The 55610-nt window shown below is 66.1% G+C and carries 59 protein-coding genes, 2 tRNA genes, 1 other RNA gene and 1 pseudogene (2 of these 63 only partly in view); 40 read left to right on the plus strand and 23 right to left on the minus strand.

What is annotated here, in order from left to right; genetic code table 11:
• The 4 genes in view from CHEID_RS09675 to CHEID_RS09690 are tightly spaced (at most 11 nt apart) and all read left to right on the plus strand, a layout consistent with a single transcriptional unit that may run on beyond the window.
• Window positions 1-961 carry the 3' portion of a monovalent cation/H+ antiporter subunit D family protein gene (locus CHEID_RS09675; RefSeq protein ID WP_112769678.1) on the plus strand. Its footprint begins 725 nt before the window's first position, so only the last 961 of its 1686 coding nucleotides appear in the window; its start codon lies beyond the left edge, outside the window; it ends in the stop codon at window positions 959-961.
• An 11-nt stretch (window positions 962-972) separates the two neighbouring features.
• The gene (locus CHEID_RS09680; RefSeq protein WP_202973257.1) at window positions 973-1914 is read left to right on the plus strand and encodes a Na+/H+ antiporter subunit E; all 942 of its coding nucleotides are present in this window, start codon (window positions 973-975) and stop codon (window positions 1912-1914) included.
• Window positions 1911-2189 (plus strand): monovalent cation/H+ antiporter complex subunit F, encoded by a 279-nt coding sequence (locus CHEID_RS09685; RefSeq protein WP_112769679.1) that lies wholly within the window; start codon window positions 1911-1913, stop codon window positions 2187-2189. Before CHEID_RS09680 ends, CHEID_RS09685 begins: the two co-directional genes overlap by 4 nt.
• Window positions 2190-2194: 5 nt before the next feature.
• Window positions 2195-2593: a Na+/H+ antiporter subunit G gene (locus CHEID_RS09690; protein ID WP_112769680.1), complete on the plus strand. Its 399-nt coding sequence runs from the start codon at window positions 2195-2197 to the stop codon at window positions 2591-2593.
• Window positions 2594-2603: 10 nt separating this feature from the next.
• On the opposite strand, the gene CHEID_RS09695 is transcribed toward CHEID_RS09690, so the two are convergent.
• Both CHEID_RS09695 and CHEID_RS09700 read right to left on the minus strand, forming a co-directional pair.
• Window positions 2604-3029: an organic hydroperoxide resistance protein gene (locus CHEID_RS09695; RefSeq protein ID WP_112769681.1), complete on the minus strand. Its 426-nt coding sequence runs from the start codon at window positions 3027-3029 to the stop codon at window positions 2604-2606.
• A gap of 159 nt (window positions 3030-3188) precedes the next feature.
• Complete coding sequence (locus CHEID_RS09700; RefSeq protein ID WP_112769682.1) at window positions 3189-4814, minus strand: catalase; 1626 nt, start codon at window positions 4812-4814, stop codon at window positions 3189-3191.
• 304 nt (window positions 4815-5118) lie between these two features.
• On the opposite strand from CHEID_RS09700, the gene CHEID_RS09705 reads away from it, so the two are divergent.
• From CHEID_RS09705 to CHEID_RS09715, 3 genes are read left to right on the plus strand one after another with little or no spacing between them, the layout of a single operon-like run.
• Window positions 5119-5694: an RNA polymerase sigma factor gene (locus CHEID_RS09705; RefSeq protein WP_112769683.1), complete on the plus strand. Its 576-nt coding sequence runs from the start codon at window positions 5119-5121 to the stop codon at window positions 5692-5694.
• Between the two features lie 30 nt (window positions 5695-5724).
• The gene (locus CHEID_RS09710) at window positions 5725-7074 is read left to right on the plus strand and encodes a TIGR01777 family oxidoreductase (RefSeq protein ID WP_112769684.1); all 1350 of its coding nucleotides are present in this window, start codon (window positions 5725-5727) and stop codon (window positions 7072-7074) included.
• Window positions 7075-7106: 32 nt separating this feature from the next.
• Window positions 7107-8381 carry a ferrochelatase gene (locus CHEID_RS09715; RefSeq protein ID WP_112769685.1) on the plus strand — a complete coding sequence of 425 codons (1275 nt, stop codon included), beginning with the start codon at window positions 7107-7109 and terminating at the stop codon, window positions 8379-8381.
• On the opposite strand, the gene CHEID_RS09720 is transcribed toward CHEID_RS09715, so the two are convergent.
• A complete protein-coding gene (locus CHEID_RS09720) occupies window positions 8378-9409 on the minus strand; it encodes an aspartate-semialdehyde dehydrogenase (protein WP_112769686.1) in 1032 nt (343 codons plus the stop codon). The genes CHEID_RS09715 and CHEID_RS09720 overlap by 4 nt on opposite strands.
• 57 nt (window positions 9410-9466) lie before the next feature.
• The gene (locus CHEID_RS09725; RefSeq protein WP_112769690.1) at window positions 9467-10732 is read right to left on the minus strand and encodes an aspartate kinase; all 1266 of its coding nucleotides are present in this window, start codon (window positions 10730-10732) and stop codon (window positions 9467-9469) included.
• Between the two features lie 163 nt (window positions 10733-10895).
• Between CHEID_RS09725 and CHEID_RS09730 the strand changes: the two genes are divergently transcribed.
• From CHEID_RS09730 to CHEID_RS09745, 4 genes are all read left to right on the plus strand, one after another.
• Window positions 10896-11786: a DMT family transporter gene (locus CHEID_RS09730; protein WP_112769687.1), complete on the plus strand. Its 891-nt coding sequence runs from the start codon at window positions 10896-10898 to the stop codon at window positions 11784-11786.
• Window positions 11787-11855: 69 nt separating this feature from the next.
• Complete coding sequence (locus CHEID_RS09735) at window positions 11856-13442, plus strand: alkaline phosphatase D family protein (RefSeq protein WP_112769688.1); 1587 nt, start codon at window positions 11856-11858, stop codon at window positions 13440-13442.
• 66 nt (window positions 13443-13508) lie between these two features.
• Window positions 13509-13982: a DUF2231 domain-containing protein gene (locus tag CHEID_RS09740; protein WP_112769689.1), complete on the plus strand. Its 474-nt coding sequence runs from the start codon at window positions 13509-13511 to the stop codon at window positions 13980-13982.
• Window positions 13983-14166: 184 nt separating this feature from the next.
• A complete protein-coding gene (locus CHEID_RS09745; protein ID WP_273661536.1) occupies window positions 14167-14823 on the plus strand; it encodes a VIT1/CCC1 transporter family protein in 657 nt (218 codons plus the stop codon).
• On the opposite strand, the gene CHEID_RS09750 is transcribed toward CHEID_RS09745, so the two are convergent.
• The gene (locus CHEID_RS09750; RefSeq protein WP_112769859.1) at window positions 14820-15818 is read right to left on the minus strand and encodes a hypothetical protein; all 999 of its coding nucleotides are present in this window, start codon (window positions 15816-15818) and stop codon (window positions 14820-14822) included. The two genes, CHEID_RS09745 and CHEID_RS09750, sit on opposite strands and share 4 nt — an antisense overlap.
• Before the next feature lie 361 nt (window positions 15819-16179).
• Between CHEID_RS09750 and CHEID_RS09755 the strand changes: the two genes are divergently transcribed.
• From CHEID_RS09755 to CHEID_RS09765, 3 genes are all read left to right on the plus strand, one after another.
• Window positions 16180-17013: a hypothetical protein gene (locus CHEID_RS09755; protein ID WP_112769858.1), complete on the plus strand. Its 834-nt coding sequence runs from the start codon at window positions 16180-16182 to the stop codon at window positions 17011-17013.
• Window positions 17006-17731, plus strand: a complete 726-nt coding sequence (locus CHEID_RS09760; protein WP_273661129.1) for an LppP/LprE family lipoprotein — start codon at window positions 17006-17008, stop codon at window positions 17729-17731. The genes CHEID_RS09755 and CHEID_RS09760 overlap by 8 nt, the downstream gene beginning before the upstream one ends.
• Window positions 17732-17819: 88 nt before the next feature.
• Complete coding sequence (locus tag CHEID_RS09765; protein ID WP_112769861.1) at window positions 17820-18356, plus strand: type 1 glutamine amidotransferase domain-containing protein; 537 nt, start codon at window positions 17820-17822, stop codon at window positions 18354-18356.
• Window positions 18357-18362: 6 nt separating this feature from the next.
• Here CHEID_RS09765 and thiC read toward each other — a convergent pair whose 3' ends face one another.
• Entirely contained in the window at window positions 18363-20102 is a 1740-nt protein-coding gene (gene thiC, locus CHEID_RS09770) for a phosphomethylpyrimidine synthase ThiC (RefSeq protein ID WP_112769857.1), read from the minus strand.
• Between the two features lie 365 nt (window positions 20103-20467).
• On the opposite strand from thiC, the gene leuA reads away from it, so the two are divergent.
• The 11 genes from leuA (at window position 20468) to CHEID_RS09825 (ending at window position 32949) form a co-directional block, all read left to right on the plus strand.
• Complete coding sequence (gene leuA, locus CHEID_RS09775; protein WP_112769856.1) at window positions 20468-22291, plus strand: 2-isopropylmalate synthase; 1824 nt, start codon at window positions 20468-20470, stop codon at window positions 22289-22291.
• A gap of 50 nt (window positions 22292-22341) precedes the next feature.
• Window positions 22342-23742 carry a DNA polymerase III subunit epsilon gene (locus CHEID_RS09780; RefSeq protein ID WP_146743874.1) on the plus strand — a complete coding sequence of 467 codons (1401 nt, stop codon included), beginning with the start codon at window positions 22342-22344 and terminating at the stop codon, window positions 23740-23742.
• A 6-nt stretch (window positions 23743-23748) separates the two neighbouring features.
• The gene (locus CHEID_RS09785; protein ID WP_112769854.1) at window positions 23749-24666 is read left to right on the plus strand and encodes an aldose 1-epimerase family protein; all 918 of its coding nucleotides are present in this window, start codon (window positions 23749-23751) and stop codon (window positions 24664-24666) included.
• 116 nt (window positions 24667-24782) lie between these two features.
• Entirely contained in the window at window positions 24783-26438 is a 1656-nt protein-coding gene (locus CHEID_RS09790; RefSeq protein ID WP_112769853.1) for a sodium:solute symporter family protein, read from the plus strand.
• Between the two features lie 30 nt (window positions 26439-26468).
• Window positions 26469-26780, plus strand: coding sequence for a hypothetical protein (locus CHEID_RS09795; protein ID WP_112769852.1), 312 nt, complete (start codon window positions 26469-26471; stop codon window positions 26778-26780).
• Window positions 26777-27943 (plus strand): galactose-1-phosphate uridylyltransferase, encoded by a 1167-nt coding sequence (gene galT / locus CHEID_RS09800; RefSeq protein WP_112769851.1) that lies wholly within the window; start codon window positions 26777-26779, stop codon window positions 27941-27943. Before CHEID_RS09795 ends, galT begins: the two co-directional genes overlap by 4 nt.
• Before the next feature lie 43 nt (window positions 27944-27986).
• Window positions 27987-29249, plus strand: coding sequence for a galactokinase (galK, locus tag CHEID_RS09805; RefSeq protein WP_112769850.1), 1263 nt, complete (start codon window positions 27987-27989; stop codon window positions 29247-29249).
• A 362-nt stretch (window positions 29250-29611) separates the two neighbouring features.
• Window positions 29612-30160 carry a hypothetical protein gene (locus tag CHEID_RS09810; protein WP_273661130.1) on the plus strand — a complete coding sequence of 183 codons (549 nt, stop codon included), beginning with the start codon at window positions 29612-29614 and terminating at the stop codon, window positions 30158-30160.
• Window positions 30048-30797, plus strand: coding sequence for an HNH endonuclease signature motif containing protein (locus CHEID_RS09815; RefSeq protein WP_273661131.1), 750 nt, complete (start codon window positions 30048-30050; stop codon window positions 30795-30797). Before CHEID_RS09810 ends, CHEID_RS09815 begins: the two co-directional genes overlap by 113 nt.
• Before the next feature lie 47 nt (window positions 30798-30844).
• Complete coding sequence (locus CHEID_RS09820) at window positions 30845-32134, plus strand: MurT ligase domain-containing protein (protein WP_112770322.1); 1290 nt, start codon at window positions 30845-30847, stop codon at window positions 32132-32134.
• Window positions 32131-32949, plus strand: a complete 819-nt coding sequence (locus tag CHEID_RS09825) for a type 1 glutamine amidotransferase (RefSeq protein WP_112770321.1) — start codon at window positions 32131-32133, stop codon at window positions 32947-32949. Before CHEID_RS09820 ends, CHEID_RS09825 begins: the two co-directional genes overlap by 4 nt.
• A gap of 10 nt (window positions 32950-32959) precedes the next feature.
• On the opposite strand, the gene CHEID_RS09830 is transcribed toward CHEID_RS09825, so the two are convergent.
• The 6 genes from CHEID_RS09830 to CHEID_RS09855 form a co-directional block, all read right to left on the minus strand.
• Window positions 32960-33343, minus strand: a complete 384-nt coding sequence (locus CHEID_RS09830; protein WP_112770320.1) for a DoxX family protein — start codon at window positions 33341-33343, stop codon at window positions 32960-32962.
• Window positions 33344-33381: 38 nt separating this feature from the next.
• Entirely contained in the window at window positions 33382-34050 is a 669-nt protein-coding gene (locus tag CHEID_RS09835) for a recombination mediator RecR (protein WP_112770319.1), read from the minus strand.
• 67 nt (window positions 34051-34117) lie between these two features.
• Window positions 34118-34432, minus strand: coding sequence for a YbaB/EbfC family nucleoid-associated protein (locus tag CHEID_RS09840; protein ID WP_112770323.1), 315 nt, complete (start codon window positions 34430-34432; stop codon window positions 34118-34120).
• A gap of 148 nt (window positions 34433-34580) precedes the next feature.
• Complete coding sequence (locus tag CHEID_RS09845; RefSeq protein ID WP_273661132.1) at window positions 34581-36647, minus strand: DNA polymerase III subunit gamma and tau; 2067 nt, start codon at window positions 36645-36647, stop codon at window positions 34581-34583.
• A gap of 28 nt (window positions 36648-36675) precedes the next feature.
• Window positions 36676-37341, minus strand: coding sequence for a hypothetical protein (locus tag CHEID_RS09850; protein WP_112769071.1), 666 nt, complete (start codon window positions 37339-37341; stop codon window positions 36676-36678).
• Entirely contained in the window at window positions 37338-38609 is a 1272-nt protein-coding gene (locus tag CHEID_RS09855; RefSeq protein WP_112769072.1) for an aspartate aminotransferase type Ic, read from the minus strand. The genes CHEID_RS09850 and CHEID_RS09855 overlap by 4 nt, the downstream gene beginning before the upstream one ends.
• A gap of 177 nt (window positions 38610-38786) precedes the next feature.
• Between CHEID_RS09855 and CHEID_RS09860 the strand changes: the two genes are divergently transcribed.
• From CHEID_RS09860 to CHEID_RS09875, 4 genes and pseudogenes are all read left to right on the plus strand, one after another.
• Complete coding sequence (locus CHEID_RS09860; RefSeq protein WP_238599262.1) at window positions 38787-39116, plus strand: ATP-binding cassette domain-containing protein; 330 nt, start codon at window positions 38787-38789, stop codon at window positions 39114-39116.
• A gap of 113 nt (window positions 39117-39229) precedes the next feature.
• Window positions 39230-39388, plus strand: a complete 159-nt coding sequence (locus CHEID_RS09865; RefSeq protein WP_181645881.1) for a hypothetical protein — start codon at window positions 39230-39232, stop codon at window positions 39386-39388.
• 110 nt (window positions 39389-39498) lie between these two features.
• Window positions 39499-40296, plus strand: a complete 798-nt coding sequence (locus CHEID_RS09870; RefSeq protein WP_146743830.1) for an ABC transporter permease — start codon at window positions 39499-39501, stop codon at window positions 40294-40296.
• Between the two features lie 57 nt (window positions 40297-40353).
• Window positions 40354-41304 (plus strand): annotated as a pseudogene (locus CHEID_RS09875) (DNA cytosine methyltransferase); the annotation flags it as partial.
• Between the two features lie 88 nt (window positions 41305-41392).
• Here CHEID_RS09875 and CHEID_RS09880 read toward each other — a convergent pair.
• Window positions 41393-41481: transfer RNA gene (locus CHEID_RS09880), tRNA-Ser, on the minus strand.
• Between the two features lie 104 nt (window positions 41482-41585).
• Between CHEID_RS09880 and ffs the strand changes: the two genes are divergently transcribed.
• An RNA gene (gene ffs, locus CHEID_RS09885) (signal recognition particle sRNA small type) lies at window positions 41586-41680 on the plus strand.
• 40 nt (window positions 41681-41720) lie between these two features.
• Window positions 41721-42524, plus strand: coding sequence for a crotonase/enoyl-CoA hydratase family protein (locus tag CHEID_RS09890; RefSeq protein WP_112769076.1), 804 nt, complete (start codon window positions 41721-41723; stop codon window positions 42522-42524).
• Between the two features lie 2 nt (window positions 42525-42526).
• Here the strand turns inward: CHEID_RS09890 and gluQRS are convergent, their stop codons facing one another.
• Both gluQRS and CHEID_RS09900 read right to left on the minus strand, forming a co-directional pair.
• Window positions 42527-43459, minus strand: coding sequence for a tRNA glutamyl-Q(34) synthetase GluQRS (gene gluQRS, locus CHEID_RS09895; protein ID WP_112769077.1), 933 nt, complete (start codon window positions 43457-43459; stop codon window positions 42527-42529).
• A 51-nt stretch (window positions 43460-43510) separates the two neighbouring features.
• The gene (locus CHEID_RS09900; RefSeq protein WP_420536376.1) at window positions 43511-43948 is read right to left on the minus strand and encodes a DoxX family protein; all 438 of its coding nucleotides are present in this window, start codon (window positions 43946-43948) and stop codon (window positions 43511-43513) included.
• Between the two features lie 95 nt (window positions 43949-44043).
• On the opposite strand from CHEID_RS09900, the gene tgt reads away from it, so the two are divergent.
• The 8 genes from tgt (at window position 44044) to CHEID_RS09940 (ending at window position 50636) form a co-directional block, all read left to right on the plus strand.
• Window positions 44044-45369, plus strand: coding sequence for a tRNA guanosine(34) transglycosylase Tgt (gene tgt, locus CHEID_RS09905; RefSeq protein ID WP_112769078.1), 1326 nt, complete (start codon window positions 44044-44046; stop codon window positions 45367-45369).
• Window positions 45362-46567 carry an aminotransferase class I/II-fold pyridoxal phosphate-dependent enzyme gene (locus CHEID_RS09910; protein WP_238599264.1) on the plus strand — a complete coding sequence of 402 codons (1206 nt, stop codon included), beginning with the start codon at window positions 45362-45364 and terminating at the stop codon, window positions 46565-46567. The genes tgt and CHEID_RS09910 overlap by 8 nt, the downstream gene beginning before the upstream one ends.
• Before the next feature lie 234 nt (window positions 46568-46801).
• The gene (locus CHEID_RS09915) at window positions 46802-47299 is read left to right on the plus strand and encodes an Asp23/Gls24 family envelope stress response protein (protein ID WP_112769079.1); all 498 of its coding nucleotides are present in this window, start codon (window positions 46802-46804) and stop codon (window positions 47297-47299) included.
• A 93-nt stretch (window positions 47300-47392) separates the two neighbouring features.
• Entirely contained in the window at window positions 47393-47581 is a 189-nt protein-coding gene (locus tag CHEID_RS09920; RefSeq protein WP_112769080.1) for a hypothetical protein, read from the plus strand.
• The gene (locus CHEID_RS09925) at window positions 47581-48807 is read left to right on the plus strand and encodes an Asp23/Gls24 family envelope stress response protein (RefSeq protein ID WP_112769081.1); all 1227 of its coding nucleotides are present in this window, start codon (window positions 47581-47583) and stop codon (window positions 48805-48807) included. The genes CHEID_RS09920 and CHEID_RS09925 overlap by 1 nt, the downstream gene beginning before the upstream one ends.
• Window positions 48804-49466, plus strand: coding sequence for a DUF6286 domain-containing protein (locus tag CHEID_RS09930; RefSeq protein ID WP_112769082.1), 663 nt, complete (start codon window positions 48804-48806; stop codon window positions 49464-49466). The genes CHEID_RS09925 and CHEID_RS09930 overlap by 4 nt, the downstream gene beginning before the upstream one ends.
• Window positions 49463-50017 (plus strand): Asp23/Gls24 family envelope stress response protein, encoded by a 555-nt coding sequence (locus tag CHEID_RS09935; RefSeq protein ID WP_112769083.1) that lies wholly within the window; start codon window positions 49463-49465, stop codon window positions 50015-50017. Before CHEID_RS09930 ends, CHEID_RS09935 begins: the two co-directional genes overlap by 4 nt.
• 76 nt (window positions 50018-50093) lie before the next feature.
• Complete coding sequence (locus tag CHEID_RS09940; protein ID WP_112769084.1) at window positions 50094-50636, plus strand: DUF2020 domain-containing protein; 543 nt, start codon at window positions 50094-50096, stop codon at window positions 50634-50636.
• Between the two features lie 14 nt (window positions 50637-50650).
• On the opposite strand, the gene CHEID_RS09945 is transcribed toward CHEID_RS09940, so the two are convergent.
• From CHEID_RS09945 to CHEID_RS09980, 8 genes are all read right to left on the minus strand, one after another.
• Window positions 50651-50803 carry a hypothetical protein gene (locus CHEID_RS09945; protein ID WP_181645882.1) on the minus strand — a complete coding sequence of 51 codons (153 nt, stop codon included), beginning with the start codon at window positions 50801-50803 and terminating at the stop codon, window positions 50651-50653.
• Between the two features lies 1 nt (window position 50804).
• Window positions 50805-51599: a class E sortase gene (locus CHEID_RS09950; RefSeq protein ID WP_112769085.1), complete on the minus strand. Its 795-nt coding sequence runs from the start codon at window positions 51597-51599 to the stop codon at window positions 50805-50807.
• A gap of 19 nt (window positions 51600-51618) precedes the next feature.
• Entirely contained in the window at window positions 51619-52293 is a 675-nt protein-coding gene (bioD, locus tag CHEID_RS09955) for a dethiobiotin synthase (RefSeq protein WP_112769086.1), read from the minus strand.
• On the minus strand, window positions 52290-53636 hold the full coding sequence (locus CHEID_RS09960) for an adenosylmethionine--8-amino-7-oxononanoate transaminase (protein ID WP_238599265.1): 1347 nt from the start codon (window positions 53634-53636) through the stop codon (window positions 52290-52292). Before CHEID_RS09960 ends, bioD begins: the two co-directional genes overlap by 4 nt.
• 95 nt (window positions 53637-53731) lie before the next feature.
• Window positions 53732-53822: transfer RNA gene (locus tag CHEID_RS09965), tRNA-Ser, on the minus strand.
• Window positions 53823-53941: 119 nt separating this feature from the next.
• Window positions 53942-54103 (minus strand): hypothetical protein, encoded by a 162-nt coding sequence (locus tag CHEID_RS09970; RefSeq protein ID WP_165841653.1) that lies wholly within the window; start codon window positions 54101-54103, stop codon window positions 53942-53944.
• A gap of 25 nt (window positions 54104-54128) precedes the next feature.
• Window positions 54129-54707: a nucleoside deaminase gene (locus CHEID_RS09975; RefSeq protein ID WP_112769088.1), complete on the minus strand. Its 579-nt coding sequence runs from the start codon at window positions 54705-54707 to the stop codon at window positions 54129-54131.
• Window positions 54704-55216, minus strand: a complete 513-nt coding sequence (locus CHEID_RS09980; protein WP_112769089.1) for a tRNA adenosine deaminase-associated protein — start codon at window positions 55214-55216, stop codon at window positions 54704-54706. Before CHEID_RS09980 ends, CHEID_RS09975 begins: the two co-directional genes overlap by 4 nt.
• A 48-nt stretch (window positions 55217-55264) precedes the next feature.
• On the opposite strand from CHEID_RS09980, the gene CHEID_RS09985 reads away from it, so the two are divergent.
• Window positions 55265-55610, plus strand: partial view of a prephenate dehydrogenase gene (locus CHEID_RS09985; RefSeq protein WP_273661539.1) — the beginning only. The gene runs 692 nt beyond the window's last position; 346 of the gene's 1038 nt are visible here — the first part of the coding sequence; it begins with the start codon at window positions 55265-55267; its stop codon lies off the right edge, out of view.

Raw genomic sequence — 55610 nt, forward strand, 5'->3', positions numbered from 1 at the left:
CTACCCGGCGACCTCCCCCGCGGTGATGGCCCTTTTCTCCGGCCTGCACACCAAGGTTGCGGTCTACGCGATCTTCCGTGTCTTCATGGTCGTGTTCGAGGGGGATCCCGCCTGGGCGTGGGGCATTCTTGGCTTCACCGTCGCGGGCATGCTCATCGGCGCCTTCGCGGGACTGGCGGAATCCTCGATGCGCGCGGTCCTGGGTTACCAGATGGTCAACGGCGTGCCCTTCATGCTCATCGCCCTGGCCTTCGTCTCCAACAACGGCACCCTCGTCCTTAGCGCCGCGCTGTACTACATGGTTCACCACATGGTGGTGGCCTGCTCCCTCATCACCGCGGCGGGATCCATCGAGGAGACCTACGGCTTCGGCAAGATCCGCCCACTGTCCGGCCTATTGCACCGGGACCCCTTCCCCTCCGTTGTCTTCGCCGCGGGGGCGCTGGCCATTGTCGGCTTCCCCCCGTTCTCCGGTCTCTGGGGCAAGCTCGCGCTGATCTGGGGCATCGCCCACCAGGGCTCCTGGCTGGCGTGGACGGCGATCATCGCCATCATCGTGGCGGGCATGGGGGCCTTACTGTCCATGCTCTACGTGTGGCGGGAGGTCTTCTGGGGCAGGCCGATGAACCCCAACGAGGCTGCAAAGTCCCTAGCCGTGAACCGGCGGTTCGTGTACCCCTCCGCGGTGCTCATGGCGTTGAGTCTAGTGATGTTCGCCGCTGCCGGGCCGCTGTTCAATATCACGGGCCGCGCGGCCAAGGATCTCACGGACACGACGGCCTATGTTCGTGCGGTATCCGGGGGTGAACGTCTGCAAGGCCAGGTCTTGACGCCCGGGCCCTCCGGACTCGACCACATCCCCGCAGATCAACGAGGCCCCAGCGGACTGGGCGGGGCACAGCGCTCGCTGGAGAATGCCGTGACCCCCGGCCCCGAGGACAAGCCCAGCGGGCAGAGGTGAGGGTGGAGTTCATGAGGTCAATTGGAACGATAGCCAAGGCCACGGGACACAGTCTGTGGTACGCGGTGTGGCTGACCGGCCAGGTCATCAAGGAATCCATCACGATGACGGTGGACACTCTGGGCAGCGGGCGCAAGATCGCCCCCGTAGTGATCTATTACCCCCTGCGCGTCAATAAGGAGCGGGATATTGCCGCGCTCATTGCCTCCATCACCATGACGCCAGGGACCCTAGCGCTGGGAGTCACCGGCCCCAAGGAGGTGGACTACGACGCGGTGGCTGGAGAGCGCTCGTTGCACGATGCGCACGGGGTGGCCAGCAAGGAGTACGACGCCTACGGACGGGAGACGGCGCAGCGCTTCCTCGCGGTCCACGCCATGTACGGCCAGGACCCCTGCGAGCTGCTGCACAGCCTGGCGGACATGGAGGAGCACCTGGCCCCCTCGGTGCGCGGGGTGGAGCGCAACTTCCGCGCGGAGGACCTGGTAGAGCGGGGCCGACCCGGTCCCCGCGGTTTCCGCGGCACCCGCGGCGGGCGCGCCTCCGATGAGACGGTTTTTGACGTGGAGAAGCTGGATTCCACGCCGCATACCGAGGAGTATGTGGCCCAGGAGATGCACGATAGTTCCCGGCACCAGCCCGCCAACCAGCAAGAGCCCCCAGGGGCGGCGACGGATACCGATAAGCAGGACCCGGATACCGTGGAGATCGCCGACCCGGACGTCGGCGAGGAACGGGCCAATGACATGCCACCGGAGATCGCCCCGGCCCCGGAGGCCAAACCGATGGCGGAGCCGGGGGAGCTGGATTACCCCACTGCCGACGAGGGCCCGGACGACACCGAGGCCCGCCGGGCCGAGGAGGAGGACGCCGCGCGGGAGGATCGCGATCCCGGCCCGGACAACCCCGATGACGACCGGGATGATGAGGACAGAGAGGAGCGGCACCGATGAACCCCGAGGGTTTACTATCTGCAGCCGCGTCGATCGCCGCGGTGGTCATCGTGGTGGCCCTACTGATGTTGATGTGGCGGACGGTGTCCACCCACAACGACGCCCGCCGCGCGGTGTGTTCCGACATGATCTTTATGACGGTGGCGGCGTTGTTCCTGCTGCACAGTTTGTTTTTCCGCAGCGCCATTACCTTTGAGGTGGCGCTGATCGCCGGGTTGCTGGGCCCCTTGAGCACTATCGCCTACGCCCGGATCATCACCCGAGGAAGGCGGTAGATGCCATGCTGACCACTGTGTTGGCCGCTGAGGACATGGTGCATTACAGCGAGATGAGCTGGCTGGGAGCGGGCCTGTGTGCGGTGTTGGTCATCGCGGGCTCCATCTTCGTTTTTGCGTCGGCCCGGGCCATGTATTTGGCCCCAGATGCGATCAGTCAGATCAACATGCTGGGGCCTGGGGTGGGCGTGGGGCTACCGCTGCTTATCGCGGCGAACCTGGTGCACACGTGGGATACCCAAGGCTTCGAACTGGGCATCCTGCTGAAGTCGGTATTGGCGATCACCGGCCTTCTTGTGGTCCAGGCGGCCGGCTCCTCGGTAATGGGTCGCGCCTTGCACGCCACCCACTGGGATCACACCGTGCCGCTGTCTGGCGGCAAGAAGGTGAAGGAGCCGAAGTAGGCTAACGGTCCTACTTCGCCTCGGCGGACACGTCCACGGCAATGTTGCCGCGCATCGCCCGGGAGTAGGGGCAGAACTCGTGGGCCTTGTTCACCAGGTCCGTGGCCTTCTCGGTATCCACGTCGAAGATGATCGCGTGGATAGCGGCGGAGAGCTCGAAGCCGGACTCGACCTTGTTGAGGCTGACCTCCACGCGAACCTCGGGGGAGGTGGTGACGTCCACCCCAGTGTCCTTCATGATCTTCTGCAGGGCGCCATTGAAGCAGGCGGCCCACCCCGCGGCAACGAGCTGCTCCGGGTTCGTGCCCTCCCCGGAACCGCCGAGGGCCTTGGGGGGCCGGACGTTGAGGTCGAGGATCCGGTCGTCGGTAGCGACGTGGCCATCGCGGCCGCCGCCGGTGGACAGTGCCTTTGCTGTGTAGAGTGCATCGCTCATGTTCGGGTTAACTCCTCGGGAGTAGCTCTGTTGTGCGTTGTCCGTGTTCCAGGATAGGGAAAACGGCCCCGGCCCGTCCCCCGTGAAGGGGGTCCAGGATGCTCGGGGCCGTTCACTTCTGGCCGGTCGACGGGGAGTGAGCGCCGACCAGGGTGGTTTTTAGGAGCCGGTCAGCTGCGGATTCTTGGTCTCTTCGTAGAGCTCCTGCACGCGCTTGCAGAGGTTCTCGTCAACGCGGCCCCAGTAGGTCCAGCACTGCTGCTCGACCTGGTCGGACACGCCGTCCATGGCCCGGGCGATGTTGCCGGCGAGGCGCTCGCGGGCGGCATCGTCCAAGACTTCGCGGACGAGGATGCCGGCCTGGATGAAGTCGTCATCCTCCGGGTGGCGCACGTAGGCACCGCGGGTCAGGTCGCCGCCGTAGTTGTCGTCGAACAGGCCGAGGTCCGCTGCCAGGCCGGTTGCGGACTCCTGGCCGCGGCCGAAGCCGTACTTGGACTGGCCTGCGTCCACGCCCTTCTCCACGACGCCGGAGCCGTCGCTGACATCGTTGATGCCGTCAGCGCGACCGTGGCGGTTCGGGGAGTACACCGGGGTGCCTGCGGGCGGGAACTCGTAGGTGGCCGCACCGTCCTTAGCGTAGGAGTTCTTCTGCTCCACGATCGGGCGATTGGAGGGCAGCTGGTGGTGGTTCACACCGAGGCGGTAGCGCTGCGTGTCGGCGTAGGCGAACACGCGGGCCAGCAGCATCTTGTCCGGGGAGAAGCCCACGCCCGGCACCAGGTTGGAGGGCGCGAACGCGGCCTGCTCAATCTGGGCGAAGAAGTTCTGCGGGTTCTCGTTGAGGGTGAAGTGGCCCACCGGGATGAGGGGGTAGTCCTTCTGGGACCAGGTCTTGGTCAGGTCGAAGGGGTTCCAGCGGTAGTTGGCCGCCTCAGCGATCGGCATAATCTGCACCTTGACGTCCCACACGGGGTAGTCCCCGCGCTCGATGGCCTCGTAGAGGTCAGTGCGTGCCTCGTCGAAGTTGCCACCGGCAAGGATCTGGCCGGCTTCTTCGTCGGTGTAGAACTCCCAGCCTTGGCGGGACTTGAAGTGGTACTTCACCCAGAAGCGCTCACCAGCGGCGTTGATCCACTGGTAGGTGTGGGAGGAGAAGCCGTCCATGTGGCGGAAATTCTTCGGGATGCCCCGGTCGCCCATGAGGTAGGTGACCTGGTGGGCGGTCTCCGGGCTGCGGGTCCAGAAGTCCCACTGCATGTCGGCGCTGCGGGTGCCCTGGTCGGCCAGGCGCTTCTGGGAGCGGATGAAGTCCGGGAACTTCATCCCGTCACGGAGGAAGAACACCGGGGTGTTGTTGCCCACGATGTCGTAGTTGCCCTCTTGGGTGTAGAACTTCAGCGAGAAGCCGCGCACGTCACGGACGGTATCGGGGAAGCCCTGCTCACCGGCGACGGTGGAGAAGCGGGCGAGCATCGGGGTTACGCGACCCTGCTGGAAGAGGTCAGCCTTGGTGTACTGGGAGACGTCCTCGGTGATGATCAGCTCGCCAAAAGCACCGGAGCCCTTGGCGTGGACGTTGCGCTCCGGGATGCGCTCGCGGTTAAAGTGGGCGTGCTTTTCCACAAGGTGGATGTCGTGCAGGGCAATGGGGCCCTGGTCGCCGACGGTCGCGGAGTGCTCCTCCGTGTAGACGGGGGAACCGTTCTGGTTGGTGGAGTGGCCGGTTACCGGGCATACGCCGCGGCTTGCCACGTCCTTAGCGGTCAGATTCTGGTCAGACATCAATTCCTCCTGGTTATCGCTGTCTGCGGTTCGTCGATGGTGGGAAAGTTGTGGGCTGCGTCTGCGCCTCTACCGGTGGGCAGTCCCGTTGCGGGCGGTTCCGAAAAACCCCGTTTCTCTCTTTAGGGACGCCATTCCGCGGTACGTCGCTTTGGCGGTCATATCCCAGAGTGCCAGAACTTTCGGAGACATTCAATTGATATCCGGACATTATCGACAAATTCTGGATCTATAACCAGAAGTTATCTTAGCCTATGCAACCTGCGCGTTAAGTGCAGCCTTTTTCACCTGCTAAGCTGCCCTTATGAGTGCCTCGCCAACCGACGCAGCGGTCACTGAACTGGCCCTGCGCGCCGCCAAGGGAGACCGGGCCGCCCTGTCCCAGTTCATCGCGGCCACCCACGACGACGTCTGGCGACTCCTTGCCCACTTGGCGGACACGGACCGGGCAGATGACCTCACCCAAGAGACCTATCTGCGCGTGCTCACTGCCCTGCCCCGCTTTGCCGCGCGCTCTACCGCCCGAACCTGGATCCTCTCCCTGGCCCGACGCGTGTGGGTGGACAGCATCCGCCACGATATGGCCCGCCCCCGCAAGTCCACCGCCGATATCGACGACGCAACCTCCCAGCGCCCCGCCCCCGAGACGGCGGGCAGCCAGTCCTGGGCCGAATGGGTGGACACGCAGGCCATGGTCAACGCCCTGGACCCGGAACGGCGGGAAGCCCTCGTTCTCACCCAGGTGCTCGGTTACTCCTACGCCGAAGCGGCCCACATCGCGGGCGTGCGGGTGGGCACCATCCGCTCGCGCGTGGCTCGAGCCCGCGCGGACCTTGTGGACATGCAACAACAGACCACTCGCGCTCAGCGCGCCGGTTAGGGGCGTCCCCAAGCACTACGCTAGAAGCGCATGGGAACCGTAACCTACCGCCACAGCGTCAACTTCCCCCTCCCTGAGGTATGGGACTGGCACACCCGACCCGGCGCAGTCGTCCGATTGACCCCCACCCACAGTCGCATGAAGCTGGTGGAGCAGGCCGACAACCTGCGCGACGGAACTACCGTCTTCGCGCTCCCCGGCAAACTCATCTGGCGCGCAGACCACCAACCGCAGGACTACGTACCCAACGAGCAGTTCGGGGACCTGTGCACCACCACCGGTCTCAAGCAGCTCACCGGCTGGCACCACCTGCACCACTTCGCCGCTGAGGGCAACGCCACCACGGTCACGGACACCCTCACCACCCGGGCCCCCGGCGGGCTCGCCGCCCACCTACTGGCCGGGATGTTTAACTACCGCCACAATCAACTCCACGCGGACCTCACCCACCTCCGCCACGCCGCGCAATGGTCCGCGCACCGCGCCCCACGAACCGTGGCCGTGACCGGCGCCGATGGCCTCGTCGGCACCCAGCTATGCGCCCTGCTCACCACCGCCGGCCACACGGTGATCAAGCTCTCCCGCAGCGCCCGGAGCACGACCGGAACTCGGCGCAAGTGGGATCCCCACAACCCCGCGCCGAACCTGCTGGAGGGGATGGACAGCGTCATCCACCTCGCCGGGGAACCCATCGCGGGCCGCTTCACGGACAAGCACATCCGCGCCGTCCGCGACTCCCGCGTGGAACCGACCCGCCTACTCGCCGAGCTCGCCGCCCGCACCGAGGGCATCGACACCTTCGTCTGCTCCTCCGCCGTGGGCCTCTACGGCAACTCCCGATCAGAACCCGCAGACGAGACCGCCCCCACCGGCGGCGGGGACATCGCCCAGATCGTCGAGGACTGGGAGGGGGCCACCGAACCCGCTCGGGCCGCCGGGCTGCGGGTGAGCAACATTCGCAGCGGCCTCGTCCTCGCGGGCGGTTCCCCGCTGCTGTCCCTCCTGCGGGCCAACGTGCTGCTCGGCGGGGGGCGGCTCGGCCCCGGCACCCAGCACTTTGCGTGGATCGGCGTGGACGATGCCGCGGACATCTACCACCGCGCCCTGGTCGACCCGAAGCTCAGCGGTCCCATCAACGCCGTTGCGCCCCAGACCGTAACCAACGCGGAATTCACCGAGATTCTCGCGGACGTGGGCGGGGGCTGGCCCACCATCCCCATACCCGCCGCAGCTCCCGCCCTCGTCTTCGGGCAGCGCGGCGCCCAGGAACTCGCCCTTGCCGACCAGAATGTGGTCCCCGCCGCCCTGCAGGCCATGGAGCATCCCTTCCGCCACCCGGACCTGGCCAGCGCGCTGCGCCACGAGCTGTGTAAGGAGTAGCACCTGTCCCCACTGGCCTACTATGGGGAGCCATGACGAACTCACCCGCTGCAGCGAATAACTCCACCCCCGCGAAGATCGGCCTCATGGTCTTGAGCTTCGGCGGGCCCAACAAGGCGGAGGACGTTGTCCCCTTCCTGGAAAACGTCACCCGCGGCCGGGGCATCCCCCGCCACCGCCTGGAGAAAGTGGGGGAACACTACTTCGCGATGGGCGGGAAGTCCCCAATCAATGAGCAGAACCTGGAGCTCATCGCCAACATCGAGGCGGAGCTGGCCCGCCGGGGCGCGGACATTCCGGTGTACTTCGGCAACCGCAACTGGGAACCCTACGTGGAGGACACCCTGCTTCGCATGACCCGGGATGGCATCACCCAGGTCTACGTCTTCGCCACGTCCGCCTGGGGCGGCTACTCCGGGTGTCGGCAGTACCACGAGGACGTCGCCCGCGCCCGCGCCGCCGTGGAGAAGGCCGGCTTGCAGCCCCCCACCGTGGAGCGCCTGCCGCACTTCCACGACAACCCCACCTTCATCGCCCAATTCGCCGCTGCGGTGGAAGCCGCCGTGGCGGAGCTGCCGGAGCACGCCCGCGAGACCGCGGACCTCGTGTTCACGGCCCACTCCGTACCCAATGTTGCCGACGACGAGGCCGGGCCCCACAAATTCGGCGGCAACCTCTACTCCCAGCAAGTCCTCGATAGCGCACGCCTCATTCAGCAGTCCACCCGCTTCGCAGACCGGCCGGGCTCTGCGGCCACCGAGGCGTGGACCGGGCAGTTGGCCAGCGGCAAGAAGGTCGGTGGGCGCCCCGATGGGCCGGCCACCACCGGGGTACCCGCCGGCATCGACATGGGTTCCGGCACGGACCTGGACGTGGAGATGGTGTGGCAGTCCCGATCCGGCTCGCCGCACACCCCCTGGCTCGAACCGGACGTGTGCGACCACATCGAAGCCCGCGCCGCAGCGGGGAACACCCGGGCGATCGTGCTGTGCCCCGTGGGGTTCATCACGGACCATATGGAGGTCAAGTGGGACCTGGACACGGAGGCCAAAGAGGCCGCCGAAGAGGCGGGGGTGCCCTATGTTCGCACCGCAACCCCCGGACTAACCCCGGAGTTCGCCGCCATGGTGGTGGACAATCTCGCCGCGCTCATCAGGCGGCCGGAGGTGCTCGCACCCGGCGAGGGCCTCAGCGAGCAGCAGCAGGCCGCGCGCGCGATCGTGGCCAAGTACGGGACCGTGCCGAACTTCGGCAACACCGTCAACGGCTCCCCCTGCGCGCCCGGCTGCTGCGGGGCGGAGCGCTAAACCAGCAGCTCCGCGATCTGGATGGTGTTGAGGGCCGCGCCCTTGCGGAGGTTGTCGCCAGAAACCACCACCACCAGGCCCCGGCCGTCGTCGACGGATTGATCCTGGCGGATGCGGCCGACGAGGGACTCATCGATACCCGCCGCGGCAAGCGGGGTGGGCACGTCCACGAGCCGTACGCCCGGCGCCGCGGCGAGAATCTCCTCAGCCCGCTCGGGGGTGATGGGCGAATCGAACTCGGCGTGCACGGTCATGGTGTGCCCCGTGAGAACGGGCACCCGCACGCAGGTGCCGGAGACCTTGAGCTCCGGGATCCCCAGAATCTTCCGGGACTCGTTGCGCAGCTTCTGTTCTTCATCCGTTTCGCCGGTCCCGTCATCCACGAGGTTGCCCGCCATGGGTAGCGCGTTAAAGGCGATTGGGGCCACGTAGGGCGCCGGATCCTCGATTTGCAACGCTGAGCCCTCCCGCACCAGCTCCTCCAGGCGCCCGATGTTGTCCCGCGTCTGGTTGATCAGCGCGTTGACGCCGGCCAGGCCGGAACCGGAAACCGCCTGGTAGGAGCTGACCCGCAGGCGGGTCAGCCCGGCTGCGGCGTGGAGGGGTCCCAGCACCGGCATGGCAGCCATCGTGGTGCAGTTGGGGTTGGCGATGATGCCCTTCGACACTTCCCGGGCGGCCTGCGGGTTCACCTCGCTGACGATAAGGGGAACTTCCGGGTCCTTGCGCCAGGCCGAGGAGTTGTCCACCACGATCGCACCGGCCTGCGCGAAGCGGGGGGCATGCTCACGGGAGGTGCCCCCACCTGCGGAGAACAGCGCGATGTCTATCCCCGCCAAGTCCTCGGTGGCGGTGGCTGCCACATCCTCCACCACCACGTCCTGCCCTCGGAAGGTGAGCTTCGTGCCGGCGGAGCGGGCGGAGGCGAAGAAGCGGATCTTGTCGGCGGGGAAGTTTCGTTCCTCCAGGATGGTGCGCATCACGCGCCCGACCTGTCCGGTGGCTCCGATGACAGCGAGTGTGGTCATGATCCTTCGGTCATCCTTCCAGATGGTGGATGTCTAGCTAGTAGGGGTTGGTGGTACCTAGCGGCCCGTTCCGGCGTACACGGTGGCCTCTTCGTCCCCGCCGAGCTGGAAGCGCTCGTGGAGGGCGGCCACCGCGGTGTCCACGTCCGTGTCGCGGATGAGGACGGAGATTCGAATCTCCGAGGTGCTGATCAGCTCGATGTTCACGCCGGTGTCCCGCAGGGCCTCGCAGAAGTCTGCGGTCACGCCGGGGTGGGACTTCATCCCGGCTCCCACGAGGGAGACCTTCCCGATCTGATCGTCGTAAAGCACGGAGCTCCAGCCGTTGGCGTCCTTCATCGCGGTGAGTAGCTGCACGGCGCGCGGCCCGTCGGCCCGGGGGCAGGTAAAAGTGATGTCCGTCTTGTTGGATTCCAGCCGGGAGATGTTCTGCAACACCATGTCGATGTTGATCTCCGCATCGGCGACTGCCCGAAAGACCTTGGCGGCCTCCCCCGGGTTATCCGGGATGCCCTGGACGGTGATCTTGGCCTCGGAGCGGTCCTGCGCCACGCCCGTGAGTACTGCTTCTTCCATGGGGATGTCCTCCACTGATCCGGAAACTAGGGTGCCGATGTCCGTGCTGTACGAGGAGCGAACTCGCAACGGCACGTTGAAGGCCCGGGCATATTCGACGCTGCGCAGCATCAGCACCTTCGCGCCCACCGCTGCCATCTCCAGCATCTCCTCGAAGGAGATTGTGTCCAGCTTCTTCGCATTCTTCACGATGCGGGGGTCCGCTGTATAGACCCCGTCCACGTCGCTGTAGATCTCGCACACATCCGCCTCGAGTGCGGCGGCGATAGCCACGGCGGTGGCGTCCGACCCGCCCCGGCCCAGCGTGGTCACGTCCTTTGTTTCACGGTTGACGCCCTGGAAACCTGCGACCAGGCAGATCTTGCCGTTGTCCAGGGCCTGCCGCACCCTACCGGGGGTGACGTCCACGATCCGGGCGTTGCCGTGGCGCTCCGTGGTGAGCACACCCGCCTGGGAACCGGTGAAGGACTGCGCCTTGGCCCCGAAGGATTCGATGGCCATGGCCACGAGGGCGTTGGAGATGCGTTCCCCGGCAGTGAGGAGCATGTCCATCTCGCGGGCAGGCGGCACGGGGTTGACTTGCTCTGCCATTTCCAGCAGCTCGTCAGTGGTGTCCCCCATCGCCGAGCACACGACGACGACGTCATTGCCCTGCTTCTTGGTCTCCACAATCCGTTCCGCGACACGCCGGATGCGTTCGGGGCTCTCCAGGGAGGAGCCGCCGTACTTCTGGACGACCAAGGCCACGGTGTTCACCTTCTTCATGTGCATTCGAGGGGCTGCTCATTTTCGAGCTGCGCCCAGCCAGTTCGTAGTTCGTTTCTGTGCCACCCTACCGCAGGCCAGCCCACGGATCTCTTCGCCTCCCGGGTCCCTCCTATCCGCCCTTTTCGCTTAACCTTGGGAAGCGATGTCTGTGAACAACCTCTTGGCGATTGTGTTCGCCCTTCTTTCGGCGCTCACTATCGCCTTGGGGACGGTGCTGCGGCACTATGTCGGCGAGGAGCCGGACCCGGATGCCCCGGTCCGTTCCACCGTGTGGCGCTCCATCATTCAGCCGTTGTGGTGGCTGGGACTGTTCTGCGCTCTGGGCGGTTACGGCCTTCAGATCGTGGCCCTGGGGTTCGGCACGCTCCTCGTGGTCCAGCCCATTTTGGTGCTGTCTCTTATGTTCACACTGCCGCTGGCGGCGCGGGTGGAGGGGCGCCGAATCTCGCGCGTGGAGGCACTGTGGGCCGCGCTGCTCACGGCAGCGGTCGCGGTGCTCGTGGTGTTGGGGCGCCCCAGCCCCGGGCTGACCCAGCCGCCAGAGCGGCGCTGGGTCATTGCCCTGCTCATCGGTGCGGGGGCGATGCTCGCCCTGTTCGCGGTGACGCGGCGTTGGTTGGGCAATGAGATGGCTCTGATCCTGGGCGCCATCACCGGCGGAATCATGGGCTACGTGGCGGTGCTGTCCAAGGCCGTGGTGGATGTGTTCACCCACCAGGGACTATCGCAGCTAGTGGGGGCCTGGGAGTTCCACGCGCTGCTTGGTGGTGCGGTGATCGGGGTGGCGGTGCAGCAGGCCTCCTTCAACCTGGGGGATCTGCGCGATAGCTTGCCTGCGATGACCATTGTGGAACCAATAGTTGCCTTTGCCCTCGGTTACGCCATCCTCGGCGAACGGGTGCAGGCCCACGGCGCCCAATGGATCCTCATGGCCGCGGCGCTGATCATCATGATTGCCGGCACCATCGTCCTCTCCCGATCGACCTTGACCAGCGGCAACACCGCTCAACAGGCGGAACCTCGGGGGGGTTGACTACGCTGCAAGGCGGGCCGAGCGCCCGGCACCGCAGTAAACGCACACCACAGGGGGTAAGCCGCCACCATGCCGCGCATGTCACGCCGGACCATGCTTCACGCCACTGGGATCCTCACCGCCGCGACCGGGATGGGCGTCCTGAAGAAATCACCGATCGCCGCCGCCGACGGCATCCCTTCCTCCCTTACCTCCTCCGCCCCCGGCCTCATCCCCGACCGCCCCGCGCTCACCCATGGGGTCGCCGTGGGGGATGTCCGCGCCGACGGCAGCCTGCTGTGGGCTCGCGCCGATAAACCCTCCTACCTGCACGTGGACGTGGCCAACAACCCCGAATTCCGCGGGGCCAAACACTTCCGCTCCCCCGCCGCCCTCACCCCGGAGACCGACGGCACCGGCCGCATGCGCATGCTCGGCCTGGACCCCGGGACCAAGATGTACTACCGGGTTCACCTGGAGGACGCGGAGACCTCCCTGACCTCCGAACCGGTGCTGGGCAGCTTCACCACCGCCCCCACCCAGCCGGGCAACATCCGCCTGCACTGGTCCGGGGACGTGGTGGGCCAGGGGTGGGGGATCAACCCGGAGCTCGGCGGCATGACCGGGTTCGCCACCATGGCAGAGCGCGAGCCGAACCTGTTCATCCACTCCGGGGACACCTGCTACGCCGACGGCCCGGTGAGCGACATCGTGCGGCTCGATGACGGCCGGGTCTGGCGCAACCTCACCAGCCCCGCCAAGGACAAGGTGGCCGAAACCCTCGCGGAGTTCCGCGGCCAGTACGCCTACAACCTCATGGACGATAACTACCGCGCCTTCAACTCCTCCGTGGCCCAGATCGTGCAGTGGGACGACCACGAGACGCTGAACAACTGGTATCCCGGGGAAGTGTTGGACGATAAGCGCTACACCCTCAAGAGCGTGGACACCCTGGCCGAGCGGGCCTACCGCGCCTTCCACGAATGGCAGCCGCTGGACGAGAAGATGGCGGTGGAGGGCCGGGTCTTCCGGAAGATCGCCTATGGCCCACTGCTGGATATCTTCGTTCTAGATATGCGATCTTTTAAGGACGCCAACCCGCGCGCCGGTTCCAAGGCCGACCGCGATGGCCACATCCTCGGGGCCGCGCAGGAGAAGTGGCTCATCGAAGGTCTGCGCTCCTCCACCGCGACGTGGAAACTTGTCGCCGCCGACCTGCCCCTGGGCATAGTCGTGCCGGATGGGAAGAGCGGGGATCAGGAGGCCGTGGCCAACGGGATACCCGGGGCCCCGAGCGGGCGCGAGAGCGAACTGGCGCGGATCCTGAGCGCTATCAAGCAAGTTCGCGGGGTGGTGTGGCTCACCGCCGACGTGCACTACACGGCGGCTCATCACTACTCCCCGGAACGGGCGACGTTCCAGGATTTCACCCCGTTCTGGGAATTCGTCTCCGGCCCGCTGCACGCCGGGGCTTTTGGACCGAACAAGATGGACGACACTTTCGGCCCGGAGGTGGTCTACGTCCACGCGCCGGGCGAGGAGCACCAGAACACCTCGCCGCTCGATGGTTTCCAGCACTTCGGTGAGGTGGACATCGACGGGGATTCCCGGGAGCTGACGGTGCGGTTGATGGATACTGCCGGGACGGTGCTGTGGAAGAAGACGCTGCAGCCCTGATCGGCGCAGGTAGCCTTGCCTTTCCTTGCTAGCGGAGCGAAAATTACTGGGATATAACCAGCAGTTGTGTTTGACTTCATCTTCGGGGTGCCCGCCCACCCGCTCTATGTCCACCTGGCCGTCGTCGCCCTGCCCGTGGCAGCCGCGCTGGCCGCGGCAGTCGCTGTGTCCAACCGGCTGCGCCGGCGTCTGGGAGCCCCGGCGGTGGCGCTGAGCGCCGTTGCCCTGGTGGGAACTCAGCTAGCCAAGTCCTCCGGCGAGGCCCTGCTGCGGCTGGCCGGGGCCTCTGAACACCACCCCGGCAAGGCGGCTACGCACGCCATGTTGGGGGAGTACTCGGTGTACAGCGCACTGGCACTGTTCATCGCCCTCACCGTTACCGTCCTGTTGGCGGCCCGCAGCTCAACCCCGGCGGCTCTCGCGCTGGCGGCTCGGGTGGGCACGGTCGGGATCGCCATCACCAGCGTGGTTCTGGTCGTCTGGGCCGGCCACGCGGGTGCGCATCTGACCTGGGAGAGAATGCCGAACCTGGCGGGCTAACACCGCCTGCACCACCCACGTACCAGCCCCACTACCCCCCACAGGACCCAGAAAGGTTCACCCACTCACCATGACGAATCCCACCAACCCCCCGGCCCCCCACCCCTCCGCACCCCAGGCCAGTAGCGACATCGAGACCCCGCGCCCGCACAAGAACGAAAGCCACGGTGGAACGGGCGCGAAGATGAACTGGCTGCGCGCCGGGGTCCTCGGGGCCAACGACGGCATTGTCTCCACCGCCTGCATCGTCCTCGGTGTGATCGCCGCCGGGTCCGATACCAGCCAGATCGTCCTGGCCGGTATCGCGGCAGCCGTCGCCGGCGCGGTCTCCATGGCCCTGGGCGAGTACGTCTCCGTGTCCGCCCAACGCGACACGGAGCACCGACTCATCGAGCTGGAAACCCACGAGCTGCGAGATATGCCCGAAGAGGAACACCACGAGCTGGTCGGCATCCTCCAGGGCTACGGCGTCTCCAGCTCCACCGCAGAGTCCGCTGCGCGCGAAATCGAGGCGAAGGACCCCCTGTCCGCGCACCTGCGCCTGGAGCTGGGCATCGACAGCGAGGACCTCACCAGCCCCTGGGCCGCCGCGATCTCCTCGGCCATTGCGTTCACGGCGGGGTCGCTGCTGCCGCTGCTCTCGGTGCTCATCGCTGCACACGGTTTCCGCGGGGTGGTGGTCACTGTCGTAACCCTGCTGACGCTCGCGTTGACGGGCGTGATTAGCGCGCGCCTGAGCGACACCAACCTGACCCGCTCCGTGCTGCGCCTGTTAATCGGCGGTGCCATCGGACTAGCCGTCACCTACGGAGCGGGCCACCTGTTCGGCACCTTCGCCTAGTACAGGCGGCGCCCCCGCTGCCTGAGCCGAATGACGGGATTCTTCTGGCCGGCCCCCAGAGCGATGATCTCCCCAGTTATGGCCCCGGCCACGCGGAGGTCGCGGTCGCTGGGCCCTTCGGGCGCGATGCTGGTCTTCGGCAGCCACATGTTCTCGGGGTCCGGCTCGCCCAGGTGGATCAAGCGCTCGTTGGCGACGTCAATCCAGTATCCCCGCGTCCCCATGAGCCTGTCCCGGTGGCCCTCGAATTCGTCGCGGCGCCACCCTTCTTCCGCAATCTTGAACACATAGGGGCACCACCCGTACCTGGATGGGACGACGTAGCGGGTGTCGGGGCTGACGCTCCAGTGCCCGCGGGCGGAGCTCCACACCTGTGCGTAAGAGTCCACGAGGGACATCCCCAGGCGGAAACGCTGGTAGCGATCCTCCGATACCGGCACCTCCTCGCTCTCCGCCCTGAGCTGGTGCAGGTTACCCGCGTCGGTGATATAGCGCCCCAGCCAGGCTTCCCGCTGGTCCGTGTAGGGGCCGGTGGGGTCCTTCTCGATGGTGTTGGGGATTGCCAATTCCGCGTCGTCCGGCAAGCGCTGGCGCACTGCGTAACCCCACAGGCGGGGGTGCCCCATCTTGAACAGCACGACGGTTTCCGGGGGCAGGAGGTCGTGGATCTGCTTGCGGGTGAGGTATCGCCCGGAACTGATTCGGCGCAGCAGGCTACGGGCGGTCGCCGCCTCCGCCCGCTGCTCCGGGGTGGGGTCCACCTCGTAACCGGAGAGTTGGCTGAGCACGATGAGCTCGACCACGTCGGAGATGTCGAGGACTTCCAGCATGGGGGCCAGCTGGCCGCCGGGAAACGCCTCCACGCCGCCGTAGCCTAGCAGTTCTGCGACGCGGCGCAGTAGATCTGGGGAAAGCGTCAACCTGTTGCGAGAGCCGTAGAGCTGCGCGGCGGTGAGTTTGTGCTGTCCGTTTTGGGGTGGGTTCTTGTCGGGCATGGGGGTTCCTGCCTCCCTTCTGACCCCGCGTGTGGGGTTAGTTTGCTCAGTTTTGAGCAGTCGCGCGGGCAATTTCCGGGGCGCTCGGGCTCGTTGCCGTCGAGCCCGAAAAACCCTGCTCAAGCCGTTCATAGGGTTGGCCTTCGCTCCCACCCGGCCCCAATGGCCCGATTAAGCCACTCTTTGTGCGCCATGTTCAACAAACGAACTTACCCCATACCGTCAATTGCGGCCCGCTTGCAATCATCTTTTTACTGCAAATTTCTTGTCGCCCGGATTCCGCAGCGCTAAGTTCATCGTTGATAGCTCACAACAGCACTTCTAAAGCCCCCACTTCCTCGACCGACGGCAAGGAACCCCCATGCCCGAACACAACCCCACGGGGCCTGGACGCATTGTCGCGATCATCGCGGCCAGCGCACTCGGAATCATCGTCCTCGCCAGCCTCACCTACTTCGCCCTCAATGCCCTCACGGACAGGACGAACCCCGCCGACGTGGCAAACCAGCCGATGCTTCGGCCCACTCCCACCGCCCCCGGCGGGGACAAGTGCTCAGTGGACACCGTGCGCTTGAGCCCGGATGCCGCCTACGTGGATGCGGTGCGCTACTGCGAGGGCGACTGGCTGCTGGGACGCAGCTCGGATGGGCAGAAGGGTTCCCTCTTCCACTGGCTCAATGGGCGGTGGACGGCCTATCCACCCCAGGGCACCACGCCCAACAACCAGCAGTGTTACTCCGGCCCCGCGCTGGACAGCGATCAAGTTCCCACTGGAGTGCGCCCCCAGATCGTCACGTGCCCCCAGGATCAACCTGTGCCAGAGCAGACCTCCCAGTCGCCGCAGCCCCCGGCTAACCGCTACATCACCAGCATTCAGGTAGGCGATGCGGTGGTGAACGCCTCCGCCCCCGCCTGTGATGGGCGGACCATCCTCATCGTGGATTCCGTCATTGCGCGCCCGGGCACGGACGTCCCCCGAGCCATTGCGGATTCCATCCGGGCTCATTCGGGGTCCGCCTACACCCTGCCGGGCCAGTGCCCCTCCTTACGCGCCCAGTACGAGGGCTCTGACGTGTACGCGATCTACCGCGACTATGGCCAGGACAAGTCGGCGGCCTGCACCGCGCGGCGCAATCTCGGCGGTCACGCCCGAGTCCTGGATTCTTCCGGAAACTACGGGGATCCCTGTGATTGATCTTTTTCGGGAGCGTTCCCCGTTGCCCTGGCAGGGTTCCCACCGTCTTTGTTCTCTTGAGGACGCCAATCCACCCATCGTTTACCGAAAGGCCCGCTTCGCCTTGACCCACCTCCGCCGCGCTTCGGCCGCCACTGCCCTGCTGCTGTTACTGCCCCTGTCCGCCTGCAACTCCGATTCAGGCATGACCAGCAACGCCCCTTCCTCTAGCCCCTCGGCTCCCGATTCTGCTGCCCCCAGCTCCTCTGCTCCCAGCCCCTCAGCCCCAGCTCCGCCCATAGCCCCACCGGCCCCAGCTCCATCACCGACCCCAGCGTGCTCCGGCCTCAGTGGCCCGGAGGCCGCCCAGAAGTGGCTGGCGGAGGTACCGGACCCCAAGGGTTGGCAATTCGATACCCAGTACGCGGATACCAACGGCTACGACCAGTGCGCCCCGCTGTCCTGGGTCATCCTGCCGATCAGCCACGGCACCTCTAGCTCCCCGTACCACATCATGCTGTTCAACCATGGCCAGTACATCGGCACGGCTACCAAGCAGCCTTACGGATACGCACCAACGGTTTCCCGCACCTCCCCGGAAAGTATCGCGGTGACATATCACTGGCCGCAGCCGGGTGAGACGAATGTCAATAAGACCGGGGAGACTCATGCCCAGTTCACCTGGGATGAGGGAGCCCAGCACGTCGTCATGGATGGCGACGTTCCCCCGGAGCGTTAAACCGATAAACCTGCGCTGCAGATGAAAGTGAGTATCCTGGGCCGCGCAGTCATGCCAATCTACGTAGACCTTGGAGGTCAAAAACACCGTGAGTGATCTCAGCTCCCTCAACATCGCCGTCGTCGCGACCGACGGTTTCGAAGACTCCGAACTGACCAGCCCCGCAGAGGCCCTCAAGCAGGCCGGGGCCACGGTCGAGGTCCTCTCCACCGAAAGCGGCACCATCGAGGGCAAGAAGGGCGAGAAGGTGGAGGTCACCAAGACCACCGCCAGCGCCAACGCCGCCGACTACGACGGGCTGCTCCTGCCCGGGGGCACCGCCAACGCCGACCACATCCGCCAGGACGAGGCCGCCGTGGCCCTGGTCAAGGCCATTGTGGAGGCCGGTAAGCCCACGGGCGTCATTTGCCACGGCGGATGGATCCTGACGGACGCAGACGTGGTCCGCGGCCGGACCATGACCTCTTACCCCAGCCTGAAGACCGACCTGAAAAACGCCGGGGCAACCTGGGTGGACGAAGAAGTGGTCGTGGACAACGGGCTGGTCAGCTCCCGCACCCCGGAGGACCTACCTGCCTTCAACGCCAAGCTGGTGGAGGAGATGGGCGAGGGCATCCACCGCTAACTCCCCCTAGTTGGTCTGGGTGATCGGCAGGTACAGCCGATCCCCGGCCTCACTGAACTCGCGGGACTTCTCCGCCATTCCGGCCTCGATGGCCTCCACGGAGGTCAGGCCGTTTTCGCGGGCATACTCCCGCACATCCTGGCTGATCTTCATCGAACAGAACTTCGGCCCGCACATGGAGCAGAAGTGGGCCGTCTTTGCGGGCTCCGCCGGCAGCGTCTCATCGTGGTAATCCAGCGCGGTATCCGGGTCCAGAGCCAGCGCGAACTGATCATGCCAGCGGAACTCGAAGCGCGCTTTGCTGAGGGCGTCGTCCCGCTCCTGCGCCTTGGGGTGCCCCTTGCCCAGATCCGCAGCGTGTGCTGCGATCTTGTAGGTAATCACGCCCACCTTCACGTCATCACGGTTGGGCAAGCCCAGGTGCTCCTTGGGCGTGACGTAACACAGCATGGCCGTTCCGGCCTGGCCGATGATCGCCGCGCCGATGGCGGAGGTGATGTGGTCGTAGCCCGGCGCGATATCCGTGGCCAGGGGCCCGAGGGTGTAGAAGGGGGCACCGTCGCACCAGTCCTCCTCCCACTCCACATTCACCGGGATCTTGTGCATTGGGATGTGGCCGGGGCCCTCGATCATCACCTGCGCGCCCCGGGATCGTGCAATGTGAGTCAACTCGCCCAGCGTTTTAAGCTCGCTCAGCTGCGCTTCGTCGTTGGCGTCCGCAATAGAACCGGGCCGCAACCCATCGCCGAGGGAGAAGGTGACATCGTACTTCGCGAGGATGTCGCACAGCTCCTCGAACTGGGTGTACAGGAAAGACTCCCGGTGCTCCTTGAGGCACCAGGCGGCCATGATGGACCCGCCGCGGGAGACGATGCCCGTCACCCGCTCGGCGGCCAGGGGCACGTAGCGCAGGAGAACGCCCGCGTGAATGGTCATGTAGTCCACGCCCTGCTCGCACTGCTCGATGACGGTATCCCGGTAGATCTCCCACGTCAGCTCCGCGGGGTCCCCGTTGACCTTCTCCAGGGCCTGGTAAATAGGCACCGTGCCGACCGGGACCGGGGAGTTGCGCAGAATCCACTCGCGGGTCTCATGGATGTCATTGCCGGTGGAGAGGTCCATAATGGTGTCCGCACCCCAGCGGGTGGCCCACACCATCTTCTCCACCTCCTCCGCGATGCTGCTGGTCACGGCGGAGTTGCCCATGTTCGCGTTGATCTTCACCGCGAAGTTACGGCCGATGATCATTGGCTCGATCTCCGGGTGGTTATGGTTCGCGGTGATCACCGCGCGACCGGACGCGACCTCGCGGCGCACAAACTCCGGGTCGAAGCCCTCCCGGTGGGCGATGTACGTCATCTCCGGGGTGACGATTCCCGCCCGCGCCCAAGCCAACTGGGTCTGCACCTTGATCTCCGGGTGCTCCTCGCTAGCGGGGGCCGCGGCCGGCTTCTCCCACTCGTCGCGAAGCTTGGGCAGGCCCACCTTCAAGTCCAGCTTCGGATCGGATTCGGTGTAGATCCCGGAGGTGTCGTACACCTCAAAGTCCTCGCCGGTGGTCAGCTCGATGGCCCGGGCGGGGATCCGCATCGTCGTCGTGGAACCATCCGTGTTGGTGTGGGTGACCTCGTGGTACACCTTGCGGCTGCGGTAAATCGGGCCGGTGGTGACCTCTCCCTCCTGCGGAGGCGCGGACTTCTTCGCGCGGGCCTGGGCGGCCTTGGAGGTGGCAGTACTGGTAGTCATGGTTTTCCTTCCTTCGCCAGCATTATCCGGGCAGGTTCAAACGGTCGACCCCTTGATGTATCCCGGGGGTCCTCTCAGCATGCGGGGCAAGGTGCAGGCACCTTGTAGGCACGCTCCCGTGTTTGGGTGAAGTTGTGTGCAGCCCAGCGTACACACGGCGGCCCTGGGCCCCACATCGAAAAGTGATGTGCGTTATACTGCGCCCATGTCGCATTTCCGCGGGCACACCCTCCTTCTGTGCCGCGGCGGGGCTTAGTCGCTAGGAAAAGGCCGGCACTCCGTCGCGGGGTTTGGCATGCCGGCCAGGATTCCTAGCAGCTTCGTACTCTCCACTTTTCAACACCCGGATTGAGGATCCCCCGAGAATGACAACCCCCGACACCTTTATCGCCGCCCCCGCCCGCATCGAAACCCCCAACGGCGATATCCCCCAGGGCCAGCCCAGTTGGAACAAACAGCGTAATTCGACGATGCGCAATCACCGCTACCAGCCCTTCTTCACCGAAGTGGACCATATCACGCTGCCGGACCGCACGTGGCCGGACAAGGTCATCGACCGAGCCCCCCAGTGGTGCGCCGTGGACCTGCGCGACGGCAACCAGGCCCTGATCGACCCGATGAGCCCCGAACGCAAGCGCCGCATGTTCGAGCTGCTGGTGACAATGGGCTACAAGGAAATCGAGGTGGGCTTCCCCTCCGCCTCGCAAACGGACTTCAACTTCGTCCGCGAGATCATCGAGAAGGACATGATCCCGGAGGACGTGACCATCCAGGTGCTGGTGCAGTGCCGCGAGCACCTGATCCGGCGGACCTTCGAGGCCTGCCAGGGGGCCAAGAACGTCATCGTCCACTTCTACAACTCCACCTCCATCCTGCAGCGCCGAGTGGTGTTCCGGAAGGACCAGGAGGCCATCAAGAAGATCGCCACGGATGCCGCCACACTGGTCAAGACCATCGCCGCGGACTACCCCGGCACCAACTGGCGCTGGGAGTACTCGCCCGAATCCTTCACCGGCACGGAGGTGGAGTACGCCAAGGAGGTCTGCGACGCGGTCGTGGATGTGATGGACCCCTCCCCCGACAACCCCATCATCTTGAACCTGCCCTCCACGGTGGAGATGATCACCCCCAACGTGTACGCGGATTCCATCGAGTGGATGCACCGCAACCTGAACCGGCGGGATTCCATCATTATCTCCCTGCACCCCCACAACGACCGGGGCACAGGTGTGGCCGCCGCGGAACTGGGGTACATGGCCGGAGCGGACCGCATCGAGGGGTGCCTGTTCGGCAACGGGGAGCGCACCGGCAACGTCTGCCTGGTCACCCTGGGCCTGAACATGCTGACGCAGGGCGTGGATCCCCAGATCGACTTCAGCGACATCGACCAGATCCGCCGCACGGTGGAGTACTGCAACCAGTTGCGCGTCCCGGAGCGTCACCCCTACGGCGGGGACCTGGTCTTCACGGCCTTCTCCGGTTCCCACCAGGATGCGATCAACAAGGGCATCGACGCGATGGCCAGCAAGGTCACCCAGGGTGCCTCCGTGCGGGACGTGGCCGCGGAGGACCTGCAAAAGGAAATCTGGGAGGTGCCCTACCTGCCGATCGACCCGAAGGATGTGGGCCGCACCTACGAGGCCGTCATCCGGGTGAACTCCCAGTCCGGCAAGGGCGGGGTGGCCTACATCATGAAGACCGACCACAACCTGGACCTGCCGCGCCCAATGCAGGTCGAGTTCTCCTCCGTGGTCCAGGCCGTGACGGACGCCGAGGGTGGCGAAGTCAACCCCAAGGCCATGTGGGACATCTTCGCCGGGGAGTACCTGGACCGGGTGCAACCCATTGAGGCCATCTCCCTGACCGTCGATGGCGGCCAGAACGAAGGGGAGGAGGCGAAGGTCACCGCCCAGATCGAGTACCGGGGTGAGCCGCGCACCATCCAGGGTCGCGGCAACGGTCCGGTTGCTGCCTACTGCAACGCCCTGGAATCCCTGGGCGTGGATGTGGAGGTCCAGGAGTACTCCCAGCACGCCCGCACGTCTGGGGACGACGCCGAGGCCGCCGCGTACGTTTTGGCGGAGGTCAATGGCGCGAAGGTGTGGGGGGTTGGAATCGCCGGTTCCATCACTTACGCCTCCCTGAAGGCCATTACCTCTGCGGCCAATCGGGGCTTCAGCACCGGCTAGCCCAGGGCGGTGAATAGGTTTCGCCCCCGCTGCCCGGTTAAGCTTTCCCCATGACAGATCACGACTCGGGCGCGCCCCCAGCACCGCGTTCCGGCTCGGGATCTCCGCGTCAGAAGCCCGCTTCCCGCAGGCCCCGGCGCCGCGTCCGCCGCCAGGCGGGGGCCCCGAGACCTCGCCAGCAGCCCACCTCCCCGGCGGCGCGTCGAGACAGTATTCCCACGGTTCAGGCCGCCCCGTGCGCGGCCGTCGCCATCGCGACGAGTGGCATTCACCCCACGACTTCTCGGCTCATCGCCGTGTCCGTAGTCTTCTACGCCCAGCCCCCGGTGGATGGCGGGGTGGGCCCGGAGCTGGGGGCCTGGACCGTGCACTTGAATCCCGGGGAGGATGCGGGCCCTTGGCATCTGCACGGCTATCAGGTGGGCCAACTGGCCCAGGCCCCGGGGTTTGCGTCCGTCGCCCGGGAGCTCCGCTCGGCCCTGGAGGGCCGCACCCTACTGCTGCACCAGGCCGCGCACACGTGGGGTTTCATCACCCAGGAGTACGCCCGCGCCAAGCGGGCCGCGCAGCGCAGCCGCCGGGGCAAGTCCAAGAACCGTCCCCCGAAGACCATCCCAACCCCAGTCCCCGCGGCAATCATTGACACGTTGACCACCGCCCGGATGCAGGCGGTGGACTGCTACGACTTCCGGTTGCGGGCCATCGCCGAGCGCTACGCCGAGCAGCCCGGCCAATTCGGTGGCCTGCTGGAGGTCCCGGCGGCCGCTCTGCCGGAGGTGCGTGCGGAGGCCTCCCACGCCCGGGCGGCGATTCCGGCGGACACCCTGCTGGAGGCCGATGCGCGCCTTATTCCCGCGCTGCACCGGGCCCAGTTGCGGGCGCGGGAGGCGGGGCACGGGGAGATTGCGGAGTTGGTGCCCGCGGACCTCGTCCCGGACCGGTTTGGGCTGGCCCGCTCGGCGGTGCGGGTCGACGCGGCTGGGGCTCCGCGTCCCCTGCTGAACCCGGGGGTAGTTCCCGCGGGCGGCCCCCTGGTGGAGGGCATGGAGTTTGTGGTCAGCCCGGATGTGGCGACGGACCCCGACGAGCTCATTGCCCGCGGAGTCGCGGCGGGCCTGGTGTACAGCGAGAAGCTCAACCGCTCCAGCAGCCTGGTGGTGTGTAATACCAGCCACGAGCTGCGGGGGAAGGCCATGCATGCCCACCGCAAAGCGATCCCCCTGCTCAGCGACACCGATTTCCTCGCCCTCCTTGCGGATGTGCGGCCGGGCCAGCCGGCCATTGCGGACGCCAAGAACCAGCGCGCTTATCGGCCGACCCCCTCCACCTCCCGGGAACCCAACCGGAGGAGCAACCGGGGGAAGAAGCCCGCGAAGAAGTCAGCAGAGCCCAACGCGGCACAGCCCCGGCGTTCGCGGCGCCGGCGCCGGCGGGGTTCGTCCCGGGGATAAACCACCATGGACATCGCCGCCGGGGACTACACCGCCGCCATCTCCCCCTTCGGCGGCGGGATCCGCGCCCTCACCTATCGAGGGCGCCCTCTGCTGCACAGTTATCCGGCCGAGGAATTCCCGCCGCTGTCCGCAGGCATCGTGCTGGCACCCTGGCCCAACCGAACCACCGACGGGGTTTTCGCCCACGAGGGCCGAGTCCACCGGCTGAACATCACCGAGCCCGCGCGGGCCACGGCAATTCACGGCTTCGTGGGTTCTCAGCGCTGGGAACCCACCGACGGCGGGCAAGATTGGGCTACCCTCCGCCTTCGCTTGCAGCCCCAGCCGGGGTGGCCCTGGCCGATGACCTTCACCGCCACGTGGCGGCTCCACCCCCTGCGCGGGCTACGCGCCACGGTACGGGTGCGCAATGACGACCCCGCAGCTTCATGCCCGCTGGGCCTGGGCTGGCACCCCTATCTCAGTGCCCAGGGCACCCCGCTGGACCAGTGCATCCTCACCCTCCCGGCCAGCACCAACCTGCCGTTGGACCCGGTGCGCAACGTGCCGGTTGGCCCGTCCATCCCCGCGGCCGAGATAGTGGATCCCGCCGGGCAGGCGATGTCCGGGTTGTGGCTGGACCACTGCTTTGGCGGCGTAGACCCCGGCGCGGAGATCACGTTGCGAGACCGCGAGACCGGGGCGGGTGTGGCCCTCAACGCGGATGCCCCCTTCCGGTGGTACCAGGTGTTCACGGCGGATCCCGCCCGGCGGGAGGGCTTCCCTGGAGTGGGCCGGGCCGTGGCGGTGGAACCCATGACCTGTCCACCGGATGCGCTGCGCAGTGGGCGCGATCTCGTGGTCCTCGCGGCCGGTGAACAGCGTGAATTCGCCTTGCGGGTGCGCGCGGTTGGTGGCGTCCACAGGAGAGTAGAGCAGTAACCCCAAGAGTGGAGGATTCCAAACGTTGGAAAATTCTTCTAATTGGGTGGCCGGGGGTTAGGCTGAAGTAGAAATGCTACTGTCGGATCCAAAACTTCCTGGAGGTTCCATCAGCCATGCCAGCTGAAGGCCTGCGCCTGGACGCATCCTGGGTGGACTACGCAATCGTCGCGGTCTACTTCCTTTTTGTTCTAGGCATCGGATGGGCTGCGAAATCAAAAGTTTCCAGTTCCATCGACTTCTTCCTTTCCGGCCGAGCCTTGCCCGCCTGGGTAACGGGATTGGCCTTTATTTCTGCCAACCTCGGTGCCGTGGAAATCGTCGGCATGTCCGCCAACGGCGTGCAATACGGCTTCGAGACGATGCACTACTTCTGGATCGGCGCCATCCCCGCGATGGTGTTCCTGGGCATCGTGATGATGCCCTTCTACTACGGCTCCAAAGTGCGCTCCGTCCCCGAATTCATGCGCAGGCGCTTCGGCAACGGCGCGCACCTCGTCAACGGCATCTCCTTCGCCACGGCGCAGCTGCTCATCGCCGGCATTAACCTGCTGCTGCTCGCAAAGGTCGTGAACTCCCTGCTCGGCTGGCCCCTGTGGGTCACGCTGGTCATCGCCGCCATCATCGTGCTGTCCTACATCACCCTCGGGGGGCTCTCGGCCGCCATCTACAACGAGGTGCTGCAGTTCTTCATCATTGTCGCCGCCCTGCTGCCACTGACTCTCATCGGCCTGCACAAGGTGGGCGGCTGGGGTGGCCTCAAGGACAAGGTGGTGGACCCCAACCACTTCCACGCCTGGCCCGGTACGGAAATTTCCGGCTTCGCCAACCCCGTCGTCTCCGCCATCGGCCTCATCTTCGGGCTCGGCTTCGTGCTCTCCTTCGGTTACTGGACCACGAACTTTGTGGAAGTGCAGCGCTCCATGGCGGCCGATTCCCTCTCCGCAGCGCGCAAAACCCCGATCATCGGCGCCTTCCCGAAGATGTTCGTGCCGTTCATCGTCATCATCCCCGGCATGATCGCAGGGGCTATCGTCACGCCGATCGTCAACGGCTCCGCCGAGCCGAATGACGCAATGCTCTACCTCATGCGGGACCTGCTGCCCAACGGTCTGCTGGGCGTGGCCCTGGCCGGGCTGCTCGCCGCTTTCATGGCGGGCATGGCGGCCAACATCTCCGCCTTCAACACGGTGTTCTCCTACGACATCTGGCAGGCCTACGTCGTTAAGGACAAGGACGATGACTACTACCTGAAGGTAGGGCGCGTCGCCACGGTCGCGGCCACCGTCATCGCCGTGTTCACCGCGCTGTTGGCCTCCAACTTCGGCAACGTGATGGACTACTTGCAGACGCTGTTCGGCTTCTTCAACGCCCCGCTGTTCGCCACGTTCATCCTGGGCATGTTCTGGAAGCGCATGACCCCCACGGCCGGTTGGGTCGGCCTGGTCTGCGGTACCGGCGCGGCCATCACCTACTGGGCCATCGCCACCTTCGGCAATACCGGGCTGGCCTTCTTCAGCCTGCCGGGGCAGGGCACCGCGTTCGTCGCCGCGTCCCTGGCCTTCGTGGTGGACATCCTCGTCTCCATCGCGGTGTCCCTGGTTACCAAGCCGAAGCCCGATAGCGAACTCGTTGGTTTCGTCCGCTCCGTGACCCCCAAGGAGCACCTCACCGACGCCGCGGAGGCAAACCTCCCCTGGTTCCGGCGTACGGTGCCGCTGGGCATGTTGTGCCTGGCCATGGTGCTCGTCCTCAACATCATCTTCGCCTAGGGCGATGGACCCCATAGGAGGAAAAACACCATGACTCAGCAACAACCCCAGTCCCCCGCCAAGCGAAGCCAACGCATCCACGGGGCCGGAGCCTTCGATATCCGCAATGTCATCGGGGCCCTGCTCGGCATCTACGGCGTGGTCCTGCTTATCAGCTACTTCCTGCTCAGCCCCGGTACGGACATGACCACCGGGCAGGCCAAGGATGCCAGCTACAACCTGTGGACCGGCCTGGCCCTGGCCCTCGCCGCTATCGTGTTCTTCATCTGGACGAAGGTGGACCCGATCAAGATCGTGGAACCCGCCCCAGGGGAGGCGGTACAGGCGCAGGAAAGGGCATGACCATGGCAGACCACGGCGACGGCGACCAGGGCACCGGGCACTCCTTCCGCGTCACCCGGACCAACCTCGCCGACGGCCGCGAACTGCTGTACTTCGACGATGATCCCGCCTTCGTCTCCGGCGAGCGCACCCGCGAGCTCACCGACCGCCGGGATTTGCCCCCGGCGGCCACTCAGTCGGAAATGCGGCAGGATCCCCTGACTGGCCAGTGGTATGTGTACGCCGCGCATCGGATGAACCGCACGTTCATGCCCCCGGCGAATGAAAACCCGCTGGCCCCCACCCGCCCGGGCGAATTGCCCACGGAGATCCCGGCCGATGAGTACGACGTGGTGGTTTTCGAAAACCGCTTCCCCTCCCTGTCGATGCACACCGCACCGGCTGCGAGCGCCCAGGTGGATGGGGATTCGCTGTTTCCCCGCGCCGCTGCGGTGGGGCGGTGCGAGGTGGTCTGTTTTACTTCGGACGCCACCCTGAGCTTTCGCGACCTGCCCCTTCGCCGGGCCCGCACGGTCGTGGAGGCCTGGGCTCACCGGACCCGCGAGCTGGGTGAACTGCCGGGGGTGAAGTACGTTTACCCCTTCGAGAACCGGGGCGCCGAGATTGGCGTGACGCTTCAGCACCCCCATGGGCAGATCTATGCCTATCCCTTCGTCCCACCGCGGGCAGCGGAGATCGCCGAACGCTCCGCGGCGTATTGGCGTGAGCATGGCCGGGACCTGTTCACGGATGTTCTAGCTGCAGAAGTGCGGGCTGGGACGCGCATTATCGCGCAGGGCGAGCACTTCACGGCGTATGTCCCGGCGGCTGCCAAGTGGCCGGTGGAGGCGATGCTGATGCCGAATCGGCCGGTGGCGAACTTCGCGGAGTTGGCTGCGGCGGAGAAGCACGAGCTGACCGTGATGTACCTGGATCTCTTGCGGCGGGTGGATCGGTTTTTCGAGGGGGTAGATCGCACCCCGTATATCGCTTCCTGGAATCAGGCGCCCGTTGGGGGTGCCGCGCAGGGTTGCGGCGGGATGCGACTGTACCTGCAGCTCTACTCGATGATGCGATCCCCGGGACGGATGAAATTCCTCGCCGGTAGCGAATCTGGGCAGGAGGCGTGGATCTCGGACACCACCCCAGAAGCCATTGCGCAGCGCTTGAGGGACATCGCGTAAATACCGCGTAAAGAAAGAGCGAGGGGGATAGGGAGAAGTAGGCATGGCAAGCATCAACTGGATATCCACCCGCCCCGCCGAGCGGGCAAGTGCCGATGTGAACACGTTGTTTGTCCGGGAGTACGGGCACAAACCAGCGGGGGTGTGGTCCGCGCCGGGTCGGGTAAACCTGATCGGGGAGCACGTGGACTACGCCGGAGGGATTAGTGTCCCTTTCGCGCTGTCGCAGCGGACTTGCGTCGCCGTGAAACAAAACAACATGGGGTCTTACCGCATTGTGTCCCGCATTGGTAAACCGGAGGAAATCCAACGGTTCACAATTTCAGTGAGTGATGTAGGACCGGGGCGACCGCAGAATTGGGCCGGATATGCGCTTGGCGCGGTATGGGCGGGAGTTGAGGAGGGGGCAATTGATCCTGCGCTCGGGGGCCTGGATATCGCGGTGGAGTCCGATGTTCCCGTGGGCGCGGGCTTATCCAGTTCGGCGGCCCTGGAATGTTCTACCGCCCTGGCCGCAGCCGAGCTCGTGGGCGCGGAAAAGGCAGACAGAACTGCGTTGATGCGGGCCTGCATACGTGCTGAGAATGAGGTTGTGGGGGCCTCTACTGGGGGTTTGGACCAGCAAATCTCCCTATTTGGTCGGGCCGGTCATGCGTTGGCCATCGACTTTTCCCAGGCAACCGCGCGGCACATTCCGTTCGACATAGCTCTACGGGATTTGTCCATTTTGATCGTGAATACGCGGGCTCCGCATTCTCTGGCTGATGGGCAATATGCGGCGCGGCGGAGAGTGATTGATGGAGTGACGAGCAGCCTCGGCGTAGACAGCCTGCGTTTCGCCGAGGACGCCGTGGCGCGTGCGGCTGAGTGGGCAGCGGCTCATGGCCCGTCACCGGACGAGCCGATTGTGGACTCGGAACTGGATTGGTGGCGGGGGGTTGTGGCCCGTCGAGTACGCCATGTGGTCACCGAGATCGACCGCACGGAACGCGCAATCGCGCAGCTCGAGGCGGGGGATTTGCACGAGTTCGGTGCATCCATGCTGGCCAGCCATGCCTCGCTGCGGGATGACTACGAGGTCACGATCCCAGAGCTGGACTTGGCCGTGGCGGAGGCAATGGACGGCGGTGCTTGGGGCGCCCGCATGACCGGTGGGGGTTTCGGGGGTTCCGTCATTGCGCTGTTGCCGCGTGATCGGGTCGAGCAGGCTGCCAACTCCATCTATGAAGCATTCGGCAAGCGCGATTTCAATGTACCCGAGTTCGCCGTCGCGGTGCCCGGCGATGGGGCCCGGAGGGAGCGGTAGCCAATTCTTCCGGACGCCTACAGCGGCGCGCTCACCCCGCACCACAGGCCCGGGAGCGGTGCCCACCCCTACCGCTTACCTGTTGCCTGCGGCACCTCTGCACCACCGCGCCGCCACACCCCTGCCGCCACACCCCGCCGGCTGGGCAATCGAAAAACCATCCGATCGAACACCCACACCAACCCACCTGCGACCCCACCCCACCCAGCCGTTTTTACCGCCCCCATACCACCAAACCCCCCAACCCCCGACACCACACCGGTAAAAACCCCACACCACACCAACCACCACCAGCACACCAACCACCACCGGGGCCGTCGTGGCGGGTTTGTGATCCCACCGACGCGTTCAGCGTGCACGCGGTGACCGTCAACCGCCAGCACCTCGCCACCGCCCAGGTGTGCGCCCCGGACGACCCGGAGGTGGTCATCAGCGATATCGCCACCCGCCTAGCCGTACGCTTAGGCATCTCCACCGCCTACGCGGTGCGGTCCTGCGACGTCGGGATGCTCGCCGCCACCTACCCGGCGATTGCTACCTGCCTGGCCACCGGGGCGTTCAGCTTCGCCCACATGACCGGCCTAGCCGACGACCTCCCCGCCGTGCCACCAGCCCACCGCCAGAAGGTGGACACCACCATCGCCACCAAGGTGCTCACCCCCACCCGGGCATGCCAAGCCGTACCCGCCGTGCGGTGTGTCCACCGGCGGGTGCAGGCCATCATCGCCGAGATCTGCCCCCCCAGCCCGGCCCACCGACACCGACGAGGTCCCCACCCCACCACCTTCGGCGGGGACCTTGTCGATCGACACCCGCGACGAGAACACCACCACCGCCGAGGCGCTTATCGCCCTGATCCGCGGGCAGTTGACCACCTCGGTGACCGTCAACCTCTACGCCCCGCGCAGTAACCCCCAGCAGTTATCCACCGCCACCGCCGGGCTGACCGACACCCAACGCGCCCGGTGGGTGCCCAGGATCACCCACACCCGGGCTGTGGGGTGGGCCTACACCCGCGGGTACGCGCCCAGCGACGCGGTGCGGGCGATGGTCACCGGCCGGGACGGGACTTGCCGGTTGTCCAGCTGCGGCGTGGACGCCGCCGAATGCCAGATCGACCACATCACCCGGTTCGACCGCACCACCCCCACCGGTGGGGGCCCGACGGTGACCGGGAACCTGCCATGCCTCTGCGTGTTCCACCACCGGGTGAAAACCTCCGGCCACTGGGACGTCACCATGGCCGGTGACGGCACCCAAGCATGGACCAGCCACGGCGACGGGCACGTCATCATCACCGAACCCGGCGGGCCGCTACGCCGAGCATCGTTCACCCACCGGGCCACCAACCGCGCGAGAATACTCACCGACCGCAACAACCAACTCAAACCCCCACCCGACAACGAACCCCCCCTTCCAACCTCCACACCACCCACACCCGCACCCACCCAGGGCACGCGGGCCACCCACCCACGCCCACCCCCCGGGGAGAACGCGAACAACCCTCCTCCCCCGCGCGTGCCCACCGCAACCCGTAGAGACCGTTAGCTAAGTTGGTGGGGGTGAAACACCCTCAGGAACAGAGTCCCCGCCGCATGAGCCTGCGCAGTCGCATCGCCTGTGCAGCCGCCGACGCTGCTACTCGAGCGTCCCGCGCCACCGGGAGAGGCGCCGGCGGCATGGTCGGCGGCCTCGTGGCCAACGCAATCGACCCGAACCTGCTCCACCAACTGGGGCAGGGACGCCCCACCGCCCTAGTCACCGGCACCAACGGCAAGTCCACCACCACCCGCATGCTCGCCCACGCCCTACGCACGGGTCACACAGTGGCGACTAACGAGGGCGGGGACAACATGGACGCAGGAGTCATCTCCGCCCTCCTCGCCGGGCGCCGCGCCGATGTGGTCGCACTCGAGGTCGACGAGCTGCACGTCCCTGCGATCGCGGACAAGCTCGACGCCTCCGTCCTCGTCCTGCTCAACCTCTCCCGGGACCAACTGGACCGCGTCGGCGAGATCAACAAGATCGAGCGCGTGCTGCGGGACTGCATCAATTCCCGCCCGGACATGACCGTCATCGCCAACTGCGACGATGTCCAAGTCACCTCCGCCGCCTGGGAATCCCCGAACGTGGTGTGGGTCTCCGCCGGGGCGGGGTTCGTGGGAGATTCCACCAGCTGTCCGCGCACCGGCGGCAACATAGTTCGGGAACCCTCCACCCCAGACCACCCCGGCGACTGGTACGCCGTCAAGCGTCTCCCCGACGGCAGCGAATTCCGCCGACCCACGCCCCACTGGTCGATCACGCCGGAGGGAATACACACGCGCGATGGGGGCGTCCTGCCTCTCGACCTGACCCTCCCCGGCAACGCCAACCGCGGCAACGCCACCCAAGCCATCGCCGCAGCCGTGGCCATGGGCATCGAAGCCGAAACCGCAGCCCGCGCCACCGAGAAGGTGGACAACGTCGCCGGCCGCTATTCCACCGTCAACCTCGACGGCCGCCACGTCCACCTCATGCTGGCGAAAAACCCCGCCGGGTGGCAGGAGGCGCTATCCATGGTGGACCGCACCGCTGATTCCCTTGTGATCTCCGTCAACGGCCAAGTGGCCGACGGCCAAGACCTGTCCTGGCTGTGGGATGTCCGCTTCGAAAACTTCGAGGGAGTCCACGTCGTGGCTGCCGGGGAGCGGGCTACGGACCTGGCCGTGCGGCTCGGCTACGCGAGCGTGGACCACGACCTCATCGCAGACACCGTCGCCGCGATCCGGGCCTGCGACCCCGGCCGGGTGGAGGTGCTTGCCAACTACACGGCCTTCCGCGACCTCAAGCGCGCCCTCGACCGCGAAGGCGCCACCCCCGCCAACCCCAAGGAGCACCAATGAGCGAAGTGACGGATGCCCCCACCAAACCCGGCTCCGCGGAACTGAACATCGGCCTCATCCTGCCCGATGTTCTGGGCACCTACGGCGACGACGGCAACGCCCTTGTCCTGCGGCAACGCGCCCGGATGCGTGGGATCACGGCGGATATCGTCCCGATTCACCTCGGCGACGCCGTACCCGAAACCCTCGACCTCTACACCGTCGGCGGGGGCGAGGACACAGCCCAGATCCTCGCCGCAGACCACCTCATCTCCGACGGCGGCATCGTCCGAGCGGTCACCGCCGGCCGCCCCGTACTCGCCATCTGCGCCGGCCTGCAGGTGTTCGGCGAATCCTTCAGCGCCTCCGGTCGCATGGTTCAAGGCCTAGGGCTTTTGGACGCCACCACCTCAGCGCTCGCCAAGAGGATGATCGGGGAGATAGCGTCCGATCCCACAGCCCTGCCGGGGCAGCTAACAGAACCGCTGACGGGGTTTGCCAATCACATGGGCGCCACCATCTTGGGCCCGGATGCCCAACCCCTCGGAAAACTCACCCGCGGCACGGGGAACACCGACCGGCACGGAGCACAAACAGCGGGGCTGAACAGCGGTGACGCGGACCACCAGGTGCGGGCCGAGGGCGCAGTCCAAGGATCCGTGGTGGCCACCTACATGCATGGCCCCACACTGGCCCGTAACCCCCAGCTCGCCGACTACCTACTGGCCACGGCCATGGGCACCACTATTGCGGAGCTACCGCCGCTAGAGGGCGATCGTGCCGAGCAGGTCACCCAGGAGGTCGCCCAGCTCCGGCGCGAGAGGCTCAAGCTGTAAGCCGACTGCGCTAGCGCCCGATCTTCAGGGCGTGCTTCATCATGGGGATCTGTAGCGGTACTCGGATGAAAGCAATTGCCCGGGCAATAGGCTTCGCGCTGCGCCAATCCCAGGCCATTTTGATGTTGCCCGGCCACACCGCCAGCAGGAATAGGGCGCAGGCCTTCCCCAGCACGGGCCGCAACTGCGGCTTGGCGAAGCTCGCGATCAGCAGGGTGCTGAGCCCCAGCTCCATCACGCCGGACCCTAGCGACCAATCGCGCTGGGTGCCGGGCAACTCCTCCGGGACGATGTTGTCGAAGAATGCCGGCCGCACCATGTGCAGAATCCCAGCTCCCCCAAACGCGGTGGCCCAGATGGCTGCGGGGATGTTGTCCCCTCGGTCTAAAGACATGTTTGCTCCTGCACTATTTGATGCTTCACGTGTACAGCCTAGTTCCCGCTGAGCATGGTACGCCCGGCGAAAGCCCTCGAGAGGGTCAGCTCATCTACAAATTCTAGGTCACCACCCATGGGGATCCCGCTGGCCAGGCGCGACACGGTCAACCCCGGGAAGTCTTTCAGCAACCGCCCCAGATAGGACGCGGTGGCCTCCCCCTCGGTGTTCGGGTCCGTGGCGATGATGACCTCCGAGACCTCCGGGGCTGGTTGATAGAGCGGTTGGTCGTTGGCGTCCACCTCCCCGGTAGCCACATCCGGGAGCGCACCACCGATCCGCTGGACGAGCGCGGTGACATTGAGCTCCTTCGGGCCCATCCCATTGAGCGGGTCCAGGGCACCCCCCAGGACGTGATAGCGCCCGCGGTACTCCCCAGTTCGCTCGATGACCTGGATATCCTTGCTCTCCTCCACAACACAGATCAATCCCCCGTCTCGGGAGGAATCCGCGCAGATCCGGCACACATCCTCCTGCGAAATGTTGTGGCAGATCCGGCAGAAAGCCACTCCTTCGTGGAGGCGGCCTAGGGCGTTTTGGAAACGCTCGAGATCGGCCGGATCGACCTCGAGGAGATGCAGCGCGATACGTTGCGCGCTTTTCGGCCCGATGCCGGGGAGACGGGCGAATTCGTCGATGACGTCTTGGAGAGGGCCTTCAAACAATGTGTGCTAGCTACGTTCTGGTCTGACGCGGATTCTTCGAGGGGGCGGGGAAAGGGGACGGGTGGCCCTAGAACCCCAGCCCACCCATGCCCTGGGATAGGGGGCCCATCTTTTCCTGCGCCAGATCGCGCAGCTTCTCGTTGGCTTCGGAGAAGGCGCCCAGGATGAGGTCCTGCAACGTTTCCACATCCTCCGGGTCCACGACCTTCGGGTCGATGCTCAGGGACTTGATATCACCGGAACCCTCCAGTTCCAGCTTGACCAGGCCATTGCCGGCCTCCCCCACAACGGTGGAAGCGGTGATCTCCGCCTGGGCCTGCTGCAACTGCTGCTGCATCTGCTGGGCCTGCGCCATGAGCTGGTTCATATCCGGTTGAGACATCGAGGTGCTCTCCTGCGTTGTAGTTGCGATGTACTTTGCGTTGTTCTGGCCGGTGACCTGCACCGCCATTGGCCACTGTACCGCCCGTGGGCTGGGAAATCCCGGGCCAGTAAGGGTGTTTTCAGGCAGTGACAGCGAGCTAACAGGTTCAACGCACCCGCTTAGCACCCAGGCTGGACTCGATGAGCTCCGCGGCGATGTCCAGTGCACTGCGGCGCTCCGCGGGAACGGGCTCCGGGGAGCCAGTTTCCAGCGGAGCCGCGCTAAAAGGGCCCGGATCCTCATCCTCCGGCGGCTCATCGGGTAACGGGACCCCGTCGATGGCGTTCGCCAGGTTGTAGTCCCGGCGGGACTTCACCTCCTGGTAGCGCTTGCGCCACCTGGGCTCGGAGGTGCGGGGGGCGGTGGGTTGGGGTTGTGGTTCCGGCTCGGGTTGAGGTTGGGGTTGTGGTTCGGGTTGTGGTTCGGGTTGTGGTTGTGGTTCGGGTTCGGGCTGAGCCTCCATTTGTCGCGCCGACTCCTGGGCAGACGGGTGCGCACGGTTCCGTACCCCGTTTGCCCGGATGGTGATTTCCCGGCCCACGACCTGCTGTGCGGCTCGGGCGTAGACCTGCGCATTGTCCCTACTGTTGACGAAGTTGGCCAGTGCACCGGTGTGATGTCGAACCCGAACGGTGTCGGCGTCTGGCTGCTCCTCCTCCACCCGGGCATCCCGGAGCGCAATCCAGGCGCTGAGATCCGCTGCCTTCACCGCGTCCAAGAAGGTGCCCCAGTTGTCTGCGCCCAGCGTTGCCCCGGTTGAGGGGGCCGGAGCCTCAGCCGGTTTCGACACCTCGGCTCCCCGATGCTGGGCGCGGCGCCGGTCCATGATCTCCCGAGCCTGCTTGGCCATGGCGATGACGGAGCTGCCATCGTCTTCGTCTGCAGGCAAGTCATCGGGTTGCGGCTGCTCATGAGTTGGCTGCTCCGCCTCCTCCCGTCGCCGCTCGCTGGGCCGCTGGTAGCGTTTGCGCACCTCGCCGTTTCCGGAGGTCACGATTGCACTGCCGGTAGTGCTCCCCTGGCCGGTGCCACGCTCCAGGGCCTCTACCCGCTGGGCAAGCGCCTCCACGGTCATGCCCGCTGCGGGCAAGGCCATGCGCGCACACAGGATCTCCAACAACAGTCGGGGCGCAGTGGCCCCCCGCATTTGCAGAAGGCCCTCGTTCACCAGCGCAGCACAGCGCGTGAGTGTGGCCTCCCCCAGCGCTTCCGCCTGCTCCCGGAGCACCTCCTGCTGCCCTGCGGGCGCATCCACCAGCCCCCGCTCGAAGGCATCCGGGGCGGCCCGCACCACCAGGAGGTCCCGGAAGCGGTCCAACAGATCCATGGCGAACCGCCGGGGGTCGTATCCCGCGTCGATGACGTCATTGACCACGCCAAACAACCCGGCCTGGTCATGCACCCCCAGCGCCTCCACGGCCCGATCAATCAAGGCGGTATCGGTCACGCCCAACAGGGCCAAGGCCCGCTGATAGGTAATGCCCTCGGGTCCAGCCCCCGCCAACAACTGGTCAAGGATAGACAGGGAATCGCGCGGCGATCCTCCCCCGGCGCGCACGACCAGCGGATACACCTCGTCCTCGACGGGCGTCCCCTCCCCCGCGATCACGGACTGCAGCAACCCCTTCATCGCGGGAGGAGTCAACAGCCGGAAGGGATAGTTGTGCGTCCGCGACCGGATCGTGGCCAGGAGCTTCTCCGGCTCGGTCGTGGCGAAGATGAAGATTAGGTGCTCCGGCGGCTCCTCCACGATCTTCAGTAGGGCGTTGAAACCCTGGGGGGTGATCATGTGAGCCTCGTCGATAATGAACACCCGGTACCGGGACTCCGCCGGGGCGTAGAAGGCCCGGTCCCGTAGCTCCCGCATGTCCTCCACGCCATTGTGCGAGGCCGCGTCGAGCTCCGTGACGTCCAGGCTGCCGGGCCCACCGGGGGCCAGGGCCACGCAGCTATCGCAAACCCCGCACGGGGTGGACGTGGGCCCCTTCACGCAGTTCAGGGAGCGCGCGAGAATGCGCGCACTCGATGTTTTACCGCAACCGCGGGGACCCGAAAACAGATAGGCGTGATTGATCCGGCCGCTGTCCAGGGCGGTAGACAGCGGTTCGGTGACGTGTTCCTGGCCCACCACCTCGGCAAACGTGGAAGGGCGGTACTTGCGGTAAAGAGCCACGGGTCTAGCGTACAGAGGGCCCGGACGCTCACCGCCAGATGTTGTTCAGATCCGCTCCACTGTCTACAAGCCGGGCCTGCACGGCGTCGATACCCTCGGCGTGCAGGAGAGCGAGCTCGGCATCCGTGATCATCACCACCTGGATCGGCACCGTCAAGCGCCCGGGATGGGTGAACTCCACGTTCGCTGTCTTCGTCGCCGAGCGGCGTCCGCCCGCAGTGACCTCGTGGAAATGTGGCACTCCCCGATCCCACAGATAGGGCGGGACCAGCAGCCCATGCCGGGCGGAAGGGGGACGCTGCCCGGCACCCGCTAGCGGCAATCTGTCTGCCAGGCCCGCCAACACCGTCCCCGGTTGAGGGGAGTGGGCCACGGGATCCCCGGCAGTCATCGCGGCCGCAGCCGTCACCAGTGCAGCCGCCTCGGGTCCGTGTCCGCTCACGACCGTGAGGAACTCCACCCGCAGATCGGAGCCATCGGCGGTAGTCAATCCCGCGTCGATCCGGGCCGCATCCAGGGTAAAGGCAACGGTCTCCGGTGGGGCCGACGCGCCGCTGGTGGCGTCCTCACCCCCTACACGGACCAGGGCTACATCCACCCCGAAACCATCGGCAGGACCAGAACGATGATGCTCCACCGTCGGCTCGAGGGGCAGCAGGCCGCTCACCCATGCGAGCGCCTCCTGCCCGTTCACTGCGCCTCCGCGGCCTCGATCGCGGCGAGCAGCACGCAGGTGGCGAAGCCTTCCATCGCCAGCTCTAGTTGGTCGATCGTCGGCATCGACGGGGCCAGACGAATGTTCTGATCCTTCGGGTCCCGCTTCAGGGGGAAGGTGGCCCCGGCACCAGTGAGGGCCACACCGGCCTGCTTCGCCAACTCCACCACGCGGGAGGCGGTCCCCTCCACTACGTCCACGGAGATGAAGTAGCCGCCGGTCGGCCGGGTCCACTGCGCCACCCCCAGGCCTCCCAGCCGCTGGTCGAGAATGCGGATGACGGCGGCAAACTTGGGGGTCAGGGAACCCGCGTGCTTGCGCATCACCGCGCGCACCCCCTCCGCAGACCCGAAGTACCGGGCGTGGGCGAGCTGGTTGACCTTGTTTGGGCCGATCCCCCGCACGTTGGCGATCTTCTCGTACCACGACAGATTCTCTGCGGAGGAGGCGAAGAAGGCCACGCCCGCGCCGGCGAAGGTGATCTTAGAGGTGGAGGACATGAACCAGAACCGGTTGGGATGCTCGGCCTGCTCGGCGAGATCCAACACATTGTGCACCACCGGGAAGTCCTCCGTGAGGGTGTGCACGGCGTAGGCGTTGTCCCACACGATGCGGAAATCCGGTGCGGCGGTTTCCATGCTGGCCAGAGCCTGCACGGTCTCCGGGGAGTAGGTGATCCCGGTCGGGTTGGAGAACACCGGGACGTTCCACATGCCCTTTACGCTGGGATCCGCCACCAACTGGCGCACCGCATCCATGTCCGGGCCGGTGCTGGTCATCGGGACAGTGACCATTTCGAACCCGAAGAGCTCCGTGATGCTGTGGTGGCGATCATAACCGGGAACCGGGCAGATCCACTTCAGCTTCTCCTCCTGCGACCAGGGGCGGGGCGAATCGTTGTTCCCGAAAGTGTAGGACCAGCTGATGAGGTCGAAGACGATGTTGAGGCTGGAGGCATCCCCCGCCAGCACGTTGTCCACCGGCAGCCCCAGCAGCTCCGCCCACAGCGAGCGGATATCCACGATGCCCTTCAACCCGCCATAGTTGCGGGTGTCCGTGCCAGCCGAGTCCGTGTAATCCTCCCCGGGCAGGCTAAGCAGCTCCGTGGCTAGATCCAATTGCTGCGCGGAGGGCTTACCGCGGGTGAGATCGAGTTTCAGGCCGCGGGACTTGAATTCCTCGTATTGCTGCTGCACCTCGGGCTTGAGCTCGAGGAGCCGGTGGGTATCGATATCCGCGATGTTCACGAAGGTGGCCTCCTTGGGAAGCGGTGCGGGGGGGTTTTGGGGGCGACTAGCCCGGGTGTTGCTGGTTAGTCTTGATCGACAGACAAGTCTAATGGGAGGCAGACGAACAGGTGGAGAACCCCGTCTTGGAGGCCACCGCGCTCCGGCGCGTGTTTGCGTTGGTCCCCTGCCCCGGCGGTGGACGTCGTGTCCCTGAGCATCCGGGCCGGTCAGATCGTGGGCCTTGTGAGGCCCAACGGCGCGGGTAAGACCACGATCGTGCGAATGTGCTCCACGCTGTTGGTGCCGACGAGCGGAGCCTTAGAAATCTGCGGTGTGGATGCGCTGCGCCGAACCCGAGCGGCCCGGGCTCACATCGGCCTCGTCCTTGGCGGCGAATCCGGTTTCTACCAGCGCGCCAGCGCCCGGGATAACCTGCTCTTCTTCGCCGACGTACTCCGCGTGCCCACCGCCGAAAGGCCCGCGCGCGTGGACCGGGCCCTGCGCCAGACCGGGCTGCTGGATTGAGCGCGTGCTGCCTCTTTGCCATTGGCTTTTCTTCCGCCGGTGGGTTGGTGGTCGGGATATTGCTGTTGTGGATTGCGTGCCTGTCCCTGTGCCTAGTAATCGCCCCAGTTTTGGTGCTTTCCGCCCATGCACTGACCTATGAGGGGCTCATCCTGGTGCCGATTGTGCTGCTGTCGGGGATTTTCGGTTATCACCCGGCGGGGTTGCGGACGTTGGGCCATGCCCTGCCCACGAGTTTCGCCGTGGAATTTCTCGCCCAACCCTCGTGGTAGAGCGGCATAATGTGCCTGCTGGTCGCTGTAGTTTGGGCCGGAATGGGTTTCTGGTTGGCCGCTCGGGCGCTAAATCGAGCCACCGTGGATGGGACGTTGGAGGTGGTCGTGTGAATAGGCCGGGCCGCGATAGCCCTTGGGCTGTGGCGCTGCGGGTCGCCGCTCGCTCCACCCCTGCCCTGGCCAACTCGCGCACCGCTGCTACCTCGCTGGTCCTCCTGCCGTTGTTGGAGGTCCTGTTGCTGTTGTCCGTTGTCGCTTCCATGCGGCTGCCGGACGGGGTGCTGATCGCGGACGCCGGACTGGTGGTCTCCTCCGCCGGAGTCGTGGCCTTCGGAGGGGTGACGGCAGTGACCCGGGACCGAGCCCTCGGCGTGCTGGCGGACGTGATCACCACCCGTCCTTTGTCCCCGCGCTATTGGGTCTCCCGCTTTGCCCCGGTGGCTGCGTTTTCTGCGGCAACGTCCCTGTGCGCGGCGACGGGCGTGTTCATTGCAGACCCCGCGCACGACTCACACCGCTACGCGCTCACCCTGCTTTGCGCCATCCCGCTGGCGATCGTGGTGGGGGCCTGCGCGGGGATAGTGTGTTGCGTAGCGGCGATTGCCTGGCGTGATCCGTTCCTGCTGTCAAACCTCCTCGCAGCGGCCTTTCCGGTCACCGCCGGGGTCCTGCTGGAACACGCCCACTATCCGGTTGTTGTGCGGCAGATTGTCGGCGGGCTGCCATTGACGTGGTTGGTGCAATTTCTTCGGGACGCCACCAGCGGCGCGCCGGCTGGTGTTACCCTCGGGCACCTGGGACTGGAGTTGGTTGTTGACGGACTGTGGCTCGCTGCGGGGGTGGGGGCTGTCCTAATGGCGGCGCGGGTGATGCTGCGGGACGGGCGGACCCTCGCCTTGATGTAGAACAGGTGTTCGATACAAAAAGGGGTTCTCACCGACCTGACTGGTAACGTTCACCACATGAATCTGGGGCTTACATGCGTGGAAATCTGCGCCGGTGCAGGTGGACAGGCCTTGGGCTTGCACCGGGCGGGGTTCAGCCACCGCGCTGTGGTGGAAATCGATCCCCACGCCGTGGCCACTCTCTGCGCCAACCACCCCGAGTGGAACGTCATCCACGCCGATGTTGTGCACGAGTTTGATGGGCGGGAATTCGCTGGGGTGGACCTGCTGGCGGGGGGAGTCCCCTGCCCCCCATTTTCCATCGCGGGCAAGCAATTGGGCGGGGAGGATGAGCGTGATCTTTTCCCGCGGGCCATTGAGCTGGTCCGGGAGATGTCTCCCCGCGCCGTCCTACTGGAGAACGTTAAGGGCCTAGGGCAGAGGCGCTTTGATACCTACCGGTCCTCAATCATCGCCGCGCTGGAGGGCCTGGGGTACGAGGTGTTCTGGGAGTTGATCCAGGCGGCCGATTTCGGCGTGCCACAGTTGCGGCCTCGCTTCATTTTGGTGGCAATTCGCCGGGAGTACGCCGAGCATTTCGCTTTCCCGGAACCGAGGACCCACCACACCACCGTTGGGGAAGCTCTGTACCCGCTGATGGCCTCCCGGGGTTGGCCCGGGGCCGGGACGTGGGCTCGTAAAGCCGACAAGGTGGCACCCACCCTCGTTGGTGGTTCTAAGAAGCACGGTGGTCCCGACGTTGGACCTAGCCGCGCTCGGGAGGCGTGGCGGGCCCTGGGAGTGAAGGGCAGCTCCATCGCGGAGACCGCACCACCTCCGGATTTTCCCGTCGATCCTCTGGTGGAAATGCCCCGCTTAACGGTGCAGATGGGTGGAGTGATCCAAGGGTTCCCCGCCGATTGGAAATGGCAGGGTGGCAAGACTGCTCAGTGGCGGCAAGTTGGCAACGCTTTTCCTCCGCCCGTTGCCGAGGCCATTGGACGCTCCATCGCAACGGCCCTGCGCCAGGGCCAAGAACTGGACCCCTCGACCTCGCCGTATAGAGGCCCAACGCGAACGAAAGCCCCCTGCCGATGGGCGGGGGGCTTTCGTACTCTGGCGGAGGATAGGGGATTTGAACCCCTGAGGGATGTGACTCCCGCACGCGTTCCAGGCGTGTGACATAGGCCGCTAGTCGAATCCTCCGCCGACCAATATACACAGGCACCCTAACCCCTCCAAAACCGCTGACAGTCGCCCTTTCGGGCCGGGCTTCTTTGTTCGCCCGCCCCCGAGCGTCTAACATGGGCTGCGGATTCCGCGCGGCGTCTATCTTGTGAACTCCCCCAGGGCAGGAATGCAGCAAGGGTCAACGAGCTCTAACGGGTGCGCGGGGTCCCCTTTTTTATCGCCGCCCACCCGGGCCGTGAACTAGCGTGACCACTATGAACACGCAGCCCGTCCTCCTCGACACATCCGGCCCCATCGCGCACGTGCGGCTCAACCGCCCCGGCAAGCTCAACTCGCTCACGCTGGAAACACTCGAGCAGCTCGTGGCAACCGCCCACCGCATCCGGGCAGACAAGTCCATCCGCGCAGTGATCATCTCCGGAACCGACCACAACTTCACCGCCGGCCTGGACTTCGCTACCGCACTCAAAGACCCCGCACGGGTAGCCAAAACCTTCCTTCCCCGGCCCTGGCGCGGCACAAACACATTTCAAGAAGCAGTGTGGGCCTTCCGCCGCCTGCCCGTCCCCGTCATCGCCGCGGTAGAGGGGTACTGCTTCGGCGGCGGAGTCCAAATCGCCCTCGGGGCCGACTACCGCTTCACCACCGCGGACGCCAAATGGTCCGTTCTGGAAGCCAAGTGGGGACTCATCCCGGACATGTCCGGAATCTACGCAATAAAACAACTCCTCCCCATCGACACCGCCAAACGCCTGGCCATGACCGGTGAGGTATTCAGCGGAGAGCGGGCGGCTGCGCTGGGGTTGGCGTCCGAAATACATGAGGACCCAGAAACAGCGGCGCGCGAGCTAGCCGAACAGATCGCAACGAGATCACCGGACTCCGTGGCGCAGGCAAAGCGCATCTTCGACTCGACATGGACGGCTGGGGAGCGCCGCACGTTCCTGGCCGAACGTCTGCGGCAAATGCGCCTGCTGGGGCTGAAGAACACCGCGATCGCGCGGACGTCGGCGCTAAAGAAGCAAGTGCCGAGCTTCCGCCCGCGCTCCGGGCGCTAGGCTCACCCCGGGAACGTGACGGGCTCGTGCGACAAGCCGGCCGGATCGAAGCGAATCAGTAGATCCTCGATCCACCCGCGCCCCGCTGCCCCGTCCCGTGGGGCAAGCGCCGAGGCGAGGGACCGCTCGATCCACGCTCGTGCTTCGCCAGGGCCGATCTCGCGCAGAGTTACGGCCCCATCGCGCTTGGCCAAACGCTTGCCCGTGGGGCCCAGCACCAGCGGCACGTGAACGTACGTGCGCGCGGGCAACCCCAACAGGTGGGCCAGGTAGGCCTGCCGCGGCGCGCTGGATAGAAGATCCTCCCCGCGCACCACCTGGTCCACCCCGGCGTGGGCATCGTCGACGACAACGGCGAGGTTGTAGGCAAACTCCGGGGCCTGGCCGCCGCGCCGCAGAACGAAGTCGTCCACCTCGCCGGTGAATTTCCGGTCGCGAGCCTCCGCAGCAAAGCCCTCGGCAACGGCCCAGTGGCGCACGTCCGCCCGGAGGCGCAACGAGGGCACGCGGCCCTGCTCCGCCAACTGCTCGCGCCGTGCGGTACGCTGCCGCTCCGTCAGGTTGCGGCAGGTCCCCGGGTAGCGGCCGGGGATGGCATGGGGTGCTCGGGAGGCCTCGGCGATCTCCTTCCGGGAGCAGTAGCACTCGTATACGCGGTCGGCGTCGATCAGCGTTCTGAGGGCCCGTTGATACAGGGCAAGGGACTGCTGCTGTGTGGCAATCGGGCCGTCGGAGACCACCCCCATGCTCGCCAGATCCGCCACCTGGCGCTGCGCCGCCTCAGGGGACGAACGCTGGGCGTCAATATCGTCGATGCGGATGAGGAAGTCCCGGCCAGACTGCCGCGCGAACAACCACGCCAAAACGGCAGTGCGCAGATTGCCCAGGTGCAGATCCCCGCTGGGGCTGGGGGCATAACGGCCAGCTTTGGTCACTTAAGCTCCGCTGCGGTAGGGCGACAAGACACACCCCCTATTCTTGCAGGCTCAACGATTCGGCAAACCCGCCGCCTTCAACGCCGCAGCCACCAACGCAGGCTGGCCGAACAGGCGGATCAGGCGTTTGCGGTCCGTGTCCAGCCCGAAAGCGTCGTGGCGCTCAGCGTACTGGCTCACGTTGCCCGGGAAGATGGCCACGTAAAAAGCCGCCAACCCCGTGCCAATCGCCTTCCGGTACTTCGGCAGCGCCAGCAACGCCGTGCCGAAGGCCAGCTCCACCACCCCGGAGCTGAGCACCACGAAATCCTTGTCCATGGGGAACCAATCCGGAACCTGCGCTTGGAAGTCCTTGCGGGCGAAGGTGAGGTGACAGGTTCCGGCCCAGGACATCATGGCCCCCAGGCCGATGCGGGCGATGTTCTCCCCGGTCGTGGGTTTCGGCGCTGGCTTCATCAGATTGCGCAGGGACTGTTGCAGGTCGGCCATCGGTGTAGGCTCCTTCCAAAAAGCGGTTTACTGCTGCACGCAACCACGCCCGGGCCGCATTCATTCCGCGATGGCCGTGGCCTAAAGTGCCACACATGCGCCCGAACCCCTGTGCCCCGCAAGACCCCGCGCCAGCGACGGACACCTGGTTCCAGCTCTGTTCCCGCCTGGAGCACGTCACGCGCCCCGGCCGCGACACTGCACCCGCGCTTGGGCGGACGGGCGTCCTCAATACCCCCCACGGCATCATCCGCACCCCCGCATTCATCCCCGTGGCCACCAAGGCCACCGTCAAAACCCTCACCCCGGAACAGGTGAAAAGCACCGGGGCCCAGGCGATTCTGTCTAACGCCTACCACCTGTACCTCCAGCCTGGCCCGGACATCGTGGACGAGGCCGGCGGAGTCGCGGCCTTCGAGAACTGGCGCGGGCCCACCTACACGGACTCCGGGGGTTTCCAGGTAATGAGCCTGGGAGTGGGGTTCAAGAAGGTGCTGGCGATGGACACCTCCGGATTGGATACCTCCGACATCGTCGCCCAGCAGGCTAAACGCATGGCCGTGGTGGACGAGGACGGCGTGGATTTCCGCAGCGTGATCGACGGCTCCAAGCACCGTTTCACCCCGGAGGTCAGCATGCAGATCCAGCACCAGCTTGGCGCGGACATCATGTTCGCGTTCGACGAGCTGACCACCCTGGTCAACACCCGCGTGTACCAAGAGCGCTCCGTGGAACGCACCCACCGCTGGGCCGAGCGCTGCCTCGCAGAGCACGACCGGCTGACCCAGGCCCGTCCCCATCGACCTCTCCAATCCCTGTGGGGGGTCGTCCAGGGGGCTCAATACGAAGATTTACGACGCCAAGCGGCGCGCGGCCTGGTGGCTCTCTCCGAGCAGGCGGAGCAGCGCGGGTGCCGCGGTTTTGGGGGATATGGGATCGGCGGCGCCCTGGAAAAGGAGAACCTGGGCACAATCGTGGACTGGGTCAGCCAGGAACTCCCGGAGGAAAAACCGCGCCACCTGCTGGGGATTTCCGAACCGGATGACCTGTTCACCGCGATCGCGGCAGGGGCGGACACCTTCGACTGTGTCGCGCCCACGCGGCTGGGCCGGCGCGGCGGGGTGTACACCCTGGACGGGCGTATCAACCTCACCGGGGCAAGGTTCAGGCGGGACTTCTCCCCCATCGACGCCGAAGTCGGCGGTTATGTCTGTGAAAACTACAGCCGCGCCTACATCCACCACCTTCTCAAGGCCAAGGAGTTCCTGGCGGGCACGCTGTGCACGCTGCACAACCTGCACTTCATGGTGGGGCTTGTCGACCGGATCCGGCAGGCCATCGACGAAGGCAGATTCGAGGAGTACCGGGATCAGTTCCTCTCCCGCTACTACGGGGCCGAGTGGAAAGACCACATTGGCTAAACCCGCCGGGACGCAGCGCCGCGAGGAGCATTGGCGCCACCTCGCCCAACGCCTGGCCGCCTGGGAGGGGGCCGGGCTGGGCCGAACGATGGTTCCCTTCGACACGGCCCAGGATCCGGAGGCCATTGTGGACGGCCAGCGGCGCCTGCTGTTCTCCAGTAGCAATTACCTGGGGTTGGCCACGCACCCGAAAGTCCTGGCGGCAGCACAGCGGGCCCTCCTGCACTACGGGGCCGGTTCCGGGGGCTCCCGGCTAACCACGGGGACCACCAGGGAACACCTGGCCCTGGAAGCGGATCTGGCCGAGTGGCTGGGCTTCGAGGATTGCGCCTTCTTCGCCACCGGATTCGCGGCCAACCTCGCCGCGGTCAGCACGTATTCCGACGCGGATACGGTGATCTTCTCGGATGAGCGCAATCACGCCAGTCTCATCGACGGGTGCCGCAGCGCGAAGAAGGCCGACCTGGTCATCTATCCCCACCGGGACCTGCGCGCCCTGGACACCGCGATGGCGCAACGCTTGCGCGCAGGTCGGCGGGGCTTGCTGGTCAGCGATGGGGTCTTCTCCATGGACGGCACCCTGGCCGACGTGGCGGGGCTTATGCGCCTATGCCAGCGGCACGGCTGCCTGCTTCTCATCGACGATGCCCACGGCATCGGCACGGTTGGGGACGGGCGCGGCTGCGCAATGAAACCCCGACCGGACATCCTCGTCGGCACGGCGAGCAAAGCCCTCGGGGCCGAAGGCGGATTCGTCTGCGGCCCCCGTGATGCGATCCAGTTGCTGCGCAACCAGGGGCGGTCCTTCGTGTTCTCCACCGCCAACGCGGCACCCATCATCGCCGCTGCCCGGGCCGCAGTGGAGGTCATTCGCACTGATCCCGGTCACGTACGGCGCCTGCAATCCAACGTGAGCTACCTGCACCGGGGGTTGGTTGCGCTGGGGTTGAACGTGCCGGAACCCTACTCACCCATTGTCCCCATTCCCCTCGGGGATGAGACTGTGGCGATGGGCGTGGCGGCGTCGCTAACAAGAAAGGGCCTACACGTGCCCGCCATCCGATACCCCACCGTGCCCCGCGGGGCCGCAATTCTGCGGATTACCGTGATGTCCACCCACCGGACCGAGCAGATCGACGCCCTCCTCGGCGCGCTGGCAGACACCCTGCCCCACCACTGCCAACTGCCGCAGAAGTGACGGCCAACGGCGGTTATCTCCGTTTAGGACTACACTTGGGATTGCGCTATAGGTGCAACCGGCCCCGGAGGCTATCGCGAACGGCCAACCGTGGAGAAACGCGACAGCCGAAACGGGCCACAGGCTAAACGTGGGACCCCTTAGCGGCACGCCGACAGGCTCCCACCACCACAAGAATCGGCCCCCAACTACTTTCCCTGCCAACGGGCCGACGTAATGAAGGAGAACGCCAATATGGCTGAGAACAACAAGTCCGCCGACACCGCTTCCCACACGCCCAACACCCCGGCAAAGACCAACGAGTCCTCCGCCAATGGCTCCGCACTGGTCACTAGCAACGGACAGACCTCCATCTCCGACTCCGTCGTGTCCAAGATCGCCGGCATGGCTGCCCGCGAGGTCACCGGTGTCTACGACCTCGGTGGCGGTACCGCTCGCGTCGTCGGCGCCCTGCGCGAGCGCATCCCCGGTGGCCGCGTGAACGTCCAGCAGGGCGTGTCCGTGGAGGTCGGCGAGCGCGAGGCAGCCGCGGACATCGGCGTGGTCGCCGAATACGGTGTGGCTATCCACGAGCTCGCGGAGGCCATCCGCCGTAACGTCATCATCTCGGTTGAGCGGATGACCGGACTGGGTGTCAACGAAGTCAACGTCACCGTGCACGATGTGCACCTGCCCGACGAGGATGAGGACGAGCAGGACTCTGAGTCCGAGAACGTCACCCGCGTCCAGTAAAACCTCGCGCAGAACCCATTCACGCCGGGCAGCGCTGCGCCCTTGGGCACGCACCAAACGCGCAGTCTAGGCCCATTGACCATTGGACGTGTCATGAAAAACGCAACATACATCGGCATCCTCCTCGGATTCCTCCTCGCCGTCGGCGCAATGTGGCAGGGCCTAGTCGGCTTCCTCACCGTCTTGCTATTCTGCGGCATCTGCGGGCTCATTGGAGCCCACCTCGAGGGCAAGATCGACCTCACCTCCATCGCTGGCCAGTCCAAGAGCGGCCGGGGTTGATGAGCATGGTCACCGACTCGGAACCTCAGGGGACCGGGGAGCAGGCCACCTCCCAAACCCACACTGAGATTAACGATCGGATCGTGGATCGGATCGCCAGGCAAGCAGCACTGAGCGTTCCTGGTGTGGTGGCGGACTCCTCCGGCATGAACAAGCTGCCCGGGCGTGGACTGCCCCGCTTCGATATCGACCGCGCAACCGCAGACACCGCGATGTACGTCACCGCCCACATCGCGGTGCAGTGGCCCTGCCCCGTCGTGGCCGTCGCCCAAACCGCGCGCGAGACCATCGCGGAGTGGTTGGAGCACTACACCGGCGTAGCCGTCCTGGCAATTAACGTGGAGGTAGAGGAAGTCGTCGGCACCGACGACGGTGAGATCTACCCCGAGAACGCCACCGCCGCCACGGCAGAGGCTCACGGCCCGCAGGAGGGCTATGCTCTTCGAGCTGGCCGCACCCAACGGACCACCCTGGAGGAGCTCGCAGCAGCCCCGCGCACACCCGAGCTGCACTACATCATTGCCGAGCCCCTTCAGGCCCACCCTCCAACAGTAGAGGCACGTCTCGCGGAGGAAGACATCCTGCGTCCCCAGCCGATGGTGGATGTAGATGTCCGTTCCATCTCGGCGCCCGCCGAGGGAGAGGTGCGGTCCATCGCGGCCCCCGCCGAGCCCCATGTGCGGTCCGTTGCCGCGCCGGAGCCGCGTGACGTTCTGCGCCCCGTGGAGCCGGAGCCGGTCACCCCGATTAGTATCTCCGCGCCCCATCCCACGCCGGTACGACGCATCAGGCACCTGCCGGAGCCGCAACTTCTCCGGATCCCCACGCCTGAACCACTAGCGGTTTCCCGGGTGCGCCCTCCGGTAACCCGTTCGGTCTATGTGCCCAAGGTCCCGGAAAACGTAGGCCTGCGCCGCATTGCCTCCCCGGTTGGTCTGCCGCTGCTGGCGGACATCCCCACTCCCCAGGGCCTTCCCATGCGGGACGTTCCCACCCCGGAGGGTTTGGCCGTGACTGTATTCCCCCGCTCCCGGCGAGAGGATCTCACCCCCGTCTACGTGCGCCAGCATGCAACGATCACACCAACGGTCCCGGCCGCCGAGCGTGGTCCGGTGCAGGTACGGGTGGTTCCCTCCGCGCAACGCGCCGAGCTGGAGCGGATGCTCGTCGCTGGTTCAGCGCTGCGGGCCGAGCGCGGCGCACTCGATGAAGGAGGGCACCTATGAGCCCCGTGACATCCCCGAACAACACGGTCTCTACTGAGGTGTATCGGCCCCAGCCCTCCGGGCGCTTCGCCGCCCCCCTGCCCACAGCCCAAGCTCCGGCTGGCACGGCGGACGGAACCGCTAATACATCGGCCGCCCCAGAGCCGAAGGCCGCCCCGGCGGCCAAATGGCTGGTACTGCTGCTCGGCCTGCTGCTCTTGGCACTGACGGCGGTGCTCATCCGAGACATTCTGGTGCACGAGCAGGTGATCACCGGTGGCCAGTGGCTGCCCGACGCATTCACCTGGCTGGGCGCCCTGACCTTCGTCACGTGGATGTTCGCCGCAGCAATTGCCTGCGGGCTCGTAGCACTGCTGGTGCTGTGGTTCGTCTTCAAGCCCCGGGCAAAAACCCACCTGCCCCTTGCCGCCGGTACCGAAGCGTGGGTGCGCCCCACGGACGTGGCCCGGATGAGTACGGCCAGCGCCCGGCGCATCAATGGCGTTCTGCGTGCCCATTCCAAGGCCAGCCGTAAGAAGGTCAAGGTCCACGCCGTTGTCGGCGTGCTCGATGACGGCCTGCAGCAGCGGATCACAGACGCCGTCGAGCGGCGCTTATCCGTACTGGCCGACCCTCCCGCAGTGCAGGTTCGGGTGACGAACGAAGGAGCGAACCGATGAGCCGCACGACATCTTTCTTCAACCGGCTAATCGCCTTCCTCCTGTTCGCAGTACTCGCGTTCTTGGCGGCGTGGGGTATTGGCAAGTTCTTCCATCAGGCCTTTGCGGACAAGATCAGCTCCTCTGTAGATCAGAAAGCCGTCTCCGGGTTGCCGAACCAGAGCAACTACATCTGGTGGCTCGTTGGGGCAGCAGCGATTGCGCTGATTCTGGGGCTGATCTTCCTGATCATGAACCTGCAACGGCGCAGGGTGGGCCGCCAGATCTCCCCGGCCTCCAACCGGGAGGGCACTATCGCCCTGTCCCCCGCGGACATCGCCCACGTGGTGGAGTACTCCTTCGCCCATTTGGACGGGGTGCGTACCTCCCACCACAAGTGCATCAACGATCGGGGAACGCGGGTCGTCAACGTGACCGTCCATGCCCCCGCGAAGGTGGACATGGAGGCCCTTTCCCAGGCCTGCACCGAAGCCGCCGAGGACGTGCGCCAAGCACTTCCGGGCCAGGAGATCTACCCCCGCTTCATGGTGGAGCTCGATCGCGTGGAGTAAGGAAGCGGACAGCAGATTGGCGCGCGTACTAAACGGCAGCTCTCATCGACCGGGACGGGCTCACTTCTCCCGGGCGATGGCGGCTGCCGTTTGCGTTGCAGTGTTCGCCGCTGGCTGCTCCTCCTCGCCTTCCGGACCACACGCCGCCGGGCCGACCGGTTCTCCGCAATCGGCCCCACCACCCGTCGATCCGCCGGTGGACGCGCCCCTGGATCTTGCCGGGCCCCGCGACGCCCAATGCCCCTACCTAGAGGGTGGCTGGGTAGAGACAACCACCGGACAGCGGGTGACGGGTACGTCTCTGGATACGCGTTTTATTCCCCCGGCCTGCTTCTTCTGGTCCTATGAAGCAGAGGCGCCGCAGTTGACCGTCCTGGCCCGAACCTTCCCCACCCACGAACAGGCCGTGGCGGCCGTCGATGCCGCAGCACCCATAGATTCCACCCAGAAGGCCCTGGACCCTGCTGGCTGGAGTGGAGGCCGATGTGGGGGACCCGGTGGGGGTTCCGTCTACGCCGTGTGGAAAGGTTCCACGGCCGTCATCGTCACCGCCGCCCAAGAGCAGTCCGTGAAGGCCCAACAAGTGGCCGAGCAGACCATCCGCGCGTTGGCGCTCTGAGTCCACCTACACGCTCACACCGCCACGTCGTGATAGGGCATGTGCGCGCTCACCCAAGGAAAGACCACTTCCATTAACAGGAAGAACGCCGCCACCAGGAAGACCAGGACCACGAGTAGTCGCACGGGCAGGGGCCCGGGGATTCGACGCCAGATCCATGCGTACATCTCAGGCTCCCCCAGTCAGTTCAGGGGGAACATATCCCGGGGACTTGAGGTCATGGCGGGCCAGGACAGCGTGCACGATCATCCGCTCCCTGTTCGAGAACTGGGGGTGGCAGGTAGTCAGGGTGAGCAGCGGAAGGTCCCCCGGCTGCGCCGCCGAACGGGGCTGGCCGGGGACGGGATTGACCACCTCCACGTCCTGCGGGTTAGTGATGCTGCGCCCGTTCACGTCGGCATAAGCGCCACTCGTTGCCGCCTCCGCCGCCGGTTGAGGCAGGCAGCCCGCCGCTACCTGACCGGCCTGTTGCGCAGGGGTATCGATCGGCAGCACCCGGTAAACGTTCCAGCTTCCCGCCGTCTCCACCACTATCGCATCGCAAGAATGCAGCAAACCGAGGTCGTTGAAGGGGGCCCCGCGGCCCACCCGGTGTCCCGCTAGTGCGAAGTTCCCTGGTTCCCCGGCTTGTGCGGTATCCGGGTAGTGCCCTGGCCCTCTCGCTAGATCCGCCTGGGTAACCCCCTCCACCACGGCAAAGGAAAAATCGCTACCGAAGGAGGGGATGTACAGCCGCGCGATGGCGCTGCCGTCCTGAGGCACGGTAAGCGGCCGGGGGTTCTCGTCGCTCCACTGCTGCCGCAACCGATCTTCGGCGGCCTGCTGTTCCTGCTTAGCCTCCACGTTGGTCCACCAGACTTCGTAGACGGCGAACAGGCCGACGATGACCCCGAGGGTGATGAGCAGCTCCCCCAGCACGGAGAGGGGATCCAGCCGCCGAGCTGCAGCGGAGTGTGCGGGCATGGGCCCCAGTATAGGAAGACTATTGCGCCCCTGGCAGCCGCAACCACTCTCCCGCTCCGGCAGCAAAGCCCTCCCGACTCAACCTCCCCGCTCCCTCCGGGATGCTCCCCAGCCACTGCCCCCCGCCCAAATCCCGCAATCCCTCCAGCGTGCTCCGCGTGGCCAATCCGGGATCCGCCGGGATGCTCCCGCCTATTAACCCAGCACACACCACCCCGCGATGTGCCAACGCCTCCACGGTCAACCCCGCATGATTCAGGCTGCCCAGCCCGGTGGAGGTCACCACCACTATCGGTGCCCCCAGATCCAAGGCCACATCGGCGATCGTCCAGCCCGGGCCCAGTTCCACCAGGACCCCGCCGGCGCCCTCCACTATGACGCAGCGCTCGGGGCTGGCGGCGTCCAACTGCCGGATCCGCTCCACCACCTCCCCCCGATCCAGAAATGCCATTCCGGCCCGGCGCGCGGCGGGCACGGGCGCGAGCGGCTCCGGGTATCCCGCGAAGGTGTGCACGCGAGTGATCCCGGTGAGGCGGGTGATCTCGCGGGCATCGCTATCCCCCTGGGTAGTTCCGGTCTGGGCGGGTTTCACCACCTCCACTCGGTAGCCCTGGGCCCGATAGTTGGCGGCTAGAGCGGCCGTGGCAACCGTCTTGCCCACGTCGGTCCCCGTTCCCGTCACACAGAGGATCATGCCGTCACCGCCTGTCGCATAGCCCGGCCGATCAGCCGGATTTCCTCGTCACTGCAGATAAACGGGGGCATGGTGTAGAGCAAACGACCAAATGGGCGTAGCCACACCCCCATGTCCACAAGGGTCTGCGTCATCCGGGGCAGCTCCACCTCTCCGAGCATCTCCACCACGCCGATGGCCCCCAAAACGCGCACGTCCACAACCCCTGGCGCGCCCCGCAGCGGCGCCATCTCCTCCTCCAGCAACTGGGCGAAACGGCGCACGCGCGGGCGCCAGTAGCCCGATTCATACAGGTCCAACGCGGCCAGGGACACCGCGCAGGCCAGGGGATTGCCCATGAAGGTCGGCCCGTGCATGAGTGCCCCGCCGCCGGGTTCGGAATCCACCGCCCGCGCTACCCGATCCCCCGCCAAGGTCGCGGCGAAGCTCATGAAACCGCCGGTCAACGCCTTCCCGACGCACAGAATGTCCGGGCGCACCCCAGCGGTGAAACACGCGAAGCTCTCCCCCGTCCGGCCGAAACCCGTGGCGATCTCGTCCGCGATGAGCAGGGTTCCCGTCTCCTCGCAGATCCGCCGCAACCCGCTGATCAGCTCCGGGTGGTGAAAGCGCATACCCCCGGCGCCTTGCACCAGCGGTTCCACGATGATCCCGGCGATACCGTGCGGGCTGGTGGCCGCGTTGTGCCGGTGGATGGTCGCGGCGATGTCCTCCAGGTAGTCCGCGATAGTTCTTGGGGACGCCAACAGCCCCGGCGGGGCCGGAACAAACACCTGCGGTGTCAGGGTCCCCCGCCACAGGCGGTGCATGCCGCCGTCTGGGTCGCAGACCCCCATGGGCCCCTGGGTGTCCCCGTAGTAGCCGCCGCGCCACGTGAGGAAGCGATCGCGCTGGGGCCTGCCCATTCCCCGCTGGTATTGCAGCGCCATCTTCAACGCCACCTCCACCGCTACGGACCCGGAATCGGAGTAGAACACGCTGGTGAGCGGCGGCCCCCCCAACGCGCGAGGGCCATTGACCAGCCCCAGCAGCCGCTCGGCGAGCTCGGCGGCCGGTTGGTGGGTCAGCCCGCCGAACATGACGTGGCTCATTGTGTCGATCTGCCGGTGCGCCGCGGCCACGATGTGGGGGTGGGAATGACCGTGGCAGGCGGCCCACCAGGAGCTCATGCCGTCCAGGACCTCCCGGCCGTCCGCCAGGGTCAGCCGGGTCCCCCGCGCCGAGCGGACGGGCAACTGCGGTTGAGCGTTGAAGCGGGGGGAATAGGGGTGCCACACGTGGGCCTGATCGGCTGCGCGGATGCGATCGGGCGCCCAGTGTTGGCGTCCATCATGGACATCCACAGTGACTAACCGACCTCCGAGAGAAGAAAAGGGGGATGACCAAACCCCAGCCTGCGGAAGCGGTCTTCCACGGGCTGGGGGGTACGGCCATCTCATGGCGGTGGCGAGGGGATTTGAACCCCTGGTTGGGGATTACCCAACACTCGCTTTCGAGGCGAGCACCTTCGGCCGCTCGGACACGCCACCAGTGAAGTTGGTTCACTGCTAGTGAACCTGACCCAGGGTAACACCGGGGTTGAGGGCAGCAAAAAAGCCGCTCCCGGCCGAAGTGATCCGATCGGGGGCGGCCTTTAGGTGTGGGGGCTTTACTCGCCGCCGAGGGCCTTGTCGATGCCCTTGTCCACGCCTTCCTTCACCTTGTCGGCCTTGCCGCCATCGACGCGCTGGTCGACCTGACCGTGGGCGGCATCCTTGATCTTGTCGCTGTTGTCGCCGGCCATTTCCTTAGCCTTATCCATGAAACCCATATAACTACACTCCTTGAAAAAACTTTTATTCGTTCGGTTCGCGCCCGTAGGCACCCTCAACCGTAGTTGCGCCCGGCCCGGCTGCGCCACCGCCTCGGCGCAAAGAGTGGAAAAACCGCTGCATGAGGCGCTCGCAGTCCGGCGCGAGGACGCCGCCAGTGACCTCGGCGCGGTGGAGGGGGGACTCCCGGGGCAAGTCCCACACACTGCCACAGGCCCCCGTTTTCGGTTCGTAGGCGCCAAAGACGATCTCCCCCACCCGAGCGCCCAGCGCCGCACCCGCGCACATGGAGCACGGCTCCAAGGTCACCACCAGAGTGCACTGGGTTAGGCGCCAGGCATCGCCGAGTGCACGGGCCGCCCGACGTAGGGCGAGAATCTCCGCGTGGGCCGTGGGGTCCGCGTCCGCTTCCCGCCGGTTTGTTGCCGCGGCCAGTTCTGTACCCGCTGGCCCAACCACGATCGCGCCGACGGGCACATCCCCATCGGGCGTGCCTGCGGCGACGTCCAGTGCCCGGCGCATGAGGGTTTCCCGCCTGCGCAGAGGCAGTGGGCGGGGCAGGCCGGCCCCGATCGAGGCAAAGCCCCCCTCCTGTGGCTTCATTCCAGTTCGAGGTCGGCGACCTGGGCCAGTTCCTCCGCGAATCCCAGCTCCTCGGCCACGCGGAGCAGTTGTTCGGAGGCGTAGAGCTCCTCATCGTCGAAGATCACGCTGAGTACCTGCTCGGAGGCGCCCAGGTCCTCCAGGAGGTCGAACTCCCCCTCCGGCCAGGGTTCTTCGGACTCCTCCGCTTCCTGCTCGTCGGGGGTATCCACGTCCAACTCGTCCAGCATGTCCGTGGCGAGGTAGTCGTCGAGCGCGGCCGTGGCGTCCGAAATAAGCAACCGGACCTTGCCGGGAACGGGGCGGATAATGGCGCACCAATCGTCGTCCACACACACCAGGCCCACGACGGGACCTTCGGATCGGGAACTGCGCAGATGGCTGGCCAGCTCGTCCAGGCTGTTGGTGGCGGAGTCCGGCAGCTCCCGGACCTCCCAGTGGGCCCCGTCGCTGAGGGCCGCGACGGCGAAGGTTGGGCCGTCGAGCTCGTCATCTGCGTAGTCTGTCATGCCCCCCAACGGTAGTAGCGTTGTGCCAAACTGGGTAGCGTGAATGCGATTTCGAAGCCCACGCCGGTTAATCCGCGTCTCAGCAGTCTGCCGGGCGAGAGCTTCCCCGTGTGCATCATCGGGTTGGGGTTGATCGGGGGGTCCCTGATGCGGGATTTGGCGGCTGCGGGGTGGCCGGTTTTCGGGTGGAATCGCAGCGCGCACACGGTGAAGGTCGCAAACCGCAGTGGGTTTGATGTTTCGGGGGATTTGGACGCCACCCTCCGGCGCGCCGAGGCGGAGAAGGCGCTGGTGGTCCTCGGTGTCCCCATGCCCGCGCTACCGCGCATGCTGGAGGCCATTGCACAGTATGCGCCCTCCGTGGGCTTCACGGATGTGACCAGCGTGAAGGCCG

Source organism: Corynebacterium heidelbergense (assembly GCF_028609845.1).
In the GTDB taxonomy this organism is placed as follows: domain Bacteria; phylum Actinomycetota; class Actinomycetes; order Mycobacteriales; family Mycobacteriaceae; genus Corynebacterium; species Corynebacterium heidelbergense.

Excerpts from the sequence above, each read along its gene's own strand:
- CHEID_RS09680 (WP_202973257.1), top strand. The coding sequence starts at position 973 with ATGAGGTCAATTGGAACGATAGCCAAGGCCACGGGACACAGTCTGTGG.
- CHEID_RS09685 (WP_112769679.1), top strand. The coding sequence starts at position 1,911 with ATGAACCCCGAGGGTTTACTATCTGCAGCCGCGTCGATCGCCGCGGTG.
- CHEID_RS09690 (WP_112769680.1), top strand. The coding sequence starts at position 2,195 with ATGCTGACCACTGTGTTGGCCGCTGAGGACATGGTGCATTACAGCGAG.
- CHEID_RS09695 (WP_112769681.1), bottom strand. The coding sequence starts at position 3,029 with ATGAGCGATGCACTCTACACAGCAAAGGCACTGTCCACCGGCGGCGGC.
- CHEID_RS09700 (WP_112769682.1), bottom strand. The coding sequence starts at position 4,814 with ATGTCTGACCAGAATCTGACCGCTAAGGACGTGGCAAGCCGCGGCGTA.
- CHEID_RS09705 (WP_112769683.1), top strand. The coding sequence starts at position 5,119 with ATGAGTGCCTCGCCAACCGACGCAGCGGTCACTGAACTGGCCCTGCGC.
- CHEID_RS09710 (WP_112769684.1), top strand. The coding sequence starts at position 5,725 with ATGGGAACCGTAACCTACCGCCACAGCGTCAACTTCCCCCTCCCTGAG.
- CHEID_RS09715 (WP_112769685.1), top strand. The coding sequence starts at position 7,107 with ATGACGAACTCACCCGCTGCAGCGAATAACTCCACCCCCGCGAAGATC.
- CHEID_RS09720 (WP_112769686.1), bottom strand. The coding sequence starts at position 9,409 with ATGACCACACTCGCTGTCATCGGAGCCACCGGACAGGTCGGGCGCGTG.
- CHEID_RS09730 (WP_112769687.1), top strand. The coding sequence starts at position 10,896 with ATGTCTGTGAACAACCTCTTGGCGATTGTGTTCGCCCTTCTTTCGGCG.
- CHEID_RS09735 (WP_112769688.1), top strand. The coding sequence starts at position 11,856 with ATGCCGCGCATGTCACGCCGGACCATGCTTCACGCCACTGGGATCCTC.
- CHEID_RS09745 (WP_273661536.1), top strand. The coding sequence starts at position 14,167 with ATGAACTGGCTGCGCGCCGGGGTCCTCGGGGCCAACGACGGCATTGTC.
- CHEID_RS09750 (WP_112769859.1), bottom strand. The coding sequence starts at position 15,818 with ATGCCCGACAAGAACCCACCCCAAAACGGACAGCACAAACTCACCGCC.
- CHEID_RS09755 (WP_112769858.1), top strand. The coding sequence starts at position 16,180 with ATGCCCGAACACAACCCCACGGGGCCTGGACGCATTGTCGCGATCATC.
- thiC (WP_112769857.1), bottom strand. The coding sequence starts at position 20,102 with ATGACTACCAGTACTGCCACCTCCAAGGCCGCCCAGGCCCGCGCGAAG.
- leuA (WP_112769856.1), top strand. The coding sequence starts at position 20,468 with ATGACAACCCCCGACACCTTTATCGCCGCCCCCGCCCGCATCGAAACC.
- CHEID_RS09780 (WP_146743874.1), top strand. The coding sequence starts at position 22,342 with ATGACAGATCACGACTCGGGCGCGCCCCCAGCACCGCGTTCCGGCTCG.
- CHEID_RS09785 (WP_112769854.1), top strand. The coding sequence starts at position 23,749 with ATGGACATCGCCGCCGGGGACTACACCGCCGCCATCTCCCCCTTCGGC.
- CHEID_RS09790 (WP_112769853.1), top strand. The coding sequence starts at position 24,783 with ATGCCAGCTGAAGGCCTGCGCCTGGACGCATCCTGGGTGGACTACGCA.
- CHEID_RS09795 (WP_112769852.1), top strand. The coding sequence starts at position 26,469 with ATGACTCAGCAACAACCCCAGTCCCCCGCCAAGCGAAGCCAACGCATC.
- galT (WP_112769851.1), top strand. The coding sequence starts at position 26,777 with ATGACCATGGCAGACCACGGCGACGGCGACCAGGGCACCGGGCACTCC.
- galK (WP_112769850.1), top strand. The coding sequence starts at position 27,987 with ATGGCAAGCATCAACTGGATATCCACCCGCCCCGCCGAGCGGGCAAGT.
- CHEID_RS09820 (WP_112770322.1), top strand. The coding sequence starts at position 30,845 with ATGAGCCTGCGCAGTCGCATCGCCTGTGCAGCCGCCGACGCTGCTACT.
- CHEID_RS09825 (WP_112770321.1), top strand. The coding sequence starts at position 32,131 with ATGAGCGAAGTGACGGATGCCCCCACCAAACCCGGCTCCGCGGAACTG.
- CHEID_RS09830 (WP_112770320.1), bottom strand. The coding sequence starts at position 33,343 with ATGTCTTTAGACCGAGGGGACAACATCCCCGCAGCCATCTGGGCCACC.
- CHEID_RS09840 (WP_112770323.1), bottom strand. The coding sequence starts at position 34,432 with ATGTCTCAACCGGATATGAACCAGCTCATGGCGCAGGCCCAGCAGATG.
- CHEID_RS09890 (WP_112769076.1), top strand. The coding sequence starts at position 41,721 with ATGAACACGCAGCCCGTCCTCCTCGACACATCCGGCCCCATCGCGCAC.
- CHEID_RS09900 (WP_420536376.1), bottom strand. The coding sequence starts at position 43,948 with ATGGCCGACCTGCAACAGTCCCTGCGCAATCTGATGAAGCCAGCGCCG.
- tgt (WP_112769078.1), top strand. The coding sequence starts at position 44,044 with ATGCGCCCGAACCCCTGTGCCCCGCAAGACCCCGCGCCAGCGACGGAC.
- CHEID_RS09915 (WP_112769079.1), top strand. The coding sequence starts at position 46,802 with ATGGCTGAGAACAACAAGTCCGCCGACACCGCTTCCCACACGCCCAAC.
- CHEID_RS09920 (WP_112769080.1), top strand. The coding sequence starts at position 47,393 with ATGAAAAACGCAACATACATCGGCATCCTCCTCGGATTCCTCCTCGCC.
- CHEID_RS09925 (WP_112769081.1), top strand. The coding sequence starts at position 47,581 with ATGAGCATGGTCACCGACTCGGAACCTCAGGGGACCGGGGAGCAGGCC.
- CHEID_RS09930 (WP_112769082.1), top strand. The coding sequence starts at position 48,804 with ATGAGCCCCGTGACATCCCCGAACAACACGGTCTCTACTGAGGTGTAT.
- CHEID_RS09935 (WP_112769083.1), top strand. The coding sequence starts at position 49,463 with ATGAGCCGCACGACATCTTTCTTCAACCGGCTAATCGCCTTCCTCCTG.
- CHEID_RS09940 (WP_112769084.1), top strand. The coding sequence starts at position 50,094 with ATGGCGGCTGCCGTTTGCGTTGCAGTGTTCGCCGCTGGCTGCTCCTCC.
- CHEID_RS09945 (WP_181645882.1), bottom strand. The coding sequence starts at position 50,803 with ATGTACGCATGGATCTGGCGTCGAATCCCCGGGCCCCTGCCCGTGCGA.
- CHEID_RS09950 (WP_112769085.1), bottom strand. The coding sequence starts at position 51,599 with ATGCCCGCACACTCCGCTGCAGCTCGGCGGCTGGATCCCCTCTCCGTG.
- bioD (WP_112769086.1), bottom strand. The coding sequence starts at position 52,293 with ATGATCCTCTGTGTGACGGGAACGGGGACCGACGTGGGCAAGACGGTT.
- CHEID_RS09970 (WP_165841653.1), bottom strand. The coding sequence starts at position 54,103 with ATGGGTTTCATGGATAAGGCTAAGGAAATGGCCGGCGACAACAGCGAC.
- CHEID_RS09975 (WP_112769088.1), bottom strand. The coding sequence starts at position 54,707 with ATGAAGCCACAGGAGGGGGGCTTTGCCTCGATCGGGGCCGGCCTGCCC.
- CHEID_RS09980 (WP_112769089.1), bottom strand. The coding sequence starts at position 55,216 with ATGACAGACTACGCAGATGACGAGCTCGACGGCCCAACCTTCGCCGTC.